Source organism: Atopomonas hussainii, from assembly GCF_900109735.1.
Lineage (GTDB): Bacteria > Pseudomonadota > Gammaproteobacteria > Pseudomonadales > Pseudomonadaceae > Atopomonas > Atopomonas hussainii.
In genome coordinates, this window is record NZ_FOAS01000016.1 from 1 (window position 1) to 55,167 (window position 55,167).

Here is a 55,167-nt window from a genome sequence, read left to right on the forward strand (position 1 = left end):
ATAGAACGCCTGAAAGCCAAAGTGCGCGCCAAAGTCGAGCATCCCTTTCACGTGGTTAAAAATCTGTTTCATTACCGCAAAACGCGCTATCGCGGTCTGACGAAAAACACGGCGCAGCTGTTCAGCCTGTTTGGCTTCGCGAATTTGCTGCTATCCAAGCGACATTTGATGCGTGCTCACGGGATAAATCCGTCTTGCTGACGGGAAATGGCCTCTACGGAGGCTGCGCTAACGCCAAAAGGCGCTAGTCATGCGGGGAATCGAGCTGGTTTTCTGATTTTGCGCTGCGAATCGGCACTGGTGCTGGTGTGAGGCTTAATAAATCAGCGTTTCCCTAGCTACTACGAAAGCTTGCAGAACTTAAACCAGCAGCTGCGCCAGCAAGGCCTTGCCGAGGTGCATGTGCACTTGGCGCCCGACGCGCTAGAAGACGAGGACTTGCTGCAGTTTGCCAACAGCGGGCTGATCGACAACTTAGTGGTCGATCAACATAAAGCGCGGCTGTGGGAAAAGATTTTGCCGAACATCCACGTACGCCATGCGGTGGCCGTGCGCGAAAACGGTCAGATTGCTTGGATGCTGCGCCAAAGCAACCCGCAACTGAAAGCCGAGATTGATGCGCACATTAGCCACGAGCTGGGGAAAAACCAAAAAGACCACAACTGGCGACTGATCAAATACTTAAAGCGCACGGCATACCTGAACAACACGCAGTCTGCACAAGCGCGAGCCCGTTTTAGCAAAACCGTCGAGCTGTTCAAACACTACAGTGCGCAGTACGACGCCGACTTTATTTTGATGATCGCCCAGGGTTATCAGGAGTCTCGCCTTAATCAAGCAGCGCGCAGCCCTGTGGGCGCCATCGGCATCATGCAGCTGATGCCGGCCACGGGCAAAGAAATGGGCGTTGGAGATATTCACGAGCTTTCGGCCAATATTCACGCCGGGGTGAAATACATCCAAAAGATCCGCAATAGTTATTTTGCCGACCCCGCCATCGATGACTTGAACCGACACTTACTGAGTTTCGCGGCCTATAACGCAGGGCCAAATCGCATCAACAAGCTACGCAAGGTCGCTGCCCAGCGCGGGCTCGACCCAAATATCTGGCATAACAATGTCGAGCGTGTCGTTGCGGAAAAAGTCGGCCGCGAGCCGGTTAATTATGTGGCGAATATTTATGCCTACTACGTGGCCTACACCTTAGCCATGCAGCAAGGTAACGACCGCGCCGAGGCCCGCGAGCACTTCACCCCCCAAGCGCAGTAAGCACCTTAACGCCCAGCGCGCGACTCGCGAATGTAGAAGCGCGCTTTTTGTGCCTTGCTGACACAGCCCCGATACGCTTCGAATTGCTGCTGGGTTTTCGCCCCGGTGAGTAACGCCAATGCCTTGGAATAACTCACCGTGCCGGCAAAGCCTTCGGCCTTGGCTAAGTCTAGCTCGCGCCATGCGCTATCCAGCTCCGCCGCACAACTGGCGCGACCACTGCTATTGGCGGCGCAGCCAGCCATCAGCAGCGCTAATACACTCACCATCATCACTCGCATGGGTTATTCCTCGGTTTGGGCTTTGAGGTAGTCGATCACCGCCGCTTGCTCGCCAGCAAACACCACGCGGGCGGCTTTGCTTTCGCGCTGAAAGGCGTACATAGGGTCGTAGTATTCATTCAGCAAGCCGGCGATCCAGCCTCGGTGGGTGTCCACCTTGCCGTCTGCCGCTTGTTCATCCAGCGCCTGCTGCATGATGGTGTTTAAGCGTGCAAAGCGCTCGCCGCCTAAGCGTTTCACAATGCGGCTAAGGCTTCCGCTTAGGTGTTCACGAAAAGCACTAAAGGCCTGCTCGCCTGCGCCGTGCAGGGCGACGAACTCGGCGGCCATATCGACCACATAGTCTTTAAGAATGCGCTCGATGCGGTTTTCTAGGCTGTCTTCCAGCCATACCAGCGGAAATTCCTTCATGCCGTTATGTAGCGACAGCGGCACGTGACAGCTGCCGACGATGCGCCCTTCATCCTCCAGCACAAAGTGCTGAATACCGGTGTGGCGTTTTTTTAAGATATCGATGGCCAAACGGTTTTCGAAGTCGATTTGCGAAGGCTGCGGCGTGGCATGTTTGCCGAAGCTGGAGCCACGGTGATGGGCATGGCCTTCCAAATCCAGACTATTGCGCAGCGCAGTGATCACCTCGGTTTTGCCCGTGCCGGTTAACCCGCCGACCACGGTAAAGCGGCACTCACGCACGGCGCTTTCGGTGGTTTCGAGTAAAAAGGTGCGCATGGCCTTGTAGCCACCGGTGATGCGCGGGTAATCGCAGCCGGCCTCTTTCAGCCAACGCTGCACGGTTTGCGAGCGCAAGCCGCCGCGAAAGCAGTACAGATAGCCTTCTGGGTTAGCCTTGGCAAACGCCAGCCACTGCGCCATGCGCGCGTCTTTAATCTTGCCGGAGACCAGCTGGTGGCCCAGTTCGATGGCCGCTTGCTGGCCCTGCTGTTTGTAGCAAGTGCCGACCTTTTGCCGCTCGGCATCGGTCATCAGCGGCAAACTTAGCGCGGTGGGAAACGCGCCCTTGCTGAACTCCACCGGCGCGCGGGTATCCATCATCGGCACATCATTAAGAAACAGCTGCGCGAAGTCGCGGGTATCAGCGCGCATCACAGCACCTCAACCCACGCTTCGCCGTCGCGTTTGGCGCGTAGCTGGCCAATTGGCGCCAGTTGCAGGCCCAGCTCGGCAGCGCTAGCGAGAAACTCGGCTTCGCCCTCGGGGCTTACCGCCACCAACAAACCACCACTGGTTTGCGGGTCGCACAGCACCTGTTGTTGCGCCTCGTTGATTGCACCGACCTTGTGGCCGTAACTGTCGTAGTTACGCAGCGTGCCGCCGGGCACACAACCTTGTTCGAGGTAATACGGCACGCTCGGCAGCAGCGGCACGGCAGCGTGATTCAGCTCGGCCGTTAAACCTGCGCCCTCAGCCATCTCGACCAAGTGGCCGAGCAAGCCAAAACCGGTGACATCGGTCATCGCCTTAACGCCGGCCAGTTTGGCAAACGCCGCGCCGGGCTTGTTCAGGGTGCACATCCAATCGCGCGCCAGCCCTACGTCTTCGGTGCGCAGCTTGCCCTTCTTCTCGGCGGTGGTGAGGATGCCGATGCCCAGCGGCTTGGTCAGGTAAAAACGGCAGCCGGCGCTGGCGGTGTCGTTACGCTTGAGCTGGGTTTTATCCACCACGCCAGTCACCGCAAGACCGAAGATCGGCTCGGGCGCGTCAATCGAGTGCCCGCCCGCCAACGGGATACCGGCGGCGTCGCAGGCCTTGCGGCCACCGGCGACCACCTCGCGGGCGACTTCCGGCGGCAGCACATTGACCGGCCAGCCGAGAATGGCAATCGCCATTAACGGCGTGCCGCCCATGGCGTAGATATCGCTGATCGCATTGGTGGCGGCGATGCGGCCAAAATCGAACGGGTCGTCGACAATTGGCATAAAGAAGTCGGTAGTCGACACCACGCCGCGCGCGTCATCCAGCGCATACACGGCGGCATCATCGCGCGAGGCATTGCCCACCCACAGGCGCGGGTCTAAATGCTGTGCGCCGCTGCCGGCGAGAATCACATCCAGTACCTTGGGCGAAATTTTGCAGCCGCAACCGGCACCGTGGCTGTATTGGGTCAGACGAATCGGCTCGCTCATGGCACTCTCAAGCTATCAATAAGGCCGCCGATTGTAGCAAAGCCAACCCGCCACAGGACGCACCCCGCGCATGACAGCGCGCCGCGCCTTGCCGTAGGCTGAGGGTATTGCAGGGGGAAACCACATGAGCAAAACAGTAGCGCTAGTGCTCGGCTCGGGCGGCGCGCGGGGCTATGCGCATATCGGCGTGATCGAAGAATTAGAAGCGCGCGGCTACGACATTCAATGCATTGCCGGCTGCTCGATGGGCGCTATCGTCGGCGGCATCTTTGCTGCCGGCAAACTGCAGGATTACAAAAAGTGGGTCATGGGGCTGGATACCTTCCAGGTGCTGCGCCTTTTGGACGTCAACTTCGGCCTAGGCGCCATGCGCGGCAGCAAAGTGTTCGGGCAGATCGAGAAAATGCTCGGCGATATCACCATTGAAGACTTGCCCATCCCCTTCACGGCCGTGGCCACCGACTTAGCCAATCAGCAAGAAATCTGGTTCCAAGAAGGCAGCCTACTGAAGGCCATGCGCGCCTCGGCAGCCATTCCCAGCCTGTTTACCCCGGTGCTGCATGGCAATCGCCTGCTGGTCGACGGCGGCCTGCTCAATCCCCTACCGATAGTGCCGGTGGTGTCTAGCCATTGTGATCTGATCATTGCCGTCAACCTTGCTGGCAATAACCACCAACGCTACCCGCTACCGCACATCGAACGTCCTGCACCGCTGAAGAATAAGGTCAATCAACTCATTGAGCGCTTGGGCGAATTTGGTCAGCGCTGGGCCTCGCGCAATGGCCACACCGATGTGGAAAGCCTGATCAGCGACCTGCGCGCCGAACTACCAGAACAGCAAGACACTGACAGCGCTGCCAGCCAGCCGCCCGACAACAGCAAGTTATTAACCGCCAATGCCAGCAGCGAAACCAAGCAAGTCACCCCCGACAACATGCTCGAGCTGGTCAACCACTGCTTTGAAACCATGCAGAGCGCGCTAACCCAATACAAAATTGCCGGTTATCCGCCGGATTTGTTGATCAACATCCCCAAACGCGTGTGTCGCTTCTATGATTTTGACAAAGGCCCTGAATTGATTGCGCTGGGCCGGCAGATTGCCCGCGACCGTCTGGATCAATTTGAGAACCTCAATGGCTGATACGCCCATCCCCACCGAACTGCTCGACACCTTGCTGGCCAACGCCCGCGCCAACGAGGCGATCATGCGCAAGCTGTTCCGCCTTGAGGTACAGCTGCTGTCGTGCCAAGCCAGCGAAGATATTTGCGAGCGCCTGCTGCAACTCATCGAGCAGCTGTTTAGCGTGCCGATGGTGTGGTTTGTGTTGGAGAAAAACACCGCGCTGGTGCCGCTGCTAAAAAGCTTTCAACGCTCCGAGTTACTGCGCCAGCGACTGACCTTGCAAACCCGCGAGCAAATCACCAGCTGGCTGCCGCGCAAAGAAGGCGCGCGACTGATTAACCAAGAGCTGGGCCTATATCACAAGCTATTGCCCAGTGCGTACAAACAACAAAAGCCCGGCTCGCTAGCGATTATTCCGCTGACTATTGAAGGCAATCGCTGCGGCGCGCTGCTACAAGCCAGCCCCGACGCGGCACGCTTTAGCCCTAACCAAGACACCTTCTTCTTGGACCAGCTGGGGGTAAAAAGCTCGCTGTATTTATCCAACGGCCTAGTGCGCCAGCAACTGGCCTTCTTCGCCACCCGCGACCCACTCACCGGCCTGCGTAACCGTCGCGAGCTGGATGAAACCCTGCCACGCCTACTCAGTCTGCAGCGCCGCCATGAGCAAAGCCTGGCCGTGCTGTTTATGGACTGCGACGGTTTTAAGCAAGTCAACGACCGCTACGGCCACGCCGCCGGCGACAAGCTGCTGGTGCACCTGGCTCGCCTGCTGGAACAAGCCCTGCGCAACAGCGACTTGCTGTTCCGTTTTGCCGGCGACGAGTTTGTGGTCATCCTGCCGCAAGAAACCCACGAAAGCGCCACGGCGCTGGCCAAGCGCCTGCAAAAGCAGCTCAGCGAACAGCCGCTGCAACTCGACGATGTGAGCCTGTCACTGGCGATCAGCATCGGCACCGCCGCCAGCGATCAACTGCCAGAGGCCAACGCACAAACCTTGCTGCATGCCGCTGACCATGCTCTTTACGAGAATAAACGCCAGCGGCAGCTGCACCCTTAAGCCTGCTGCCCACGCAATTCAGCGCGCGCCTGCACCACCACCTGCACACTGGCCGTTAGGGCTAGGCTCGCCATCACCGCTGCCACCGCCACATCGGGCCAATGGCTGCCCGTACCAAACACCCCTACCGCCGCTGCGACCACCGCCAGATTGCCCAACGCGTCATTACGCGAGCACAACCACACCGAACGCATGTTCGCGTTACCCTCACGAAAGGCATACAGCAACCAAGCCACCGCCACGTTAGCCAACAAGGCCAGCACACCGACCACACCCATAGTGATCGGCTCCGGCGCCGCCCCCTGCCACACACGCCACAACGCTGCACCCAGCACAAAGCAGCCAAACACCCCCATGCTCAGGCCTTTAAGCATGGCCGCACGGGCATGCCACACCGGCAGCATGCCGAGCACTAATAACGAGATCGCGTAGTTGGCGCTGTCGCCAAAAAAGTCCAGCGCATCGGCCAGCAAGGCCAACGAACCGGCAGACACACCGGCGACAATCTCCAACACAAACATGCTGGCGTTCACCGCCAAGGCAATCCACAACGCGCGGCGAAACGCTTGGGTTTTGGCCGCTGCTTGCGGCGCACAACAATGGGCAGACATAGCGCACTCCTTGATTGATTTCACTGAGCGCATTACAAAGTCTGGAGCAACTCCAGAGTCAAGCCCTGCTTGGCACACCAAAGGGCCCTACCATGAAGATAGGCGAACTGGCCGAACACACCGGCTGCAGCATCGACACCATTCGCTATTACGAGAAGGCCGGCCTGCTCAGCGCCGCCCCACGCAGCGCCAGCAACTACCGGCACTACAGCGCCATGCATGTGGATGAGCTGCGCTTTATCCGCAACTGCCGCGCACTGGACATGACCCACGAAGAAATCCGCACCCTACAAGCCAGCCGCGCCGCGCCGGAGCAAAGCTGCGCCAGCGTGAATGACTTAATCGACGAACACTTAGAGCACATCGCCCAGCGCATTGCGCTACTGCAGCACCTGCAAAGCGATCTCAGCACCTTACGCCAGCACTGCCAAAACGCCGGGCGCAGTGGTGATTGTGCGATTTTGCAGGAGCTTGCCGAAGAAGCCCTACCCTGCGGGGAAGAGCACCGCGCAGGACCAGGCAAGCATTAGACAAGCCCCAACCGAAGGCTAAACACCGCTGGTTAATTGCAGGTTACGCCCCCGCCAACATCATGTTGTCGATCAACAGCGAGCCGGTGCGTACGTTGCCGCGCAGATCAAGGTCGTTACCGATGGCGACGATGTTGTGGAACATGTCTTTGAGGTTGCCGGCGATGGTGACTTCTTGCACGGGGAACTGGATTTGCCCGTTCTCGACCCAGTAACCGCCGGCGCCGCGCGAGTAGTCGCCGGTGACCATGTTCACGCCCTGGCCCATCAGCTCGGTGACTAACAAGCCGCGGTCGAGCTTTTTCAGCATGGCGGCAAAGTCGTCATTGCCGTGGCTGACAAACAGGTTATGCACGCCGCCGGCGTTGGCGGTGCTGGGCATGCCGAGCTTGCGGCCTGAGTAGGTGCTGAGCAGGTACGAGCTAAGCACGCCGTCTTTGACGAAATGCTGCGCGCGGGTGGCGAGACCGTCGTTATCGAAACTGCTGCTACCCAGCAGACCCGGCAGGTGCGGGCGCTCGTCGAGGCTTAGCCAGCTGGGGAATACTGGCTGGCCCAGCGCGCCTTCTAAGAACGAGCTTTTGCGGTACAAGTTGCCGCCGGAGATAGCCGCAATAAAGTGGCCCAGCACGCCGCTGGCTATTTCTGGGGCAAACAGCACCGGCACTTGCGCAGTGGGCACCGAGCGCGCGCCCAAACGCGCCAAGGTGCGTTCGGCAGCCTTGCGACCAATGGCTTCGGCGGCTTGCAGGTTGCTGGCGTTGCGTTTGACGTCGTACCAGTAATCGCGCTGCATTTGTCGCTCGCCGGCTTCTTGCGCCTCAGCAATCATCACGCAGCTTAAGCTGTGTCGGGTGCCGGCATAGCCGCCGATAAAGCCGTGGCTGTTGCCGTACACGCGGCAGCCTTGATAGAGGTTTACGCTGGCACCGTCGGAGTTGCTTAGGCGCGTATCCACGGCAAAGGCGGCGGCTTCCATGTTCTGCGCCAGCTCGATAGCTTGGTCGGCGCCCAGAGCCCACGGGTGGTAAAGGTCTAGATTTGGCAGGTCTTTGGCCATCAGCGCGGCATCGGCCAGGCCCGCGCAGGGGTCTTCGGAGGCGTGCTTGGCAATCGTCAGCGCCGCTTCTACTGCTTGCTTGATGGCCGCAGGCGAAGTGTCTGAGGTACTCGCCGAGCCTTTGCGCTGGCCGCTGTAAAGGGTGATGGCAAAGCCTTGGTCGCGGTTGAACTCGAGGGTTTCTACCTCGCCACGGCGCACATTCACCGACAAACCTTGATTGAGCGACACGCCCACTTCGCAGGCACTGGCGCCCTGCTGCTTGGCTTCATCGACAATTTGCGCCACTAAGGCCTCTAGGCGGGGCAAATCTTCGGGGCCGACACCAGCAGAATTGGCCACGTTGGCTGTCATTGTGTTCTCTCCTTCGCGCGCTTGGCGGGTGCCTCGGCTATCATAGGCACCTCGCTTTTGGATAACCGCGCATGACTGACTATTACGACGATCAAGATTTCCAGGACAAGAGTAAGTCCCAGGTTAAGCGTGAGCTGCACGCGCTGCAGGATTTGGGCGCCCGCTTGGTAGAGCTGGGCCCCGATGTGTGGCAGCGCCTGCCGCTGTCGGACGCGCTGCAACGCGCGCTGAGCGAAGCGCCCAAGCACAAGCAGCACATCGCGAAAAAACGTCACACCCAGTTTATTGGCAAGCTGCTGCGTGAGCAGGACTTGGAGGAGGTGTACGCCATGCTGGAGCAGCTGGATAACGCCAGCCGCAGCTACAACGAGCGCTTTCATGCGCTGGAACGCTGGCGTGAACGCCTGCTGGACAACGAAGAGGCGCTCACCGAATTTCTCGCTCAGTACCCCGACGCCGACCGCCAGCAGTTGCGCCAGATGATTCGCAACGCGCAAAAAGAAGCGGCCGAGAACAAACCGCCGGCCACCAGCCGCAAGCTGTTCAAGTACCTGCGCGAGCTGGATGAACAGCAGCGCGGCTTGCTCTAAGAAGGTTATGCGCGGCGGCACACTCAAGCGGTGCCGCCCACGGTGATGGCGTCGATCTTTAAGGTCGGCTGTCCTACCCCCACCGGCACCGACTGACCGTCTTTGCCACAGGTGCCGACACCGCTGTCTAGCTCTAGGTCATTGCCGACCATGCTGATGCGGTTCATCACCTCCGGCCCGTTACCAATCAGCGTGGCACCTTTGACCGGCGCGGTGATTTTGCCGTTTTCGATCAAATAGGCTTCGCTGGTGGAGAACACGAACTTGCCGCTGGTGATATCCACCTGCCCGCCGCCGAGCGACTTGCAGTAAATACCGTTTTGCACCGAGGCGATGATTTCTTCCGGGTCGTGCTGACCGGCCAACATGTAAGTGTTGGTCATGCGCGGCATGGGCAGGCAAGCATACGACTCGCGACGGCCATTGCCGGTGGGCGCCATGCCCATCAAGCGGGCATTGAGCTTGTCCTGCATGTAGCCTTTTAAGATGCCATTTTCGATCAGCGGCGTGCAGGCGGTAGGCGTGCCTTCATCGTCGCGGGTTAGCGAGCCACGACGCTCGGCCAAGGTGCCGTCATCCACCACGCTAACCAGTGACGATGCGACCTTCTGGCCGATGCGCCCGCTAAACGCGGAACTGCCTTTGCGGTTGAAGTCGCCTTCCAGGCCGTGGCCGACCGCTTCGTGCAACAGAACGCCTGACCAGCCGGGGCCCATGACCACCGGCAAGCTGCCAGCCGGCGCAGGCTTAGCTTCTAGATTGACCAGCGCTTGACGCAGCGCCTCGCGGGCGTAGCTCATGGCGCGGTCTTCATTTAAGAAGTAGCGATAATCGACACGCCCGCCACCGCCATGACCGCCGCGCTCGCGCCGGCCGTTGTGCTCGACAATCACGCTGACGTTAAAACGCACCAACGGGCGCACGTCGGCGGCCAAGGTGCCGTCGCTAGCAGCAATCAGCACTTGCTCCCAAGTGCCCGCCAAACTCACGGTGACTTGCTGAATGCGGCTATCCAACGCACGGGTTTGCTCGTCGATGCGTTTGAGCAGCGCGACTTTCTCGGCTTGGCTGAGCACCTCCAGCGGATTGTCGGCGCTGTACAGGGCTGGCACGCTGGCCGCCTGAATCAACTGGCCACGCGGGTTATCTTGCCCCGCACGGCTGATTGAACGCGCGGCATCCACCGCTTGCTCCAACGCTGGCAAGGCAATCGCGTTGCTGTAGGCAAAGCCGGTTTTCTCGCCACTGATGGCGCGCACACCGACGCCCTGATCGACGTTGAAGCTGCCTTCTTTAACGATGCCATCTTCGAGCACCCAGCTTTCGCTGATTTGGTGCTGAAAGTACAAATCGGCGGCATCTACACCGGGCGCCTGCAAACGCGCCAGCAGCGGATTGAGCCGCTCGATATCGAGATCACCGGGCGTTAACAGGCGCTCGGCCACAGGCATTAATACATCAGCCATGAATCTTCCTCACTGCAAACGTCGATGCTGCTGCACCGGCATACGCTGGCGAATAGCCGCCAGCTCGGTTAAATCGACCGGCGCCAGCAAGCACCCCGGCCCTTGGGCTTGTTCGTTAAGCACTTGACCCCACGGATCGATAATCGCGGAGTGGCCAAAGGTGCGGCGCTTCTCGCCATGCTGGCCGCCTTGGTTGGCCGCGAGCAAATAACATTGGGTTTCAATCGCTCGCGCGCGCGTCAGCACTTGCCAATGCGCAGCGCCGGTAACCTGAGTAAACGCCGACGGCACGCTGATCAGCTCGGCGCCTGCCTCACGCAGCGCACGGTACAGCTCGGCAAAGCGTAAGTCGTAACACACGCTTAAGCCCAGCTTGCCGACCGGGGTATCGGCCACCACCACATCGCTGCCGTGCTGGTAGTCATCGGACTCACGGTAGCTGCCGTGGCTATCGGCGACATCCACATCGAACAGATGAATTTTTTGGTAGCGGGCAACGATTTCGCCGTCGCTATCGAGCAGCAAGCTGGTGGCAAAGGGTTTTCCACTAAGCTTGCCGACTGGCGGCAACGGCAAAGTGCCGGCCACCAGCCAAAGATCAAGTTCGCGGCAAATATGTTCGAGCCACGGCAGCACTAAGCCTTGGCCGCTGGCTTCCAGCTCGGCCAACGCGGTTAAGTCGCGCCGGCCCATGCAGGCAAAGTTTTCCGGCAGCACGGCCAACTTGGCGCCTTGCTCGGCAGCTTGGCGTAACAAGCCTTCGGCTTGCGCTAAGTTGGCGGCGACATCGGTGCCGCTGACCATTTGGATGACGGCGAGCTGGCTCATTGTTTGTCCTTATCGATAAAGGGTTTTACAAACTTTACCTCAGGCTCGGCCCAAGGCCCTTTGATCTGATAATCGACACTGGCGATACGCGAGATGCGATCACCTAAGATTTTGTCGGCCAGATACACCACAGCGCCAATTTGCGGGGCACCGACCATCAATGCAGCCAGCGCGGCATTGTTACCGACGGGTAAGGTGACTTTTAGCTGGCTATCGATTTGCTCGTTGGGCAAATCGACACTGCCGTACAACTCCAAGGCTGCCGAAGTACCGTCCACTTTCAGCGGCTTCTCACGCGCAATGCTTAACACGCCTTGATTGACCGCGATGTCGCCGCGCAGGCGGTCGTAGGCAAAGCCTTGGCCGAACAGGTCGCTGAAATCCAAGCGTAAGCGGCGCGTGATGGAGCTGAAATTCAGCAGACTAAATACCCGTAGCGCTTGTGTGCCGCCTTCGACATTTACAAAACTGCCGGTGCGGGCATCAATCTTCAGGTCGCCGCTGGCACGTTTCAGGGCCAAAAAGGCCGGCGAGCCGGACCAAGTAAGGTTACTGCTGAGGCGGAAAGTTTTGCTTTTGACACTCTCGGCATAGTCCCAATTCTTCAGTACTTGGCCTAAGTCGCCAGCGCTGAGTTTGCCGCGAAACTGCGACTGACTGCGCCCCGCTGCACCAAGCCAATCCAGCTCGCCTTCCACCAATAAACCACGTAAATCCAGTTTGACCTGCTGGGCTTTCACGCCGCTGGCAATCTTGCGTAATGCAAAGCTCACCTCACCAACCGGCTTACCGCCTAAGCTCAGCTGCTGTAGGGCAAAGTCTAATTCCGGCAGGTCGGCAGGGTTTAGGCTGGCCAGCGGGTCTACCGTCGTGGGCGGGGCATCCGGGTCGGAAGCTGGCAAATCCAAACGCGCCAAACGAATATCAATCGGCGCACCGTCGACAAGTTTCACCTCACCTTGGGTTTGCAGACTGTCGAAGTTAACCGCCCAACCACCGTTTTTTTGCGCCTTGGCGCCCAGCTGCACTTGATCAAACTGCAGACCGCCAGCTTTAAGCACGCCGAGTTTGAACTGCACGCGGCTGACCGGATTGGCACTGTCATTAGCGGAGCCAGCGCGCAGTTTCTCCACCACGGGTGACCATTGCGCCCAGTCCAAATAGGGCAGCTCACCCAATACGGCGATACCTTGTTGCGTGGGCAGGCGTGCATCTTGCCCGCCGAGGCTAATCTGCCCCCGCAAGTCAGTGCCATCGCGCTGCGCTATGCGAGCATCCAGCTGATTGGCATATTCCAGCCAGTACTGCTTTTCTTTGCCACCGAAATTCATCTTAAACAACAGCGGCACAGGCTCTTGCTCGGTTTTGCCAAAGGGCGCGGGCACATCGATGGCGATGCCACGCAGGTCGCTCTGCACGCTGATAAAGCTGTCCTGTTCGTTCAGCGCCAAGGTCAGGTGATACGGCAACGTGCCCGATAGCGGCAACGGCTGACTCACGCCTTGCCAATCGAGCAGTGTCTGGAGCGGCATGTTGCCCTTCACCTGCACGATGGAGCTGGCATCACCCTTCGCCCCCGTGGCTTTAATGCTGCCGGCCCAAGGCTGGTCAAATAGCCGCCCGTTAAGCGCTTGCGCGCTTAAGCCGGTTTGGCTGTCGAAAGTGAAATCGCCGTTTAAGTGAGTCAGCTTAATGGCGGGGTTCGGCATGCTCAACTCATTGCCCTCAAGCGCCAGCTGTGCCTTGATCTGTGGCGTTTGCCCAGCCACTAACGGCAGACGCAACGCAAAATCAGCCTGTAGCGGCCCGCCCATTTGCCAGCCCGCCAAGGCTTCTGCCGCCGGCGTTGGTGTGGTTTGTAGCAGGTGCAGCGCTTGCGCCAGTTGGCCGGTCACACGACTGGTCAAATCCAACCGCGCGCCTTGTTTGGTTAGCTTCACCGCAGCATGAGCAGGCGCAATGTTCATGCCTGCTAGCTGGCCTTGATCGAGGCCCACGCGGGTCACGCCGTGCTCCCAACGCAACCAGCCACGACCTTGCTCCAGCGCTGGCCAGTTAGGGTCGAATTGCAGCTGTACCTTATCCAGTTGCAGGGCCAGGCTCATCGCCCGCGCCGTTGGCAAACCGCCGGGGTTTAAGCGCCCTTGATAGGTGAACGCGACTTGTGGCGCCTGCCCCGCTTGCACCGCCTGACGCAACCACTTGGGCAATGCCGCGCCAACCACCGCCGCCTTGGGCACATATTTCAGCGCCTGCTGCGGATTACCGTCGCGCAAGCCTACGCGCAAGTCCATCCAGTCTTCCGCCTGTGGGTCCCAAGCCAAGTAAATGCGCAAATCACCGGCCAGCTGACCTTCTTCGCCGGTTAAGGCAATCCGCGGGCTGGATAGCTCTAAACGTTCGCTATCGAGCTGCCAATCCAGTCGCGCGCGGGCTTGTTGGTAGTGCCAAGGTTTGGCGAACACAGTGTCGAGAAACAGGGCGAAATTATCACTCTCTAGCCACAAGCTGCCGCCGCCAGCATTACCGGTGACTAGCCCGCTCACGCCATCTAAACCGGGCACGCCTTTGTAAGGCTTGAGCGCTACTTGGTCGAGATTGGCACTAAAGCGCGCCTTATCGACTAACGCTTGCGCACTGGGATTGATATCGACACTGACGTTGCGCAACTTGCCGCTGGGCGCGAGGTTTTTCACCCAGGCATCGGCTTTTTCCGGCAGCGGTGCCCAGCCACGCAGCAAGCTGGCTAGCAACTGCAAGTGCACGCGATTGGCCTGCACGTTAAACACCGCGCTGTTATCAAAGCGATCGCCGCTGACGGTCAGTGCGCCGCCCTGCCAGGTTTCGTCATCCAAGGTAAAGCTCAGCGGCGACACCTGTGCCTGCCAGCCTAAACCTTCGCGGGTGAAATCCAGCGCCAGCTGGATATCGTCAATGCGCCGTGCGGCTTTGCCCGGCGCGGCCAAGGTAAAGCTATCGCCCTGCACACGCAGCGCGATGCTCTGCGGCAAGCCGGCCTGCCAATCGAGCCAAATTTCGCTGCCCACACTGGCCTCGCGCACTTGCCAGTCGCCCAAATAGCGCTTGGGCAACCACTGCGCCCAGTCGGCTTTTGGCAGCTGCAGATAAGCCTTGGCTTTAAGGTTTTGCCAATTAAGGCCATCCAGCTCGGTGTTCAGGGAAAAGTTCAGCGGTTGACCATCGGGCAAACTCAAACGACCTTGCAACTGCTGACGGCGCAACGACAGCTTGAGCCCCAGCGAGACTTGCTCGAACTGTAAGGGCTTCTCACCGTGCATCTGCACGCGCAGGCGGCTATCGAAGATTTGCAGCGATTGCAGTTGCTGCAGGCGCGCGAGCTGCTGCTGCGGGTCTAGCGGTTCCTTGGCTTTGGGCAAGGTAATGCCGGTGAGCTGCCATTTGCCCTCGGCATCTTCGTGCAGGGCTAAATCCAGCGACGAGATGCCGATCTGCGCCAGCACTGGCTTGCGCGCCAACAGTGAATCCCACACCGCCGGCATAATACGCAGGCGTTTAAAGCTTAAGCGTTCGTCGCCTTCGCCAAAGCTCACGTCTTTAAGGCGCACCACGGGGGCAAAGCCTTCCCAATGGCCGCTGACCTCACCAATCGATACCGGGGTTTGCAGCTGCTCGCTGAGCAGGCGATCGAGATCGTCGCGGTATTCGGCCACTAGCGGAATAAACTGCCGGCCCAGATTGACGTACAGCGCCAACAGCACCACCAACACGGCAGCCACGGTGAGGCCGACACGCAAAGCGCGCAACAACCACTGCAAGAAGCGAGTCATGGGCAATGTCCTAGGCGGCGCGGCGGGTTACAGCAGAATCACATCGTACTGTTCTTGCGAGTACAGCGCATCGACCTGAAAGGTGATGGTGCCGCCGATAAACGCCTCAAGATCGGCCACATTGCCGGATTCTTCATCCAACAAACGATCGACCACGCGCTGACTGGCCAGCACGCGATAGGCACTGGCTTGATAAGCACGCGCTTCACGCATGATTTCGCGGAAGATCTCGTAGCACACGGTCTCCGGGGTTTTCAGCATGCCGCGCCCTTGGCAGCTCGGGCAGGCCTCGCAGAGCACTTGCTCCAAACTTTCGCGAGTGCGTTTGCGGGTCATCTGCACTAAACCAAGCTCGGTAATGCCGATGATGTTGGTCTTGGCGTGATCGCGTTCCAGCAGTTTTTCCAGCGTGCGCTGCACTTGGCGCTGGTGTTCTTCATCTTCCATGTCGATGAAGTCGATGATGATGATGCCGCCCAAATTGCGCAGGCGCAGCTGACGGGCAATCGCCGTGGCGGCCTCGAGATTGGTTTTGAAGATGGTCTCTTCCAGCGTGCGATGACCGACAAAACCACCGGTGTTCACGTCGATGGTGGTCATGGCTTCGGTCTGATCGATGATCAGATAACCGCCAGACTTGAGCATCACCTTGCGCTCCATCCCGCGCTGGATCTCGTCCTCGACGCCGTACAGATCAAAAATCGGTCGCTCGCCGGGGTAGTGCTCTAAGCGGTCGGCGACTTCCGGCATCAGTTCGGCAACAAACTGGGTGGCGCGCTGAAAGGTCTCGCGTGAGTCGATGCGGATCTTCTCGATCTGCGGTGTGACTAAGTCGCGCAGGGTACGCAGCGCGAGGGTTAAGTCTTCGTAGATCACCGCCGGCGCTTGCGCCATATGCATGCCCGAGGAGATTTGCTCCCACAGGCGACTTAGGTAACGGATATCCACCAGCAGCTCGTCTTCGCCGGCGCCTTCGGCGGCGGTGCGCAAAATAAAGCCGCTTTCTTCGCCGATGCCTTCTTGCTCCATGCAGCCGACGACGATGTTTTTCAGCCGCTCACGCTCGGCTTCGTCTTCAATTTTCAGCGAAATGCCCACATGGCTGGTCTGCGGCATATAGACCAAGTAACGCGACGGAATCGACAAATGCGTGGTCAGGCGCGCGCCTTTGCTACCGATGGGGTCTTTGGTGACTTGCACCACGAGGCTCTGCCCTTCGGCCACCAGCGCGCTGATGTTGTCGCTGGTTTGCCCCTCGCGCGGGGTGATTTCCGAGGCATGAATGAATGCGGCGCGGTCGAGACCAATATCGACAAACGCGGCCTGCATGCCGGGCAGCACGCGCACCACTTTGCCTTTGTAGATATTGCCGACAATGCCACGGCGCTGGGTGCGCTCGACCAGCACCTCCTGCAACACCCCGTTTTCAACCACGGCCACCCGCGACTCCATCGGGGTGATGTTGAGGAGGATTTCTTCACTCATGAATCGGTTTCCTTGTTCTGCCAACAGGCGATGGCGAACTCGCCTAAGAGGGCTGCGGTTTCCGCCAATGGCAAACCGACCACAGCGGAGTAACTGCCGTGAATCGCCTGCACAAACACCGCACCTAAACCTTGAATAGCATAACTACCGGCCTTATCGCGAGGCTCGCCGGTTAACCAATAGGCGTCTATCTCGGCGTCTGTGAGCGTGCGAAAGGTCACTTTACAGCTCACCACGTGGCTGTTTAGGCGGCTTTGATCGGCCACGGCAATGGCGCTTAACACCTGATGCTCGCGGCCCGACAGGCGCCGCAGCATGGCTTTGGCGTCAGCTGCATCGGTCGGCTTGCCTAAGATCAGCTCATCAACAATCACTGAGGTATCGGCGGCCAGCACGCACACATCGCCCGTTTGCTGCACTAATACCGCACGGGCTTTTTCTTCTGCCATGCGCTGCACGTAGGCTGGCGGGGCTTCGCCGGCTAGCGGTGTTTCATCGATCGCTGGCACCTGCACGCTGAACGGCACACCGATCTGCGTCAGTAATTCCTGCCGGCGCGGTGAGCTGGAGGCGAGAATTAAGCGGCGCATCAATTCACCGCAAAGCGGCGTTTAATGGCACTGAGCACGCCGTACACCCACGGCCAGATCAACACGCTGACTGCCGCCGGCAGTAAGAACAGCAAGGTCGGCGGGCGATTGCCCACCAAGGCGTTAAGCCACAATTGCAGCAACTGCATGATGCCCAGCAGCATCAGCAGCACCAACGCCTGCTGCCACACCGGGAACATGCGCAAGCGCTGATGCAGCAACAGCACCAAGAATGCCAGCACGGTTAAACACAAGGCGCTTTGCCCCAGCAGCTGGCCATACAGCACGTCTTCGGCAATACCCAGCAGCCATGCGGTGCTCATACCCACTTTATGCGGGGTTTGCAGGCACCAAAACACCAACACCAGCGCCGGCCACAGCGGCCGCACTAGCTCCAGACTTTTCGGCATGGGCGCCACGCTTAATAGCAGCGCCAGCAACAAGCTCAGCCAGACTACCCAGCCGTTATGGGCTTTTTCGCCAGCCATTAGTTGTCCTCCGGGGCGGCCGCCTGCTCAGCAGCGCTTGCCTGGTTAGACTCTACCGCCGCCTCTGGCGCCGGGGTTGCAGCGCTGGCGTCATCGGTGTCGGCCTTACGTTGTTCTTCGCCGGCTTTTTCGGCGCGTTGTTCGGGGCTTAAACCGTCGTTAAACACCAAGAGCAGGTAACGACTGCGATTGAGTTTGGCGGTGGGCTCGGCATTGATCACGGCAAATGCCTGACTGGGGTCGTTGCGTACTTCGGTCACCGTCGCCACCGGATAGCCGGCGGGAAAGCGCTGCCCCAGACCAGAGCTGACCAACAAATCGCCGACGCGCACATCGGCGGTATCGGCTACGTGGCGCAGCTCTAAACGCTCAGGGTTGCCGGTGCCCACGGCAATCGAGCGCAAGCTGTTACGGTTGATCTGTACAGGAATGCTGTGGCTGCTGTCGGTAATCAGCAGCACCCGTGCGGTATAGGGCATCACCTCAACCACTTGGCCCATCAAGCCGCTGGCATCCAGCACCGGCTGGCCCAAGAACACGCCATCTTGGCCGCCTTTGTTAATCAGCAGGCGATGAGTGAAAGGGTTAGGGTCGACGCCGATCAGCTCGGCAACCAGCACGCGCTCATCGACCAGCTCGGCGGAATTGAGTAGCTCGCGCAAGCGCACGTTTTGCTCCGTGAGGGTGGCGAGCTTTTGCAGGCGGCGCTGCATTAGCAAGGCCTCGGCCTTTAAACGTTCGTTCTCGGCGATCAGCTCGCTGCGGGCATTGAGCTGTTCGGTCGCCGACTGCCAAGCCTTCACCGGCAAATCGGCCAGCCAATAAAACGGCGTGAGCACTAAGGCCATCTGATTGCGCACCGGTTTTAAGGTGTCGAAGCGCGCATCCACCACCATCAGCACGACCGACAACAGGCCGAGCACCAACAGTCGGGTGGTCAGAGAAGGGCCTTTACTGAACAGAGGTTTAATGGCGGTGTCTCCGCTGGGCTAATAAAAAGCCACAAGGGGCGTGCTACAAAAAGCACGCGCCGCTTGTGGCTGGCAGGATACGGCGCGGCGCGCTTATTCGGTAGACAGCAAATCCATGGCGTGGCGATCCATCAGTTCCAGCGCCTTGCCGCCGCCACGGGCCACGCAGGTCAGCGGGTCTTCGGCCACAATCACTGGCAGGCCAGTTTCTTGCGCCAGCAGTTTGTCGAGATCACGCAGCAGCGCGCCACCACCGGTGAGCACCAAACCGCGCTCGGCGATGTCGGAGGCCAGCTCCGGCGGCGATTGTTCCAGCGCGCTCTTCACCGCCTGCACGATGGTCGCCAGCGACTCCTGCAGCGCTTCCAGCACTTCGTTGGAGTTCAAGGTAAAGCTGCGCGGTACGCCTTCAGCCAAGTTACGGCCACGCACGTCGATCTCGCGCACTTCCCCGCCCGGGAAGGCCGCGCCGATTTCTTGCTTGATGCGCTCAGCGGTGGATTCACCGATCAGCGAACCGTAGTTACGGCGCACGTAGGTCACGATGGCTTCGTCGAAACGGTCACCGCCCACACGCACGGATTCGGCATACACCACGCCGTTCAGCGAGATCAGGGCAATTTCTGTGGTGCCACCACCGATATCCACCACCATCGAACCGCGCGCTTCTTCCACCGGCAGGCCGGCACCAATGGCAGCCGCCATCGGCTCTTCAATCAGGTACACCTCACGCGCGCCAGCGCCCAAGGCGGACTCACGAATGGCACGGCGCTCAACCTGCGTGCTCTTGCACGGCACGCAAATCAATACGCGCGGTGAAGGCTGCAGGAAGCTGTTTTCGTGCACTTTGTTAATGAAGTACTGGAGCATCTTTTCACAGACGCTGAAGTCGGCGATCACGCCGTCTTTCATCGGGCGAATGGCGGAAATATTGCCCGGAGTACGGCCCAGCATGCGCTTGGCATCGGTACCTACAGCCACCACGCTCTTTTGCGTGCCGTGGTTGCGAATCGCGACCACAGAGGGCTCGTTCAGCACGATGCCGCGGTCACGAACATAAATAAGGGTGTTGGCGGTACCCAGGTCGATCGACAGATCGCTGGAGAACATGCCGCGAATTTTCTTGAAAATCATGCTGAAAGCTACCGTAGGCGGTGCGAAAAAAGTGCCGCAAACTCTAACAACGGCGGGGTTTTTGGGCAAGGCACCAATATGTTAAATTCCTTGGCTTTGCGGGCTTTGCCCACCTCTGCTTGGCCTTTTTTTGACGGCCTCCCCAAAGCCTGGCGCAACTTTACACGCTTGCGCCCAGTTCGCTGGAGTAACACACACAATGGCGCTTGAACGCACCGACGTGGAGAAAATCGCCCACTTAGCCCGTCTGGGCTTGGCTGAGGACGAACTCACCGCTACCACCGCTACGCTGAACAACATTCTTGGCCTGATCGACGCCATGCAAGCCGTCGACACCACTGGCATCGAGCCGCTCGCGCACCCGCTGGAAGCTACCCAGCGCCTGCGTGCCGACGTAGTCACCGAAACCAATCAGCGCGACGCCTACCAAACCATTGCCCCGGCGGTGGAGCAAGGCCTGTTCCTCGTACCTAAGGTGATCGAATAATGCCTGTGCATACCCTGACCCTTGGCCAGATCAGCACTGCGCTGGCCAATAAAGAGTTTTCTGCCGAAGAACTGACCCGCGACTTACTGGCGCGCATCGAGCAAGAAAACCCGCGCACCAACGCCTTTATCACCGTCACCGCCGAGCAAGCACTGGAACAAGCACGCGCCGCCGATGCGCGCCGCGCCGCTGGCGAAACGGGTGCTTTGCTGGGCGCACCGATTGCCCACAAAGATTTGTTCTGCACCCAAGGCGTACGCACCAGCTGCGGTTCGAAGATGCTCGACAACTTCATCGCCCCGTATAACGCCACTGTGGTGGAGAAGCTCGCCAACGCTGGCTGCGTGAGCCTCGGCAAGACCAACATGGACGAGTTCGCCATGGGCTCGTCCAACGCCTCCAGCTATTACGGCGCGGCGAAAAACCCGTGGAATTTAGACTGCATCCCCGGCGGCTCGTCGGGCGGCTCGGCGGCGGCGATTGCTGCACGCATGGTGCCAGCAGCCACCGGCACCGACACCGGCGGCTCGATTCGTCAGCCTGCCGCGCTGTGCGGCCTAACCGGCCTTAAGCCGACCTACGGTCGCGTGTCGCGCTGGGGCATGGTGGCGTACGCTTCTAGCCTCGACCAAGGCGGCCCGATGGCGCGTGATGCCTACGACTGCGCCCTGCTGTTAGGCGCCATGGCCGGCTTTGATAGCAAAGACTCCACCAGCGTTGATCAGCCGGTCGACGACTACCTCGCCGCCCTTGAGCAGCCGCTGAAAGGCCTGAAGATTGGCCTGCCAAAAGAATACTTCGGTGCCGGCCTAGACAGCCGCATCGGCGCAGCCACGCAAGCGACGGTAGCCGAGCTGGAAAAGCTCGGCGCCACGGTGAAAGAAATCAGCCTGCCGAACCTGCAGCACGCCATCGCCGCTTACTACGTGATCGCACCGGCTGAAGCCAGCTCCAACCTGTCGCGCTTTGACGGCGTGCGTTTTGGCCATCGCTGTGACGACCCCGCTGATCTGACTGATCTGTACAAGCGCTCACGCGCCGAAGGCTTTGGTGCCGAAGTGAAGCGCCGCATCATGGTCGGCACCTACGCGCTGTCGGCCGGTTACTACGACGCCTACTACATCAAGGCGCAGCAGATTCGCCGCCTGATCAAAAACGACTTCCTCGCCGCCTTCCAAGAAGTCGACGTGGTGATGGGCCCGACCACGCCGAACCCCGCTTGGGCGTTGTGCGCCAAGGGCAATGACCCGGTCGCCGAATACTTAGAAGACATCTACACCATCACCGCCAACCTCGCGGGCCTGCCGGGCCTGTCGATGCCGGCCGGTTTTGCCGACGGCCTGCCGGTCGGCGTGCAGCTGCTGGCGCCTTACTTCCAAGAAGGCCGCCTGCTCAACATTGCCCATCAGTATCAGCAAGTGACTGATTGGCACCGCCAAGCACCGACAGGTTTCTGAGGACTAGACACATGCAATGGGAAACCGTGATCGGGCTGGAAATTCACGCACAGCTCGCTACCGAATCGAAGATTTTCTCCGCCAGCGCCACCACCTTTGGCGCCGAACCGAACACCCAAGCCAGCTTGATTGACTTGGGCATGCCCGGTACCTTGCCGGTGCTGAACGCCGCCGCGGTCGAGATGGCGGTGAAGTTTGGCTTGGCCATCGACGCCGAGCTGGGCCGCACCAACATCTTCGCGCGCAAGAACTACTTCTACCCCGACCTGCCCAAGGGCTACCAGACCAGCCAGATGGACGACCCCATCGTCGGCAAGGGCCATCTGGACATCACCCTGGAAGACGGCAGCGTCAAGCGCATCGGCATCACCCGCGCACACTTGGAAGAAGACGCCGGCAAGAGCCTGCACGAAGACTTCCACGGCATGAGCGGCATCGACCTTAACCGCGCCGGCACGCCGCTGTTGGAGATCGTCTCCGAGCCGGATATCCGCAGCGCCAAAGAAGCCGTGGCCTACGTGAAGTCGATTCACGCGCTGGTGCGCTACTTGGGCATTTGCGACGGCAACATGGCCGAAGGTTCGCTGCGCTGCGACTGCAACGTCTCCGTGCGCCCCAAAGGCCAAGAAGCCTTCGGCACCCGCGCCGAGATCAAGAACGTCAACTCGTTCCGCTTTATCGAAAAGGCCATCAACCACGAGATTCAGCGCCAGATCGAACTGATCGAAGACGGCGGCAAAGTGGTGCAGGAAACCCGCCTGTACGACCCCAACAAAGACGAAACCCGCTCCATGCGCGGCAAGGAAGAAGCCAACGACTACCGTTACTTCCCCTGCCCCGACTTGCTGCCGGTGGTAATGGAAGACAGCTTTATCGAAGGCCTGCGCAGCCAACTGCCGGAGCTGCCGGTACAGAAATGCGAGCGCTTCCAGAGCCAATATGGCTTGTCGACCTACGACGCCAGCGTGCTCTCCGCCAGCCGCGAAATGGCCGACTACTACGAAGCGGTGGTCAACGTGTGTGACGACGCCAAGCTGGCCGCCAACTGGGTGATGGTCGAGCTGGGCAGCCTGCTGAACAAAGAAGACCTAGAGATCGACCAGTCGCCGGTATCCGCCGAGCAATTGGGCGGCATGATCGTGCGCATCAAAGACAACACCATCAGCGGCAAGATCGCCAAGATGGTCTTTGAAGCCATGGCCGCAGGCGAAGGCAATGCCGATCAGATCATCGAAGCCAAAGGCCTCAAGCAAGTCACCGACAGCGGCGCTATCGAAGCCATGCTCGACGAAGTACTGGCCGCCAACGCCGCACAGGTCGAGCAATACCGCGCCAGCGACGAAGCCAAGCGCGGCAAGATGTTCGGCTTCTTTGTCGGTCAGGCGATGAAAGCCTCTAAGGGCAAAGCCAACCCGCAGCAGGTCAATGAACTGCTGAAAAAGAAACTGGAAGGCTAAGCCTAGAGGGTTAGCGCGACCTGCATGACAGGTCGCGCTGAGGCGGTTGCCGCTGCGACATAAGCGCGCCGGCAACCAACCTCGTCACTCGGCCACTATGCTGTTGCTCACGGTGCCGAGCCGGTCCGCGCGCATCACCACCTGATCCCCTGCCTGCAAGTAGCGCCCCGAGCGGTATTCTTCGCGAATAAAGGGCTCAACCACCGCCTGTGGGCGCAGCCAGCTCAACGAAAAGGCCCACTCCGACACCCCCAGAAACAGCTGGCGTGGCGACGGCTTGCGGTAGATCACCCCTCCCGGCGTACCAGAAAGAATCACTGTGCGAGCGGGAATCTTGCCACCCTTAAAGGGCAAGCGCACCGTGTCGCCATGCCACGCCCAGCTGCGTTCTTGCCAGGCAAAGGTCTGCGCCATGATCCGCTGGATATCCCAAACCATCTCGCTGGGACGCGCCACCTGACGCTGCTCGCCGTTATGCCACAGCTCCAGCGCCAGGCTTGGATAGAACTGCTCATAATCCTTAGGAATGACCAACAGGTTGCCAACGGGCATGAAGCCCGGATGGCTTTTACCGCTGGTGAAGCCCGCGCCGGAATGCACACCCAGCAGATTAACGTGACGCATCAGCATGGCCCGGTCGGTGTAATCGCTGGCCAGCACCAGACCCAGGTAATCCGGCGGCGTGTCAGCTGGCAGGTCCTGCAAAAGCACGAAGCCCAGCTCGACCTCATAGTCCAGCAGGTGCTCGCGCGCCGCCACAGGGGCGTTGTGCACGGTCGCCGTGGTGCGCTTGGGAAACAGGAAAGAGTCGCTGACCGCAGTCTCTTCGGCATGCTCGCGGTAGTTAACCCCCACAGCCACCTGATTGTCGGTGCCGGTAAATGGCAGCAGCAAAGTGCCCGCCTCCACCTGCGTCGTCGGCCCATGCAACTGCTGCAAGGCCGCGTAGCCTAGGGCGTTGAACAGCGCGACCGGATCGGCGGGGGAACCCGGTAGCAAGGCGTGCAGATCAAGGCCGCTGACCTGGCCATCCTGAAAGGCATCGACCAAGAGCAGGTGCGGCTCATTGCCCCGCATAAAGCGGGCGAAAGTCAGTGCTTCAGAGCGTGGCGCAATCACCAAGGTATCCAGCGCCGGGCCTGACGAGCGGGCTGAAGGCGCGGTCTCAGGTGCGACCTCCCAGCGCGCGGCTACCTGCCAGCAGGCGAACCAGACACCAATAACGGCGAGTAGGGTGTACAACGTGCGTTTCATCGGGCTACTCCAGTAATAAGGCTCAGAAAAACCATCGACGCAGGGCACTCAGCAGGCTCTCGCCCAGCAAGATGCCGCCCAGACCAAACAAGGCCACCAACGGCGGCGCCGGTGAGCGCACGTTGAGGAGCCCGTAGATCAGGCCAACCAACAGGCCGACCGCCAGTGCCACTGCGTAACTCTGCATAAACACAAACTTAAGGGCTTAGCTGCTGCGCCTGCTGCTCGGGCAGCACGCCGGCCCAAGAGCGAAACAGGCCCTGCGGGTCGTACTTTTGGCGAATCTGCTGCAGGCGCACATAGTTACGATCCGTGGTGAACCTGGCAGGGCGTTTGCCCAAGTTTTCATCTGCCAGTTGAATGCCCCGACTGTGCGGTTCGAACAGGCGCATCATGTCGCCCGCCCAGGTTTGGTGGCTCTCGTCGCCGGCTGCCTCCTTCCACTCGCCATAGCAAGCGAAATAGGTGTTGCTTTCCAGGGCAAAGGCCATGTCTTGCCGCTCGGCCGGGGGATACCAGCTCAGCCACAGGGCATGCGCCGGCGCTGGCGGCAAGGTCTCGACCACTTTGTGGATGGCTGGCAGGACGTCATCTGCCGGCGCGGTAAGCCAGGCATTGTCGGCACACCAGCGGGATCCGGCAGGAAACAGGGAGAACCAGCCGAGCTTGGCCATCCAGGTGGTCGGCATCGGCAGCAGCGGCGCGGTGCGCGCGGCCAAGGGGCGCAACGGGCTATGGCGAATAAAGGCCGTGGCTTCACGCGCTTCGCGCCAACTGTCGGCCAGCACCGGACTGAGGATGCCAATGCCTGGGCGAAAGATGCCCATCAACGGCACCTGCCGCGTGATGATGAACTGAAACTCCACGGATCTATCGACCTCTGGCCCGACGCGATCAGCCCAGCGCACCACCTCGTCCAGATGCTGCATGTCGAAGATTTGCGATTGCATCGCCGTCACCTTGGGCCGCGCATGCAACTGCAGATGAAAACGCACCACCGCGCCAAAGAATCCCGGTCCGGCGCCACGAGCGGCCCAGTACAGATCGCTGTGCTGCTGGGCATTGGCGTGCACCAGACTGCCATCGGCTAGCACCACATCCACACCCTGCACATTTTCACAGGCTAGGCCGAACTTGCGACTGCCAAAGCCGAAGCCGCCCTGCAGCAAAAAACCACCTAGGCCAATGTCGGCGACATGCCCGACTGGAAAGAACAGGCCGTGGCGCCGTAACTGGGCATCTAAGTCGCCGCACCAGGCGCCGGGCTCGACGATGGCACGCCGCGCCGCGACGTCGACCTCAATGGCACTCATGAACCCCAGATGCAGCAGCATGCCGCGATCACGGAGGTGGTTCTGGTTCCAACTATGACCGCCCGAGCAGATGCTGATGTTCAAGTCGTGCGCTGCGGCGTGCTTAACCGCAGCAATCACCTCAAACACGTTATTGGCCTGAACCAAAATGTCGGGCCGCCGCCCCGGGTCCCGCCCATTAAAACTGCTGTCGAGCACTGCGGCATCGAAACCGGGCTGGCCACGACGCAAAGTCACCCCTTTACCGGTTCTGCGCTTGGGAAGACTCATACGCGCAGCCCTCCTTCTGCAGACGCCACGGCTCCTGGCCCAAACGCCGCGTAAAGGTCTGGCAAAAACCCGGCCAGGTGATTCATCTCCTGCGCATCATGGACCATCAACTCACGGACCTGCTCGGCCTTGATGGGCTGCAAGCGGTAGGCCGTGCGCCCAATAAAGCCCCCCAACACACCGGGCATGCCTACAGGGCGCACATTGTCCCCACCCAACCAAAAGCGCGAGCGCATTTCCGCGCCGCCGGGCACAGGGCGAATATGGTGCACCAACCAGCCGGTAAGAATGGGCACCTTGGCCAATCCAACGCGGGCACAGATAACCACCTCGCCATCAGCCGCAAGACGTTGCTCATCAAACCCAAGACTGGCGGGGGGCACGAAGCGGATCGCCACCTCGAACAGGCTAGAACCGACATACTCGGTCACCATTGAGGTGCGCCCCACATAAGCCAGATCGGCACGCCCGTCGGCCCAGCCCACCGCCACATGGGCACGCGGGTGCCACAGCTTGTAGCGTTCACTGGCGCACCCGTGCCAAGCGAACCACCAATCCCACATGGCCGGCGTCACCCGCGGCATCGGCGTTAGCACGCTGATACGCACAGCGCCATCAGGGGCCACCGTATAGCCCGTCTCCACTGGCCAGTAACCCGGCGTTTGCAAGCCGCCAACCTTATCGACTGGGGGAAACAGCTCACAGGCCTGACCGCCAATCTGCAGCGCTTCTTTGACATGCTCCGGCAGTGGCGCCAAGTCAGGATTATAAAAACGGGCGTAAGGGCTGCTCGCCAGTTCATTGGCGGTAAAACCCAAATGTAACGCTGGGTGTGCATGGGCACGTGACATGGAGATTCCTCTTGCGACGATTTAATGCTTGCCCCGCTCGATCAGGACATCGCTCGACCTGGGCCGGGCGAAAACGCCAGCGCAGCAATTCACCCAACTGCGCACTATCAACTCAGCCCCATCTGCGCCACAGCACCTGCGCTAAAAGGCCCAGAGCAATCTCTGCAGCCGTATTAAGCCTTAGCCGAGCAGCCGAGTTCAGCGCACAGTAATCCACTCATCGAGCCACCTGTACCGCAATGCAATACAACGCAATTACCGCATCGGCTCTGCTATACATTCTTCTTGTCCCCCCACGAGCACTGCCACCTGGTTGCGTCGATACCATGTCAAACCAACAAAGCCCCCCGCCGGCAGACGTTAGCCGCCCGAGCAAAGGCGGCATTCAGGTCATTGCCCGTGCGGCTGAAATCCTCCGCGTGCTGATGGAGCGCCCCAGAGGCCTTTCACTAGGGGAGATAGCCTTGGATGTTGGCCTGCCCCGCTCAACGGTACAGCGCATCGTGGATGCTCTGGCGAAAGAAAACTTGGTCTTGCCGGCCACTGCCAGCCACGGCGTTAAACTGGGGCCGGCATTGATCAGCCTTGGAGCCGCTACTCACTTTCCAATTGCCGAGTGGGCCGCCCCTTGCCTAGCGACACTCGCCAAGCACTGCGGCGAAACGGTCGATCTATCGATCGTCAGCCGTACCAACATGGTGTTTCTTGAGCAGATCCCCGGAACACATCGCCTAGCTGCACTCTCGGCGGTTGGCGTGACCTTCCCCTTCCATAGCACCGCCAATGGCAAGGCAGCCTTAGCGCTAATGGATGAAAACAGCCTAGGTAAAATGCGTCAGCGGCTCACCCTTGAGCGTTACACCGCGAACACCATCACGCACTGGGACGCCTTGCTGGACGAGTTGTCGCGTATTCGTGAGCGTGGTGTGGCCTTCGACCGCGAGGAAAATACCCTCGGCATTTGCGCAGTAGCCAAAGCACTGCGCAGTCCCAGTAATGAACTGGTGGCCATTTCCATCCCCGTACCGAGCGTGCGCTTTCGTGATAAAGAGGCCTATTTAAGCGATTTATTAGCGATGGAACTGGCAACCCTGCAGAGCAAATACCGCTAGGCGTTGTGTGCCCAGCCATACGGCAAGAGATTGCCCAGCAATTAGATAGAAATAAAATTACAAACCTCTCAAAAGCAATAGTTTTTATTAATCGAAACCATAAAAACCCTTACTTTGTTCAAGGCGTCAACGGCTTCTAAGGTGTATTCATCACCTGTTGGCACTCGCTAGCGCAGCAGGCGAAACTCTTATTCATCAGGAACAAGGAGCCTGAGATGTCTGAAGCCAAATGCCCTTTCGCCAGCGCCCACGGCGCCCGTACCACAGCACAAGCGCAGTCCAATGATCACTGGTGGCCAGAGCGGCTGAACCTGAAGATCCTTCATCAACAGTCGGCTAAGTCCAACCCCATGGACGCCTCCTTCAGCTATGCCGAAGCCTTCAAGAAGCTCGACTATCAGGCCCTCAAGCAAGACCTGCTCGCCCTGATGACCGACTCGCAAGACTGGTGGCCGGCCGACTGGGGCCACTACGGCGGCCTGTTTATTCGCATGGCGTGGCACAGCGCCGGCACCTACCGCAGCTTCGATGGCCGTGGCGGTGGCAACACCGGCAACCAGCGCTTTGCACCGATTAACAGCTGGCCGGATAACGGCAACCTCGACAAAGCGCGCCGCCTGTTGTGGCCGATCAAGCAAAAGTACGGCGACCAGATCAGCTGGGGCGACTTGATGATTCTTGCTGGCAACTGCGCGCTGGAGTCCATGGGCCTTAAGCCGTTTGGCTTTGGCGGTGGCCGCGCGGATATCTGGGAGCCCGAAGAAGACATCTACTGGGGCAAAGAAACCACGTGGCTCGGCGATAGCCGCTACCAAGGCGACCGCGAGCTGGAGTCGCCCTTGGCTGCCGTGCAGATGGGCTTGATCTACGTGAACCCGGAAGGCCCGAATGGCAACCCCGACCCCGTTGCCTCTGGCCACGATGTGCGCGACACCTTTGCCCGCATGGGCATGAACGATGAAGAAACCGTGGCCTTGGTGGCCGGCGGGCACACCTTCGGTAAAGCCCACGGCGCTGGCGACCCCGCGTTAGTGGGACGCGAACCCGAAGGCGCCGCGCTGGAAGAAATGGGCCTGGGCTGGAAAAACGCCCTCGGCAGCGGCAAAGGCGTGCATACCACCACCAGCGGCATTGAAGGCGCGTGGAAGCCCAACCCGACCCAGTGGGATAACGGCTATTTCGACATGCTGTTTGGCTACGAGTGGCAGCTGACCAAGAGCCCGGCCGGCGCGCATCAGTGGACGCCGAAAGACTGCAAGCCCGAGCACTTGATCCCCGATGCGCATGACGCGAGCAAAAAACACCCGCCGATGATGACCACCGCCGACTTGTCGCTGCGTTTTGATCCGGCCTTCGAGAAAGTCTCGCGGCGCTTCCACCAAGACCCACAGGCGTTTGCCGATGCCTTCGCCCGTGCTTGGTTCAAGCTCACCCACCGCGACATGGGCCCGCGTGCCCGTTATTTAGGCCCAGAAGTGCCCAGCGAAGAACTGCTCTGGCAAGACCCGCTGCCTGCCGTTAGCGGCAAAGTGATTGGCGACAGCGACATTGCGCAGTTAAAGCGCGATGTACTGGCCAGCGGCCTCAGCACCGCCGAGTTAGTGCGTACCGCCTGGGCCTCGGCTTCAACCTTCCGTGGCTCGGATATGCGTGGCGGCGCTAACGGCGCTCGCCTTCGTCTGGCGCCGCAAAAAGACTGGGCAGTGAACCGCCCTGCGGAGTTAGCCAAAGTGCTCAAGGCACTGGAGGTTATTCAGCACAACTTCAACCAAAGCGCCCAAGGTGGCGTGCAGGTATCGCTGGCCGACTTGATTGTGCTGGGCGGCTGCGCAGCCATCGAGCAGGCTGCGCAGCAGGCCGGGCACAGCATCGAGGTGCCGTTTACCCCCGGCCGCGTGGATGCCAGCCAAGCGCAAACCGATGTCGAATCCTTTGCCGTACTGGAGCCACACGCCGATGGTTTCCGTAACTACCAAAGCAGCCGCGCCCAAGGCCCGGCCGAGCATTGGCTGGTCGATCGGGCGCAGCTGTTGACCCTCACTGCGCCGGAAATGACCGTGCTGATCGGCGGCCTGCGCGCCTTAGGCGCCAATGCCGAAGACAACGCACACGGCGTGCTTACCCACACGCCGGGCGCGCTGAATAACGCCTTCTTCGTCAACCTGTTGGACATGCGCACCGATTGGCGCGCTAGCAGCACCGCAGGCCTGTACGAAGGCGTCGAGCGGCAGAGCGGCAAAGTGCAGTGGACGGCTACGCGTGCTGACTTGGTATTTGGCTCCAACTCCGAGCTGCGCGCCGTGGCCGAGGTGTATGCCAGCCAAGGCAACGAAGCCAAGTTTGTCCGCGACTTTGTGAAAGCCTGGGACAAAGTAATGAACCTCGACCGTTTCGACCTCAACTAAGCATTAGCGCCACACCAACCCACCCCGGCCACCTTAAGGTGCCGGGGTGTTTTTTTGCTGCGGAAATACTTGCTCACGAACTGCACCTTGAGAAAGCCCGCACGGCTTTCCACAATGAGCGAACCTCACCCCGAGATCACTGAACATGACGTTGTCCATTGCCTTACTGTTAATTGCCGGCTTAGTGCTATTGGTTGTTGGCGCAGAAGTCTTAGTGCGCGGCGCCTCCAAATTGGCCGCCACCTTTGGTATTCCACCACTGATTATCGGCTTAACCGTGGTGGCCTTCGGCACCAGCGCGCCGGAAACGGCCGTGAGCGTGCAAGCCGCTTGGGCCGGCAGTGGCGACATTGCTATCGGCAATGTGGTGGGCAGCAATATCGCTAACGTGCTGTTGATTTTAGGCGCCACCGCACTGGTCGCTCCGTTAGTGGTATCACGCCAGCTGATTCGCCTCGATGTGCCCATCATGATTGGCGTCAGCGTGCTGTTTTACCTGCTCGCCCTCGATGGCCAACTGAGCCGCTGGGAAGGCGCCTTGTTGTTTGCCGGCGTGGTCAGCTACACGCTGTTTCTGATCATCAGCGCGAAGAAAAGCCCGCAGCAAGACAACGACGAATTTGCCGAAGAATACGGCCAAGCAGAAACCGGCCGCTTTGCGGTACTGAAAGACATCGGCTTCATCGTGGCCGGTTTAGTCATGCTGGTCGGCGGTTCGCAGTTTCTGGTCGATGGCGCGGTACAAATGGCACGTATTTTCGGGCTCTCCGAGCTGGTGATTGGCCTCACTGTGGTCGCCATCGGCACCTCGCTGCCGGAGCTAGCGACCTCGATCATGGCGGCCCTTAAAGGCGAGCGCGACATTGCCGTAGGCAATATCGTCGGCAGCAATATCTTCAATATTCTCTGCGTGCTGGGCTTGGCATCTTTGGTGGCGCCGTCGGCCATTCCGGTCGCCAGCAACGCGATTCAGTTTGATATCCCGATCATGATTGCCATCGCCGTGGCCTGCTTGCCGGTGTTTTTCAACGGCTACAAGCTCAACCGCTGGGAAGGTGGCGTGTTCGTGGCGTATTACGTGGCCTACACCGCCTATTTGATTCTGCAGGCCAACCAAGCCAGCGAGCTGCAACTGTTCCAACAAGGTATGCTGTACTTCGCGCTGCCGCTAACCGCCCTCACCTTAATGGTGATTGGCGCACGCGCGTGGCAGACGCAGCGCTAAGCCCCGTAGACACACCTAACGGCGCCTCTGTGGCGCCGTTTTTATTGGAGAACTGCAAGATGTCTAACCGTGCCCAACAAGGTGAGCAAATCCGCCGCGAAGTGATGGGCGATGCCTTCGTCGATCGCGCCTTGGCCAACACCACCGAGTTCACCGCGCCGCTGCAACAGCTGGTGAATGAAAACGCCTGGGGCACGGTATGGGCCCGCGAGGGACTAGACCGCAAAACCCGCTCGCTGATTACCTTGGCCATGCTCGCCGCGCTGAAATGCCCGCAAGAACTCAAAGGCCATGTGCGTGGCGCGCTGAACAATGGCTGTACGCAGGAAGAAATCCGCGAAGTGCTGCTGCATGCTGCTATATATGCAGGGGTGCCGGCGTCCATCGATGCCTTCCGTGCTGCACAAGAAGTGATTGAGCAATACGCCGTTTAAGGATTCACCATGGCCGCCGTGCTGGTTATTGAAGACAGTCCCATCATTCTGAAAATTCTCGGCCACATGTTTCGCCGCACGCCGGAGTACGAAGCCGTGTTCTGTGCCTCGGCCGCCGAAGCCGAAATTCTGCTCGATAGCGCCGAGCACTTTGTCGCCGCGGTGGCCGACTTGCACCTGCCCGATGCCCCCAATGGCGAAGTGGTTGACCTGATCCTCAAGCACCGCGTGCCCTGCATTGTACTATCGGGCCTGCAGGACGAATCCCGCCGCGAAGAGCTGCTGCTTAAAGGCGTGGTGGACTACGTCTACAAAGAAAACCAGCAGTCTTACGACTATGTGTTCCACCTGCTGGGGCGACTCGAAAAAAACACCCATATCAAGATTCTGATCGCCGACGACTCAGCCCCAACCCGCAAGTTCATTGGCCAGTGTCTTAAAGCGCAGCGTTACCAACTGCTGGAGGCGGAAAACGGCAAGCAAGCGCTGCAGCTGCTCGAACAACACCCCGACACGCGCTTGCTGATTGCCGACTACAACATGCCGGAGATGGACGGCATCGCGCTGGTCAAACACCTGCGCCATGAGCAGAAACGCAAGAAGTTATCGATCATTGGTTTATCGGCCGAAAGCGAGGGTTTTCTCAGTGCGCGGTTTATCAAGCATGGCGCCGATGATTTTCTGCGCAAGCCCTTCTACCCCGAAGAACTTCATATCCGCGTAATGCACTGCCTAGAGCGCCAAGAGCTGATCGGCCAGCTGTATCAACTGGCGCATTGCGACAGCCTGACTGGGCTCTTCAATCGGCGGCACTTCTTTGCCAATGCGCCCGAGCTGCTGCTCAAAGCCCGCGAGCAAAACACACTGCCGTGTGTGGCCATGTTGGATATCGACCACTTTAAGCGCATCAATGATGACTTCGGCCACGATATCGGTGACGTAGCTTTGAAAGCCTTTGCTCGCTTACTGAAAGATAACTTCACCGGCTCACTGCTGGCCCGCTTGGGCGGCGAAGAGTTTGCCCTACTGGTCAGCGATCAAAACCCAGCCAGCCTCGCTGCCGAACTGGATGATCTGCGCGAACGCTGTGCCCAGTTGGTCTATGGCCCCACGGGCGTGCCAGAGCTGTCGTTTAGCGCGGGGCTTAGCGCGCAAGGTGAAGACATCGACGCCCTGTTAAAAGACGCCGATGAATGGCTATATCACGCCAAAGAAAGCGGCCGGGGGCGTTGCTGCTATTAAGCGTCAGCGCCGTGCAATACGGCGCTAAAACGCTATTCGCTTAGTGAGCGCTGACCTCGGCACGTGCAGCGCTCAACACCAACTGCACGCCTAAACCGACCAGCACCGCGCCCATCACCCGATCAAACCAATGCCCCATGCGGGCAAACCCGACGCGCACCCGCTGCTGGCTGAACAACAGCGCCACCATGGTGAACCACGCGCCGGTGGCTATCGCCAAATACAGGCCATAACCGCCCTGCACCCACAGCGGGGTTTCGTGACTAATCACTAAGGTGAACAACGAGAGGAAGAACAGCGTGGCCTTCGGGTTTAGGCCGTTGGTGATAAAGCCAATGCTGAAACTCTTCCACGCGCTGAGCTCGTGGGTGGCATGGGCCTTAATCTTCAGCCCTTCTGGGTCGGGCTTAGCGCGCAGCGCCTTGATGCCGATCCACACTAAATATGCAGCGGCTAAATACTTGAGCACGTTAAAGGCGACGATCGACTGCGAGACGATCAAACCGATACCCAGCAGCGAGTACGCCACATGCACCAGAATGCCAGCGCCCACACCCCACGCGGTGAACAACCCGGCGCGGCGACCTTGGCTGACGCTCTCACGCACCACCACGGCAAAGTCCGGGCCGGGGCTGGCCACTGCCAGCAGGTGTACGAGAGCTACGGTGAAAAATTCTGTCCAATACATGATTTGGCATCCCATGCGCTTGTGGTTACTGTGCCCAGTCTAAGGGATGCCCCTGCACCGCGTAAGCCCCGGAGTCACCATGCCCAACGCCGCCTTTCTTGATCTGGCCAGCCTCGATTTAGGCGATTTAGACCTCGCCCCCTTGCAGGCGCAATTCAACCTCACCTGCCACGCCAGCACCGCGCCCAATCAGGTTGTCGAACGCCTGCAAGGCATGCACACGGCGATCATTAATAAGGTTGTTCTCGACGCCGCCACACTGGCTCAGCTGCCAACCCTCGAGCAGATCCTGATCAGCGCCACCGGCAGCAACAATGTCGACCTGGACTATGCCCGCGCGCAGGGCATTTGCGTGCAGAACTGCCAAGGCTATGGCACCGGCTCGGTGGCCCAGCACACCCTGATGTTGCTGCTGAATCTGGCCACCCGTTTTAGCCAATATCAGCGCGACGTGCAGGCCGGGCGCTGGCAGCAAGCCAACAGCTTTTGCTTGCTCGACCACCCGATTGAAGAGCTGGCCGGTAAAACCCTCGGCATCTTGGGCTTCGGCGAACTCGGCCAAGCCGTGGGGCGTCTGGCCGAAGCCTTTGGCATGCGCGTACTGGTCGGCGCTTTGCCGGGCCGCGCACAAGCAGGCCGGCCAACGCTCAGCGAACTGCTGCCGCAGGTGGACTGCCTGACTCTGCACTGCCCGCTCACCGAGCAAACGCGCCACCTGATCGGCCCCAACGAACTGGCCTTGCTGCCGCGCGGCGCCTTGCTGGTCAACTGCGGGCGCGGTGGACTAGTCGACGAACAGGCGCTAGTCGCCGCGCTAGACAGCGGTCACTTGGGCGGCGCGGCCTGCGATGTGCTGAGCGTCGAGCCACCGCGTGACGGCAATCCGCTGTTGGCCTGCCAACACCCCAATCTGATCATCACCCCGCACAATGCCTGGGGCAGTCGTCAGGCGCGGCAGACTATCGTGCAACAGTTGGCTGAGAATGCCGCCGGGTTTGCCAGCGGCGCAGCACCGCGTCGCTTGGTGTAAGCTCGCGCTTTTTTCCGGAGGCCGTTATGGACCCGCGCAGTCAGGTATTGCTTCGTCAGCCGCACCTTTTTACCGAGCAACCCCTGCTGCTGGCTGGCCTTCCGGCCGACGATTTACTCGGCCAACTAGCACAGGCCTATGGCTGGAGCTGGCATGCCGGCGAAGCCCAGAGCCTTAGCAGCCGCTTTGCTGAGCGCCTGCATTACGGCGCCGACTGCCCTGCCGTACCATTCACCGGTGTCGTGCTGTTTTTACCCAAGGCGCGCGAGCAAGTGGACTACCTCGTCGCCCAGCTGGCCAGCCGCTTAAGCGCCGGTGCGCTGTTTTATCTGGTCGGTGAAAAACGCGCCGGCATTGAGCGCGCCGCCAAACAGCTCAACGTGCTGGGCAAACCTCTTAAGCTCGACAGCGCGCGGCACTGCCAGCTCTGGCAAGTCAGCCTTGAGCAAGTGCCGAAAGCCCCGCAACACGCGTGGCAAACTTGGCCGCTTAGCGCCCGTCAGCAACCGTTAACCATTCACAGCCTGCCCGGTGTGTTTAGCCATGGCCGTTTAGATGTGGGCTCGGCGCTGCTACTGGAACACTTAGACGCCCTACCCGGCCACGACTGGCTCGATTACGGCTGCGGCGCCGGCGTGATTGGTGCGCACTTGGCGCAATTACACCCCAGCGCACAGCTCACTCTGCTGGATGTGGATGCCTTTGCCGTGGCCAGCAGCCAGCAAACCCTCGCCGCTAACCAGCTAAACAACGCGCAGGTGACTGCCGCCGCCAGCTTGGCGGATGTCGCCAGCCACAGTTTAGATGCGGTGATCAGCAATCCACCGTTTCACCAAGGCGTCGACACCCACTACCAGATCGCTCACGCGCTGATTCGCGATGCGCGCCGCGTGCTGCGTAAAGGTGGCGAGCTGCGCATCGTTGCCAATGACTTTTTGCGCTATCCGGCGCTGATCGAAGAACATTTCGGCCACTGCGAAACCCTCGCCCACGCGCGCGGCTTTAAAATTTACCGCGCGGTGTGCGCCGGCTGACGGCCTGCGCTTGCCTCGTCGCTTGGCGCGCGGCACAATGCGCGCCGTCCTGGGGGAGTAGTCGCTCTTACGAGGCCCGCGTCAACACACTTGGCCACCTGCCATGGCGCCGGCAACCGCACACCGCTGCGGCCTGACAAGACCCATGACATGGCACCTTTCACCCGGGGCGGGCAAGGTTGCTGTGTCATGCCGTGTCTGCTCGCCCCGCTTAGGTTAATCAATGGACGCCTTCCTGATCTCCACCGGCTTGGTCGCACTGGCCGAAATCGGTGACAAAACCCAACTCTTAGCCTTGCTGCTCGCCGCGCGTTTTAAGCGCCCCTGGCCGATTGTCGGCGGCATTTTAGTCGCGACTGTGCTTAACCATGCGGCGGCGGGTTGGTTGGGTACTTGGCTCAGCAGCCAAGTCAGCGAGTTCTGGCTGAACCTAGCACTGGCACTGTGTTTTGCTGTGGTGGCCGGCTGGACGCTGATTCCTGACAAGCTCGACGACGAACCCGGCCTCATGGAGCGCTACGGGGCGTTCTTCGCCACGCTGGTGGCGTTCTTTATTGCCGAGATGGGCGACAAAACCCAAGTCGCCACGGTGATGCTCGCCGCGCAATACGACAGTCTGTTCTGGGTGATCGCCGGCACCACCGTGGGCATGTTGCTGGCCAATGTGCCGGTGATCTGGTTGGGCAATCGCGCCGCCAATACGCTGCCGCTGACGTGGATTCGCCGCGCTGCAGCGGCTTTCTTCGCGGTCATGGCCAGCTACGCCCTGTGGCGTGCATTTTTGCTGAGCTAACCGAGCACGCCGCTGTGCACTAGGCTTACCACTGGCTGTAAGCCTTTTGCCATGCACTGGGCAAGCTTTTGCGCAGCCAAACAAAAGCGTGAACTCTGTCACATTGCTCTTTTGGCCGCGTGATAGCCTTCACACTCTTGCACGCAGTCGGCAACGGAGTGTCCGTTTATGCAACTCGAAGAGCTCAAGCGCATCACGCGTCAGCACATCGACCTGTCATGGAACAAAGGCCATCTGGCCTTGGTTGAACAACGGCATGCGCTGAACTTCCAATATAAAAGTTCCTTTGTGGGTCACCCGCTCGATACCGCCGGCTATCAGGCCTTGGTCGTGGAGATTCGCGACGCCATGACCGATCTGCATGTCGAGATCGAAGACATCATTGCGGAAAACCGCACTGTGGTGACTTGGTCGACCTTCATGGGCACGATCGCCAAACCGGCCTTGGGCTACCCCGCCAGCGACAAGCTGCTGTCCATTTCTGCGATGGCCTTCTGGCGTTACAGCCCGGCCGGCAAGCTGGAAGAACTCTGCACCCTGTTTGATATGGAAAGCTTTCGCGCCCAGCTCGGCCTGCAAATGCGCCCCAGCGCAGAAATCGCCCTGCCTTAACGGCGCCGCGCGGTAAAAAAAACGCGCCTACGGCTTAACCGTGGCGCGTTTTTTTGCGGCAGCGTTTAGCCAGCGCAGGCGTTATTCCTGAGCAGCCTGATACAAAGGCAACACCTGCGGCAACGCTGCTTCGATCCCTTGCATACGGGTGAGGAAAGCCGGATGTGTGCTCATATACTCCGGCCGTTGTTGCGAGCCCATCTTCTGCCACAGCGTCAATGCCGCACGCGGGTCGTAACCGGCACGCGCGGCTAACTCCAAGCCAATCAAGTCGGCTTCTTTTTCGTTGGTGCGGATGTTAGAAATGGCCCTCGAGTGATGCGCCAGTGTCTTGGCCAATGCCATCGTGTCCTGCCCCAAGCCCAGCAAGGCAGCGACGGCACTTTCCCCCATCGACAAGCCATTAGCCTCAGGCATTGCTTCGCGACCATGCTCACGCAGCTCACGAGCGATCAGGTGACCAACCACCGCCGCTAACTCGTCATCGCTCAAACTAAGCTTATCGAACAACCCCGAATAGAGCAGAATCTTGCCGCCAGAGCCGTAGCTGGCATTCACCTCTGGCGCATCGACCAGATTAATCTCCCACGCCCAGCTCGGCGCGTCGTCACGGAAGTGCCCTACCTGCGCAATCAAACGCTTAGAGACCGCATTTAAGCGCTGCACCAGTTCGGGTCGAGAGTTCAGCACACGCTGCTGCTGGGCTTGTTGCAGGGTTTGCCGATACCACTGCGCGTACCTCTGATCAACCTCTTGCGCCGACAGCATGCTTTGTTGACGGTCTACCCCCACCGCACCGGCGCGCGTGGTTTGCACCGTTTGACACCCGGCCAGCACCAGAGCCAGCAAGGCCGGCAACGCCATCACAAAACGCATCTGCTGATTCCTCTGCGAAAAGCGCGCAGTGTAGTCAGCTGCCCTGCGGCCAGCAATGTACATAACTTGCACACTGCCGAGTTTGTGACTTTGCTTAAAACAGCGCGGCGGCAGAGCACCGCCCTTTAGTTTTTTGCCATGGCGGCCGATACGGATCTGGTCAGCCCCTGCCTGCTAACTGGAGCCCGTTGATGAAACTCAGTTCCGTGCAATACACCATTGCAGCCCTCGCTGGGCTTCTGGTGCTCGCTGTGACCGCCACGATGGTGGGGTTCTCGCTGTATACCAGCAAGCATGCTGAAGAATTCGTGCACAACAGTGCCGAACCTATGGTGCAGGCGCAGTTGCAACAGCGCCTAGCCGCCTTGGCAGACGCCCGCGCGCAGGAAATTCGCCGCGTGCTGGAAGAGCCACTGGCTGTCTCGCGCGGGCTAGCGCAAGTCAATGCGCTGATGGGCACGCAGGACGACGCTGGCAACACACTCGTGGCCATGAGCCGCGAAGAACTGAGCACCCTGATCAAACAAACCACCGCCAATAACCCCACCTTGCTGGGCACCTATATTGGCTGGGAGCCCAACGCCATCGACGGCTTGGATGAAACCTACGCCGGCATCAACGACAACGGCTACAACGGCACTGGCCGCTATCTGACGTGGTGGTACCGCAATGCCGATGGCAGCTTAGGCATAGACTCCATCGGCAGTACCGACAGTGAAAAACTGCTGCCTACCGGCGTGCGCGAAGGCGAATACTACCTGTGCCCGAAAGAGCGCAAAAAAGAATGCGTGATCGACCCCGCCCCCTACGAAGTAGGCGGCAAAATGACCATGCTTGCCTCGTTTACCGTGCCCATTTTAGTCGGTGGCAATTTTCAGGGCATTGCCGGGGTCGATCTAGCACTGAACTTCATTCAAGACATGCTGGTGAAGGCCAATGCCGAGCTGTACAACGGCAAAGGCAACATGATGCTGATCGCCACCAACGGCGGCCTAGTTGCGTACACCAAAGATGCCGCCAAGCTTGGCGCACAGGCATCGACTGTGATGGATGCCAACGAACTGGCCAATGTGCAACAACTGCAACCAGGGCAAAGCTTTATTGATGTCGACGAAGAGCACGACCATATCGAAGTGTTCCGCCCATTCCAGATTGGCCAAAGCGATGCGCGCTGGGTGCTGATGCTGCAAATCCCCCTCAGCGAAGTGAACGCGGAGCTGACTCAGTTCAGCGAAGCGCTGGCTAGCCAGAATGCCCAAGACAATACCTTTATGTTGTTGGTTGGCCTTGGCGTAGCGGCCATTGGCTTGGTTTTTGTGTGGATCACCGCCTTAGGCATCGCTCGCCCGCTGCGCAATATGGTTAACGTGCTGCACGTGATGAGCCGCGGCGAAGCCGACCTAACCCAGCGCTTAGATACCAGCCGTAAAGACGAACTGGGTGCCATTGGCCAGGGTTTCAATGCTTTCCTCGCCCGCCTGCAAAACATGGTCGGCGAGGTGGTCTCCGCCTCGCAAAAATTCAGCGATGCCTCGGAGCACACCGCCGACAACGCCATTCAAACCAACCAAGGCGTGCAGAAGCAACGTCACGGTATCGAGCAAGTGGCCGCCGCTGTGCACGAAATGGCCGCCACCGCGCAAGAAGTCGCGCGTAATGCCAGCAACGCCGCCAATGCCGCGGCGCGTGCCGACAGCGCCGCCAGCCAAGGGCATGGCGTGGTGCAAGGTAACGTGAATGCAATCCGCAACTTGGCCGATGAAATGACCAAAGCGGTCAGCGCCGTGCAAACCTTGGCCAAAGACAGCGAAAACATTAATGCCATTCTGGTCACCATTCGCTCCATTGCCGAACAGACCAACCTCTTGGCGCTCAACGCGGCTATCGAAGCGGCGCGCGCTGGCGAACAAGGCCGTGGCTTCGCCGTGGTTGCCGATGAAGTGCGTAACTTGGCGCAGAAAACCCAGCAGGCCACCGAAGAAATCCAGCAAATGATCGAGCAGCTGCAAACCGGCACGCGGCAAGTGGTGGCAGTGATGGAAAGCGGCCAGAGCCGCTCGTCGAGCAGTGTTGAGCAAGCGGCTAAAGCGGCTGATGCACTAAACCAAATCACTCAGGCAGTCGCCGAGATCAACGAGGTCAACACGCAGATCGCCGCTGCCGCCGAAGAGCAAAGCGCAGTCGCCGAAGAGATCAACCGCAACGTAATGCAAATTGGCCAAGTGGCCGAGGAAGTGGCGCGCGGCGCCGACGAAGCCACCGAAGCCAGCACCCAGCTAACCCGCCTCGCCGAACAACAGCGCCGCCTGATCAATCAGTTCAAGGTGTAAAGGTTTAGCTCACACGAAAAGGCCCAGCATCACGCTGGGCCTTTTTTTGGCTTGCAATGCGCTCGCCGCTCAAGCCCTCAAGCCATCCAGGGCCCTTCGACCGGCAGCAGGTTACTGGGCTCACAGGGCTCGGGGGTCGCGCTGAGGTACTCATCAATCAGCTGGCGCGCCAAGCGTGCGTCTTCATCGGGCACCATCAAACCCAGTAAGCCCATGGCGGGCAATTCACCCATCGCACCGAGTAAGTCTGCACCCAACAAGCGCACGGTAAAACCACGTTGTTGCAGCATACCCAATAGCAGCTGCGCCTCGAGTAAATCGGCCGGTTCGTAGATTCGCTGCATCAGTCATCCTCGCGCCGTAGCTCAACAGTCCATGCACTGCCGTCATCCGCCACCCACAGCGCCACCTGCATCGGCTGGCAACACACACTGCAGTCTTCAGTGTAGTCCTGCGCGCCGCCGCTGACGTCCAACACCAGTTCAATCGGTTCGCCGCAATACGAGCAATAAGCTGAAGATGTCTCAAGCATGCGCTTGCCTTGTGTGACTTTGGTTTAACATGGCCGGTCTATTGGAGCTCTACTTTTAACTTAGCAAACCCAGGGAGCAGTTGGCATGGCGGTCGATTTTGAGGCAATTCGCCCCTACCACGATCACGAAGTAGCCCCCGTGCTGCAACGCCTGCTGCGCGACGAAGCCTTTTTGCAAACCCTCGCGCGCTACCGTTTTCCGCGCTTAACCGATTACTGTGCGCCGCTCCTGCGTCGCCTGATTGCTTGGCGCTTAGGTCGCGAAGTGCGTGGTATTGACTCCGTCGCCGCGTTGCAAGAGCGCATCGAGCCGTACGTCGACCGCGTGGTTGAGCGCGCCACGGCGGGCATCAGCTACAGCGGGCTCGAGCAACTCGACGACCAGCAGGCCTACCTCTATTTAGCCAACCACCGCGACATCGTGATGGACCCGGCTTTCGTCAACTACGCCGTGTACCACGCCGGGCTACCCACGCCACGCATTGCGATTGGCGATAACCTGCTGCAAAAGCCGTTTGTCAGCGATCTGATGCGGCTGAACAAGAGCTTTATCGTGCACCGCTCAATCACCAACCGACGCGAAAAGCTCAGCGCCTTTCAAACCCTCTCGGCGTATATCAACCACTCGATTGCCGAAGGCCATTCGATTTGGATTGCCCAAGCCGAAGGCCGCGCCAAAGACGGCGACGACGCCACCGATGCGGCGATTCTGAAAATGTTCCACATGAGCCGCAAAGACCAACCCTTTGCCGAGGTGATTGGCAGCCTGAACCTAGTTCCGGTGTCGATCAGCTACGAATACGACCCCTGCGACGTGGCCAAAGCCCGCGAGCTAGAAACCCGCGCCCGCACCGGCAGCTACCACAAACAAGCCGGCGAAGACGATCACAGCATTGCCCTCGGTATTACCGGGCATAAAGGCCGCGTGCACTTGGCCTTCAACCGTTTAAACGGGGCCGACTACGCGGATGCCAAAGCACTGGCGCAAGCCTGCGACCAACTGATTCTCGGTCACTACAAACTATTTCCCGTGCATTACTTAGCGTGGGAGCGATGGGCCGAGCGCGACGCGGCATTGCCTGTCCCCAGCGCTGCCAGCCTGTTTAGCGCCAGCGAGTTGGCCGCCGCCGAGCAAGAATTAGGCAAACGCCTAGCCCAATGCAGCGCCGCGGAACAGCCGTTTTTACTGATGCAATACGCCACCCCGGTGCGCAATCAATACCGCCTTCAGCAAAACCGCTAGGCAACAAAAAAGGGCATCCTTCGATGCCCTTTTTTAATCGCCGCGCCGCGTTACAAATAAGTACTCAGCACGCTCAAGCCTAAGCCCAGCGCCAGCGACACTGCACCAAAGCCGTAGAAGAATCGGTTCAGGCGCTGCTTGTCGCCATCGGCCATGTACACCAAGCCGCGGCTTTCCACTAAAGCCTGCAGGCGGTCGGCCTGATATTCACGCCACTGGGTAGCCAGCCACAGCCAGCTGCCGGCCACGGCAAAAAACAATGCCAAGCCGTTAACCACTTGATTGGGATAGCTTTGCAGAAGACTCCAAAACACCTGCAACGACATGACTTGCCCCACTTGCCCCATGGCTTTCACAAAAGGCGCGCAGTCTAACGAGGGAAATTAGGCAACTCTACCTAGAACCATATAATTCCGACGAACGATGACCATAGAGTCAATCGATCTAAAAATGTCAGCAAATCGTCACCAAAAAGGACTACGTTTGTAAGTGGGAATTCTTCTCAACCTGCACGGAGCACCACCATGCTACTCACAGAAATGTTGGATCGTGACTACCTGATTGACCATCTGGAAGAAGTGGAAGCGGTTGTCGATGAGCTGTCGTTCAATGTTCAGGACGAACATTGGTTAGTTTATTGCGCCATGGGCGGACATGAACACTACGACCTTCCCGATATCGATGAACGTACGGGCCAAGCACCTGCACAGGTTTACTCACAGGCGGCCTAGGCGTTTTACAAGCAACAAAAAGCCCAGCATCTGCTGGGCTTTTTGTTGCTGCGAAAGCGCTTTACTGACTAAGGATCTGACCGATGGTCTGATCTTGGAACATGCGCTCCAGCGAAGCGTTCAGCACTTCGGTGACTAAACGGCTGTTGGCCGGCACATTTGGCGCCGAACCAAAGCGATGGCTGCTGGAAGCACTGTAGCGGCCGTTATAACGACGTGTGGCGTTTTGCACATCAGCGCGCAAGGTCGCCGTGATGTCAGCTTGGGTGACCATCAGGCTGCCGTCTTTAGGGCTGAGGTATTTGATGTCAGCAACCGTCACGGTCAGCTGCGGCGCGTTATAGGCGTTGGCCGAAGGGGTAAAGCCCAACAGACGTACCGCCACTTCAACCTGCTGTTGCAACTTGGGCAGCAAGTCGTTGCCGTTAACACTAATGGTGCTGCTATCGGGGTACACGCCGCCACGGGTGCCAATCACCGGCGAAGAGCGTCCATCAACCACGCGGACTACCACCGGTTGGCCTTGGCCCACTGGGGCAATACTGTTGCCGTTCAGTTCTGGTTGCAGCGTCAGCTGCTGCGGGCTGAGTGCGCAACCACCCAGCGCCAAACTGGCCATCAGCAAAAATGCGCTAACAATACGGTGCTTCATGCTTCCCCCTGTTCGTTTCATGGCTCGTTAAGCGCCTTGCGTAAGGTAAAGGCGCCACGGAGTTGGCCGGCAGTATACCCACGCGCTTTATCTTGCGGGTAGCGCGCATCCAGAATCTGGCTAATTTCCGCCGTTAACGACTCGCCATGACAGGCCAAGCACGGTTTACCCACCACAATGGCTTGCATGTAGCGAAACTCGCCGCCCTCTTGTTGGCTGGCAAATAGCGCGGCCGGTTTTTCTCCTTGCTCTAGGCGCTTGGCAAACGCTAACAACTGCGCCAGCTCCCACTCATCCGGGGCATTGTTGGGGTTACGCAGCTTTAGCGACGTGCGCCCCACCTGCCAACCTTTGCGGGCAAATTGCTCCGCCAGCGAGGGGGCCAAATGCTGACAATGCTGGATAGCCTCAACCGGCCCGCCTTCTTGCAAAGACGCCGTCAGACTGGACTTAAGCGACAACATAAAGGCCTCGGTGATGTCTTGCGCCTCTGCCTCTAGCGGCGTTTGTGCCGCAACAGCGTTTGCCGCCAAAGCCAAGGTTAAAACTGCCAGCGCTTTCATGCCTGTCTCCCTGCAGCCTCGGCTGCGTCTGCGGTTTATCCCAGCCAAGCATGCCAAGGCTAGCCAACCGAGGTGCTGACCCAGATCAAGCGTCATCACAGTGTCATCGCCGCGGCATTAAATGGCCTGGCTGCCCCCTTGGAGAAAGCTGTCATGTTGTCGTTCTTTCTGCAGGCTCTACTGCCACCACGTAAACGCTTTGCCCAGCTGGATGAACAGGGCCTGTGCGTGGCCATCGTGACCGTTCATCGCGCCCCACAACAGGGCCGTTTCATCGCCCTCAAAGCTGACCAGTCAGTCACCCTCGGACAACGCCTAACGCAGCATTCATGCGCCTTGCAGCCGCATGGCAAAAATACCGCTTGGCGCCTGCGCTTCTCGTGAAAAAGTCGTAGAGGCTAGTTAAATTCCGCTGATGTACCGGTATAATCGCGCCCCGGCTAACGACGAGGACATCTCCTGCCATGCTTAGCCGCACGGGTAAGCCCCGGCTGCCCCGCTAGCTGCAGAGAGCTGCTTCCTTGCGCCCCAGGCAATGCGCCAAGCAATACACTTGGCCCCTGAGGGACTGCCCAGATTTCGCCCCATAATAAGTGCTCACGCAAAACGGACGCGTCACCCACGCCCCGTTGGCCTGCGCACACTACAACCCCAAGGGCGGTCGTTTCTGACCCGGAAACGACATAACGGTTTTTTCACCTTCACGAGAGAGTGGCAAGCGATGGCGCATAACGAGAATCAAACGGTGGATGTGATGCTGGTCGGCGCCGGCATTATGAGCACCACCTTGGCGGTTCTGCTCAAAGAGCTCGACCCCAAGCTGACCCTAGAAATTGCCGAGCTGCGCTCTACCGGCGCGGTAGAAAGCTCTAACCCTTGGAACAACGCGGGCACTGGCCACGCTGGCTTGTGCGAGCTGAACTACACACCCGACAACGGCGGCAAAATCGACATCGCCAAAGCCCTGCACATCAATACGCAATTCGAAGTTTCTAAGCAGTTCTGGGCCTACCTGACTGACAAAGAAGGCTTCGGCGAGCCACGCAACTTTATCAACCCCGTACCGCACATGAGCTTTGTGCGCGGCGAGAGCGATATCGACTTCTTAAAGCGCCGCCACAGCGCGCTGATCGAAAGCCATGCCTTTGCAGACATGGTGATCAGCGAAGACCGCGAACAACTCGCTAAGTGGATGCCGCTGACTATGCCCGGCCGCGCCGCCGAGGAAAAAGTCGCTGCCACTTATTACGAGAAAGGCACCGACGTAAACTTCGGCGCTGTCACCCAGCAGATGCTTGCCTACCTCTCCAAGCAAGACGGCTCGCTGGTGACCTACAACCAAAAAGTCACCGACCTGCAGCGCGAAGGCGACCTGTGGCGTGTGTCGATCAAGTGCACCAGCACCGGCGAGAAGCGCACCGTGAAAGCCCGCTTCGTGTTCCTCGGTGCCGGTGGCGGCGCGCTGCCGCTGCTGCAGATGTCGGGCATCCCCGAGAGCAAAGGCTTCGGCGGCTTCCCAGTGAGCGGCATGTGGCTGCGCTGCGACAAGCCCGAGGTGGTCAACCAGCATCAAGCCAAGGTGTATAGCCAAGCCGAAGTGGGCGCACCGCCGATGTCGGTACCGCACTTGGATACCCGCGTGGTGGATGGCCAAACCTCGCTGCTGTTCGGCCCGTTTGCCGGCTTCTCGACCAAGTTCCTGCGTCACGGCTCGTTTATGGACCTGCCCCTGTCGGTGCGTGCCAATAACTTGAAGCCGATGCTGTCGGTGGCCCGCGACAACATGGACCTGACTCGCTACCTGATCAAAGAAGTGATGCAGTCCACCGAAGAGCGCGTACAAGCGCTGCGCAAGTTCTACCCCGAAGCACGCAACGAAGACTGGCGCCTAGAGCTGGCCGGCCAGCGCGTACAAATCATCAAGAAAGACCCGAAAAAAGGCGGCATTCTGCAGTTCGGCACTGAACTGGTGTCATCGCAAGACGGCAGCATCGCCGCCCTGCTGGGCGCCTCGCCGGGCGCCTCGGTGACCGTGTCGGTGATGTTGGAGCTGCTGGAGCGCTGCTTCGGCGAGCAGTTCAAGTCAGCCGCTTGGCAAGCCAAGCTGGCCGAAATCGTGCCTGCCCGCGAAGAGGCCCTGAAAGCCGACGGTGACTTGTATCGCAAGATCACCGCACAGACTTGGAGCACCCTCAAGCTCGACGCCTAAACGCCGATAGCTTAAGCACTGGCAGTCTCCCCCCGACTTCAGTGCCAACAAAAAGCCCGCACATCACAGTGCGGGCTTTTTGTTAGTAGCGAGCGCTAAGGGGTTAATTCACCCCAATCACCCGGCTCACGCCATTTACGCTGTTAATCCGTACGCGCTGACCAACGCGGAATACTTCGCCCTCATTAACTTGCTGCACGTAGGCGCGGGTTTGCCCTTCGTCTTCGCGCACGGTGATTTCCACACCTTGAGTGCGGGTCAAGCCTTCTTCAGCCGCTGCGCCCAACAAACCACCCGCTACAGCACCAATCACGGCAGCCACATAGCTGCCCTTACCGCCACCGACCGTGCTGCCGGCAATCCCGCCGACCGCGCCACCGGCGATGGTGCCGACCGGGCTCTTCGTGCCTTCAATCTGTACCGGACGCAGCGCTTCGATGGTGCCCATGCGTACCACTTGCGGTACACGCGCTTCATCACGGCTGTAGGTGTCGCCGGTCAAGTTGGAAGCACAGCCACCGAGTAACAGGCTGACGCCCAAAATCACTGCGCCAAGAAACTTTGCCGGTACCATCGTTGTCTCCTTATCAGACTTCTGCAATCGTGTATTGGACAGCCTTAGCGCCCAAGCGTTCGAACCTATGTATCTAGAGTACTTCATCATTATCGTTACCACAGCCGCAGGGCTGTATTTCCACTGGTGGCTGTATGTGCGCATCCAGCGCTGGATCACCCGCGACACCGTGCGCGCCTTAGCCGCTGGCGACGCCGCAAAACTGGCTTTTCTAGAACAGCAATTGAGCGCCGCCCAACAGCAGGGCCTGCGCGGTAAGCGGCTGCACAGCCACTTACAAGACATCGCCACCCACTACCGTGCGGACACCCTGTAATGCGTTATCTCTTCCCTGTGCTTAGTTTAGTCGTTAGCACCAGCGTGCATGCCGGCGCGCTCAACGATTGCTACGACCGCGTCGATACCCGCCCTGCGGTCAGCCAGTGCTTAAGCCAACGCTTAGACACGGCTCAGCAAGAACACACCGCACTGGCCAGCGCCGCACTGAATGAGGCGCGCTCGCTGGATGGCGTTACCGATGGCCGGCACCGCGCGGTGCAGCGTTTTCAGCAAGCGGAAAGCGCCTTCAACCAATACCGCCAAGACTTTTGCAGCTACACCCAAGCCTTACTGGCCTCGGGCAATGGCGCCGAACAAGCGGCCTTGGCCTGCTTGATTGACCTCACCGAAGCGCACACCCAGCGCCTGCGTAATCGTTAAACCACGCCAGCGCTGCGCTGACAGCAAACTACGGCGCTAACCGCTCACGCAGCCATACGCCGGCCTCTTGCCGATAGCGCAGACGATCATGCAGACGACTGGCACGCCCCTGCCAAAATTCCACCGCCTGCGGCACTAAACGGTAGCCGCCCCAGAACGGCGGGCGCGTTGGTTCGCTATCCTGCCAGCGCGCTTGCGCCTCAGCCACGCGCTGCTCAAGCTCATCGCGCGAGGTAATCACTTGGCTTTGCGGCGACGCCCAAGCGCCGATGCGGCTACCTAACGGACGCACGGCATAGTAGGCATCCGACTCGGCAGCAGTGACGCGCTCCACTACGCCGGTAATGCGCACTTGTCGCTCCATCGCCGGCCAAAAGAAGGTCATCGCCGCCTTAGGGTTGTGCGCCAGTTGCTGACCTTTGGCGCTGTCGTAATTGCCAAAGAACACAAAGCCTTGCTCATCCAAGCCTTTGAGCAGCAACACGCGACTGTGCGGCTGCCCTTCGGCATCGCAGGTAGACAGCTGCATGGCATTGGCCTCGACCGGCGCCTGCTCGATCTCTACCGCTTCAGCCAACCAGCGACGGAATAACGCCAAGGGCTCATCCGGCACCTGATGCTCGCTTAAGCCATCGCGGGTGTAGTCTCGGCGCATATCGGCGAGTTTGTCAGACATTACTCGTTCTCCTAGCTCGTTAGACGCAGCCTAGCGCAAGCCAGCTGAACCTAAGCTGACCCACAGCAACACTATTGCTGAACCAATAACGTGGGGCTACGGCGGGTTAGCCACAACTCAACTCGGCGATTCGCCGAGCGGCCTTCGGCGCTGTCGTTGCTGTGCCGTGGCTGCGCTTCACCAAAGGCCTGCAGACCGACTTTGCTGCGCGCGCCAGCCAGATAGAACAGCGCAGCAATCGCCTTGGCACGCTCTTCACTCAACTGGCGATTCAGCGCTACCGAGCCGCTGGAGTCGGTATGGCTATGGATTTGCAACGTGCTATCCGGGTCGTCTTGAACCAGCTTCGCCACACGGCCCAACGGGCCCAAAGTGACCGGCAACAGCATGACGCGCTCACGCTTGAACGACTCATCCACCGGGGCGGTGACCACTAAGTGCTCGCCACGCCGCTCTAAGGTCATACGGCTGCCGGCTAACGCCTCGCGCAGCTGTGCTTCGCGGCTGTCTAACCAGGCATTGAGCTGCGCTTGCTGCTGCGCGGCCAACGCTTCTGCCGTGGGCTGTTGCGGCTTTTCTGCCGGCACCCAAGCGCAGCCTGCCGAGGTTAATAACGCCACGCCAATCAGCCAATTTTTCATCGCAAAACCTAAACGAATCAGTCAGTTAAAACGCCGCGCAGTGTACGCAAGCGGCGCCTTGAGCACCACTTACAAACAGCCCGCCACAGCCTTAGCCAAGCGCTGCGCACGCGGGTCCATCAACACATAAGGGCCCATCAAGTTGGTCACAAAACCAAACGCCACTTGCCGCTCTGGATCAGCAAAGCCCAGCGAGCCACCAGCCCCCGGATGCCCAAACGCCTGCGGCCCCATGCCGAAGGTGGCGTTGGCAATCGGCTGGTCCAACATAAAACCCAAGCCGAAGCGGGTGTCCGTCAGCAGGGTGTGGTCTTCGCCTTGGCTGTGCTCGCGGGTGGCCTCAGTCAGCAGTTCTGCCGGCAGCAACTGCCCAGCCAACAAGCCCTGATAAAACCCGGCCAAGCTACGCGCATGCCCTTGACCATTGGCGGCGGGCTGCTGCATGCGCCGCCACTGCGGCTTGTTGGTGCTGGTCATCAGCGACGGCGGGTTAGTGAAGGCCAAGGTCGACAGATGCTTGGGCTGGGTAAAGGTCACACTTAAAAGACGCCGCGCCGCCTCATCGCCCATATCGCCTTTGCCACGACTCAGGTGTGCCACGCGGGCATCCTCCTGCTCAGGCAAACCTAAAAAGAAGTCCAGCCCCAAGGGCGCTGCACTGCGCGCCACCACGCTGTCGCCCACGCTACGGCCATCCACCCGGCGCAGTAATTCACCGGTCAGCCAGCCATAGGTAATCGGCGCATAGCCATGCGTTTGTCCAGCCGGCCAGGCGGGAGCTTGCGCGGCGATGGCGGCGGTCATGGTTGGCCAGTCGAATAAATCATCCGCCTGCAGTGCAGTCGTTAAGGCGGTAACGCCGGCTTGATGGCTCAGCACATGGCGCAAGGTAATCGCCTGCTTGCCGGCTTGGGCAAACTCCGGCCAATACTCGGCAATCGGCGTGTCGAGTTGCAGCTTGCCTTCGGCCACCAATTGCAGCAGCGCCACGGCGGCAAACGGCTTAGTGCAGGAGAACAAGTTGACCAGCGTGTCGCGCTGCCACGGCTGACGATTGTCTTTGTCGCGCACGCCGCCCCACAGGTCGAGCACGGTCGTCCCGCCCACCTGCACACACAGCGCTAAACCGCGCGCCTGCGGTGCATCCAGCAGCGCGGCAAACTCATCAGCCACCGCTTGAAACTGCGGATCGCAATAGCCCTGCACACTCATCAAAAGCCCCCTGTAATTTTTTCTGCAGTTTGCCACGTTTGCGCGGCCAAGCCGCAAAACGCCAACTATGCTCAAAGAAAACAACAACACCACTGACCTTGGAGTTGCACCATGACCCTGGATGAGCTGTTTAACAAGATTCACGACCTGCCAACCATTCCAAAGGTGGTGCAGGAGCTCATACAAATGTTTGATGACCCCAACACTGATCTCGACAAAATCGGCGCCAAAATCAGCCTTGAGCAAGTCATCAGTGCGAAGGTATTGCGCTTAGCCAATTCACCGCGTTTTCGTGGCTCACAAGAAATCACTTCGGTGAGCGATGCCTGCAGCCGCTTGGGCATGGGCACCATTCGCACTTTGGTGATGGCCTCTGCCGTGACCGGCGCGTTTAAAACCGGCCCCAGCTTCGACATCAAAGCCTTCTGGCTGCAGAGCTTTCAGGTCGGCACCGTGGCGCGTTTAGTCGCCAAACAGATGAAGCAAAACAGCGAAACGGCGTTCACCTGCGGCATGCTGCACGACATTGGCGAATTGCTCATTCAAGTTGCGCTGCCGGATGTTGCCGAGTCGATCAATAAAGCCGCCGGCGGCACCGAGGAAGGCCGTCGCGAGCAAGAAAACCTGCAACTGGGCTTTAGCTTTACCCATGTAGGCGCCGAGCTGGCCAAACGCTGGAAGTTCCCCAAAGCCATGCAAGAGGCCATTGAGTTCCAGTTCCGCCACCGTGAAGCCCCCGAAGGCAATGCCATGCCGAAGGTCTTAGCCATTGCCAACCAAGTGCAGCGCACGGTCGTGGCCAATGGTGTGACCCCGCAGGCACAGGCCATGCTGAAAGACTTGCCGGTAATGCAAGAGCTGGACTTGGACAAGCTGTTTGCCGACTTGCCCGCAGCCCTAGAGGCCGACAAAGCGTTTGCCGAAATGCTCGCCTAACCAAGGCCCGCCGCAGCGCACTGCCGACTCAGTGTCGGCAGCGTTGTTGCTGGCTTAGCTAATCTGCCGTCGAAAAGGCGGCAAGCTATTCAGAATCGCCTTACCGTAACGCTTGCTGACAATCCGCCGGTCGAGCAAGGTGATGGTGCCTTGGTCTTGCTCGCTACGCAGTAAGCGGCCACAGGCCTGCACCAACTTTAGCGAGGCATCCGGCACGGCGATTTCCATAAATGGATTGCCACCGCGCGCTTCAATCCACTCGGCCAACGCGGCCTCCACCGGGTCGTCGGGCACCGAGAACGGCAATTTAGCGATCACCACGTGCTCGCAATACGCACCGGGCAAATCCACTCCTTCGGCAAAGCTGGCCAAGCCAAACAGCACACTGGGCTCGCCGTCATCGACTCGCGCCTTGTGCCGATTTAGGGTTTCTTGCTTGGACAAATTGCCCTGAATCAGCACCCGCTTGCGCCAGTCACGCTCAAGCCCATCGAACACTTCCTGCATCTGCCGGCGCGAGGCAAACAGCACTAAGCTGCCGCGCGCATCGGCCAGTAAGTCAGGTAAGAGTTTGATGATTTCCCGGCTATGCGCCTGTGCATCGGTCGGTTCACAGCTCATCGCCGGCACGCTGAGCACACCGGCTTCGGCGTGATTAAACGGGCTGGGCACCACACAAGTGCTGCTACTGCGCGGCAAACCGGCGCGCTGATTAAAGCGGTCGAAACGCCCCAGCGCAGTGAGGGTGGCCGAGGTGACCACCGCCCCGTAGGCACGCAACCATAAGTGTTGGCGCAAGGTTTCAGCGGCCAGAATCGGGCTGGCATGCACTTCGATATCAAACAGCGCGCCGCTTTCCGCTAGGCTCAGCCAGCGCGCCGTGGGCGGCGCTTCGGCGGCGTCTTCACTGGTAAAGCTGGTCCACAGCGACCAGTTCGCCTCGGCGCGGCCCTGCAAGCTGCCAAACAGCGGATACCACTGTTCCGCTTGCTGGGCGCTGATGCCGATCGGCTCGCCTTCCATGCCATCTTTGAGCAGGTCGTTGATGCGCGTGAGCTGGTCGTTCAGGCGTGAGAAGCCTTTCTTCAGCTCAACGCCCATCTCGCGCAAATCTTCAGGAATCACCCCGCCCGCAAAGCGGTGCCTTGGTCGCTCTCGGCCTTGTTCGTCTTCACCTAAGTGAAACTCGGCCAGCGCCTCGCAAGCGGTGAACATAAATTGCTGCTGGCTTTTGATCTCGCGCGCCAGCTCCGGCAGCGGCTCGATCAAGCGGCCCAAATCGCCGGGCAACGGGTTCTGCCCCAGCAACTTGGTTAAGTTACGCGCCAGCTGCTCCAGCCAGTCGGCGGTGCTGCGCAGGCGCGTGCTGTAGGCGAAGTGGTTGATCGCCTTGTCCGGCAGGTGATGGCCTTCGTCGAAGATATACAGGGTTTGCGCCGGGTCCGGCAGTATGGCGCCGCCGCCTAAGGCTAAGTCAGCCAGCACTAAGTCGTGGTTGGTGACAATCACGTCGCTCTGGCTCATGCCTTCGCGCGCCTTGTAGAAGGCGCACTGCTGGAAGTTTGGGCAATAACGGGTGGTGCATTGAGTGTGGTCGGTGGTCAGCTGGCTCCACTGCTCGTCTTCGATCACCTCGGGCCAACTGTCGCGGTCGCCATTCCAGCGGTTGCCAGCCAGCTTGTCGATCATCTGCTGATACAGCGCCAGCGAGCCTTCGTCGACTTCAATGCGAAAGCCTTCGTCGGCAAATAATTGCGCCGTCGAGGCATTGGCTTGACCCTCTTGCAGCAAGGCATCGAGCTTGGACAAACACAAATAGCGACCACGCCCTTTGGCCAAGGCGAAGGAGAACTTCAGTTGCGCGTGACGGGCGATATCCGGCAGGTCTTTGTTAACGATTTGCTCTTGCAGAGCCACGGTGGCGGTGGCGATCACCAGTTTCTTGCCGGTGGCTTTGGCAATCGGTAGTGCGGCCAAACAGTAGGCCACGGTTTTGCCGGTGCCGGTGCCTGCCTCTACGGCGCATACGGCCGGCTCGCCAACACGTTTATCTTCATCATCGACGCGGATATTGCCCAAGGTGCGCGCCACCTCGGCAATCATCAAACGCTGGCCGTAACGCGGCTTGAGTTCGCGATTATCGAGAAAGGTGCGGTAGGCGTCTTGAATCTGCGCTTTGAGCTGGTCGGTGAGCATGGCTGTCCTCGGCAAGCAAGCATAATACCCCAGCACGCGCCGTAAGCCTTGCGGCTAACTAATCAACGGCCTGCGCGGCGCTGGCTTGACGAATGATTTGTACCCGCCCGGCGCTGCCATCCACGCCCGGCTGCCCAGCGCTGCCGGCGCGCCCTGCGCGCCCGGCCGGCTTGCCGTACACACCGCAAAATTTCACTTTGCCACCGCGCCCACCAGCGCCGGGCAAGCCGCCTTCTCCACCGGCGCCGCCTTGCAGCTGCACTTGCAGCGCGCTTTCTGCCACGTTCTCTGGCAGATAAACAATCACCTCGCCGCCATTACCGCCGTTGCCGCCGTTGCCGCCATTACCACCGTTTTGCCCGTGAGTAGCCGAACGAAACCAGCAATTGCCGCGATAACCATTGGCACCCTGCTCGCCGGCGACACCTTGGCCGCCTTCGCCGCCGCGCGCGTCGATGATCAAGCCTTGGCCTTCGAGCTTATCCAGATAAATCACCAAGGGCCGCGCCGTTTGGCCGGGCTCGCCGTTTTCCCCAGCGCGGCCACTGCCATCAATCACGCTACCGGCGGCGACAAAGGCTTCTTTGACGTGCAGCTCAAAGCGCTCATTACCCGGCGGCAGTTTTAAGCGCGCTTGCTCGGCCAGCAGCAGGCGGCCTACTTCTAACGCCTGCATGCCGCGCGGCACCACTAAGCGCTCGCCAGCATCCACTTCGAGGTAATCCAGCTGTAAACGCCCTTCGCTCTGCCCCAAACGGTAGACCGGGAAGTCCGCCAGCACGCTAGTCGCCACGGCCCATTGAGCCACTATCGCAACGACCATTACCCCCCAACGCATAACGCATCCCCTAAAAAATAAATGGCGGCCAAGCTGCTTAGCCGGCCGCCAAGTTTACCGCAAAGGCTTTACTGGCAGCGTGCCAGCGCCCGATCAATTATCCACAAACAGCTCAACGCGGCGGTTCAATGCCCGACCTTCGCGCGTGGCGTTGTCGGCAATCGGCCGGGTTTCACCATAGCCCACAGGGCTGATCTGCTCATCGTTGACGCCTTGGCTGACCAGATAATCATGCGCAGCTTGCGCACGACGCTCCGACAGGCCTTGGTTGTAGCTGTCAGCACCCACGCTATCGGTGTGGCCACCGACGGTGATCACCGCATTGGGGAACTGCTTCAGGCGCAGTGCCACTTCATTGAGGCGCATTTTCGCGCCCTCGGTGAGCACGGCGGAGTCAAAGGCGAACAGCAGTTCATCGACATCACTGAGCACGATGGTTTCATCTGCGACCACCATCTCAACCACTTCTTCAACCACCACCGGGCAGCCGACTTCATCGACCTGCGTGCCCATCGGGGTATCCGGGCACTGGTCGCGGCTATCCAGCACGCCATCGCCGTCACTGTCTTTATCGCCATGCACCCAGCAATACGCCGCAGCCGTAACACCCACAGCGGCACCGACGGCGCCGGCCATGGTGCTACTTTCAATCGCACCTAATCCGGCGCCCGTGGCACCGCCAATCAGGCCGCAGATCGGCCAATCGGTACGCATCAAACCCTGACTGGAGCACCCTGCGAGCGTTACGCTCAGCGCCAGCACTCCGGCAATTTTCATCGTTGACATAATGTCGCCTCCTTCA

General features: G+C 59.7%; 57 protein-coding genes. 26 read left to right on the top strand and 31 right to left on the bottom strand.

The window, feature by feature from the left end; genetic code table 11:
* Together BMX80_RS14935 and BMX80_RS14940 are read left to right on the top strand one after the other, a co-directional pair.
* On the top strand, nt 1-201 hold a 201-nt coding region (locus BMX80_RS14935; RefSeq protein ID WP_139214031.1), incomplete at its 5' end, for a transposase.
* A gap of 150 nt (nt 202-351) precedes the next feature.
* Nucleotides 352-1,269, top strand: coding sequence for an MltF family protein (locus tag BMX80_RS14940; protein WP_074870021.1), 918 nt, complete (start codon nt 352-354; stop codon nt 1,267-1,269).
* A gap of 5 nt (nt 1,270-1,274) precedes the next feature.
* On the opposite strand, the gene BMX80_RS14945 is transcribed toward BMX80_RS14940, so the two are convergent.
* The 3 genes from BMX80_RS14945 to selD are packed head-to-tail and all read right to left on the bottom strand — an operon-like array spanning nt 1,275 to nt 3,694.
* Nucleotides 1,275-1,550: a hypothetical protein gene (locus BMX80_RS14945; RefSeq protein WP_071872053.1), complete on the bottom strand. Its 276-nt coding sequence runs from the start codon at nt 1,548-1,550 to the stop codon at nt 1,275-1,277.
* Nucleotides 1,551-1,553: 3 nt separating this feature from the next.
* Nucleotides 1,554-2,654 (bottom strand): tRNA 2-selenouridine(34) synthase MnmH, encoded by a 1,101-nt coding sequence (gene mnmH / locus BMX80_RS14950; RefSeq protein ID WP_074870025.1) that lies wholly within the window; start codon nt 2,652-2,654, stop codon nt 1,554-1,556.
* On the bottom strand, nt 2,654-3,694 hold the full coding sequence (gene selD, locus BMX80_RS14955) for a selenide, water dikinase SelD (RefSeq protein ID WP_074870028.1): 1,041 nt from the start codon (nt 3,692-3,694) through the stop codon (nt 2,654-2,656). Before selD ends, mnmH begins: the two co-directional genes overlap by 1 nt.
* Before the next feature lie 124 nt (nt 3,695-3,818).
* On the opposite strand from selD, the gene BMX80_RS14960 reads away from it, so the two are divergent.
* Nucleotides 3,819-4,835, top strand: coding sequence for a patatin-like phospholipase family protein (locus tag BMX80_RS14960; protein ID WP_071872050.1), 1,017 nt, complete (start codon nt 3,819-3,821; stop codon nt 4,833-4,835).
* Nucleotides 4,828-5,877: a sensor domain-containing diguanylate cyclase gene (locus BMX80_RS14965; protein WP_074870031.1), complete on the top strand. Its 1,050-nt coding sequence runs from the start codon at nt 4,828-4,830 to the stop codon at nt 5,875-5,877. The genes BMX80_RS14960 and BMX80_RS14965 overlap by 8 nt, the downstream gene beginning before the upstream one ends.
* On the opposite strand, the gene BMX80_RS14970 is transcribed toward BMX80_RS14965, so the two are convergent.
* Nucleotides 5,874-6,488: a cation efflux transmembrane domain-containing protein gene (locus BMX80_RS14970; protein WP_074870034.1), complete on the bottom strand. Its 615-nt coding sequence runs from the start codon at nt 6,486-6,488 to the stop codon at nt 5,874-5,876. The genes BMX80_RS14965 and BMX80_RS14970 overlap by 4 nt on opposite strands.
* Before the next feature lie 92 nt (nt 6,489-6,580).
* Here BMX80_RS14970 and cadR point away from each other — a divergent pair, with 92 nt between their 5' ends.
* Nucleotides 6,581-7,018, top strand: coding sequence for a Cd(II)/Pb(II)-responsive transcriptional regulator (gene cadR / locus BMX80_RS14975; RefSeq protein WP_074870037.1), 438 nt, complete (start codon nt 6,581-6,583; stop codon nt 7,016-7,018).
* Between the two features lie 43 nt (nt 7,019-7,061).
* On the opposite strand, the gene pmbA is transcribed toward cadR, so the two are convergent.
* Entirely contained in the window at nt 7,062-8,432 is a 1,371-nt protein-coding gene (gene pmbA, locus BMX80_RS14980; RefSeq protein ID WP_074870040.1) for a metalloprotease PmbA, read from the bottom strand.
* 71 nt (nt 8,433-8,503) lie between these two features.
* Between pmbA and yjgA the strand changes: the two genes are divergently transcribed.
* Nucleotides 8,504-9,022 carry a ribosome biogenesis factor YjgA gene (yjgA, locus tag BMX80_RS14985; RefSeq protein ID WP_074870043.1) on the top strand — a complete coding sequence of 173 codons (519 nt, stop codon included), beginning with the start codon at nt 8,504-8,506 and terminating at the stop codon, nt 9,020-9,022.
* A gap of 23 nt (nt 9,023-9,045) precedes the next feature.
* Here the strand turns inward: yjgA and tldD are convergent, their stop codons facing one another.
* The 8 genes from tldD to mreB form a co-directional block, all read right to left on the bottom strand.
* Entirely contained in the window at nt 9,046-10,488 is a 1,443-nt protein-coding gene (tldD, locus tag BMX80_RS14990; RefSeq protein ID WP_074870047.1) for a metalloprotease TldD, read from the bottom strand.
* A 9-nt stretch (nt 10,489-10,497) separates the two neighbouring features.
* Nucleotides 10,498-11,316 (bottom strand): carbon-nitrogen hydrolase family protein, encoded by an 819-nt coding sequence (locus tag BMX80_RS14995; RefSeq protein ID WP_074870050.1) that lies wholly within the window; start codon nt 11,314-11,316, stop codon nt 10,498-10,500.
* On the bottom strand, nt 11,313-15,125 hold the full coding sequence (locus tag BMX80_RS15000; RefSeq protein WP_074870052.1) for a YhdP family protein: 3,813 nt from the start codon (nt 15,123-15,125) through the stop codon (nt 11,313-11,315). Before BMX80_RS15000 ends, BMX80_RS14995 begins: the two co-directional genes overlap by 4 nt.
* A gap of 27 nt (nt 15,126-15,152) precedes the next feature.
* Nucleotides 15,153-16,610 (bottom strand): ribonuclease G, encoded by a 1,458-nt coding sequence (gene rng, locus BMX80_RS15005; RefSeq protein ID WP_071872807.1) that lies wholly within the window; start codon nt 16,608-16,610, stop codon nt 15,153-15,155.
* Nucleotides 16,607-17,200 (bottom strand): Maf family protein, encoded by a 594-nt coding sequence (locus BMX80_RS15010; RefSeq protein WP_074870054.1) that lies wholly within the window; start codon nt 17,198-17,200, stop codon nt 16,607-16,609. Before BMX80_RS15010 ends, rng begins: the two co-directional genes overlap by 4 nt.
* Nucleotides 17,200-17,688, bottom strand: coding sequence for a rod shape-determining protein MreD (gene mreD / locus BMX80_RS15015; protein ID WP_071872809.1), 489 nt, complete (start codon nt 17,686-17,688; stop codon nt 17,200-17,202). The genes BMX80_RS15010 and mreD overlap by 1 nt, the downstream gene beginning before the upstream one ends.
* Nucleotides 17,688-18,629 (bottom strand): rod shape-determining protein MreC, encoded by a 942-nt coding sequence (gene mreC, locus BMX80_RS15020; protein WP_407922797.1) that lies wholly within the window; start codon nt 18,627-18,629, stop codon nt 17,688-17,690. The genes mreD and mreC overlap by 1 nt, the downstream gene beginning before the upstream one ends.
* Nucleotides 18,630-18,752: 123 nt before the next feature.
* Nucleotides 18,753-19,790, bottom strand: a complete 1,038-nt coding sequence (mreB, locus tag BMX80_RS15025; protein ID WP_071872866.1) for a rod shape-determining protein MreB — start codon at nt 19,788-19,790, stop codon at nt 18,753-18,755.
* A gap of 202 nt (nt 19,791-19,992) precedes the next feature.
* Between mreB and gatC the strand changes: the two genes are divergently transcribed.
* Genes gatC through gatB form a run of 3 tightly spaced genes read left to right on the top strand, consistent with a single transcriptional unit; the run spans nt 19,993 to nt 23,194 of the window.
* A complete protein-coding gene (gatC, locus tag BMX80_RS15030; RefSeq protein ID WP_074870060.1) occupies nt 19,993-20,280 on the top strand; it encodes an Asp-tRNA(Asn)/Glu-tRNA(Gln) amidotransferase subunit GatC in 288 nt (95 codons plus the stop codon).
* Nucleotides 20,280-21,737, top strand: a complete 1,458-nt coding sequence (gatA, locus tag BMX80_RS15035) for an Asp-tRNA(Asn)/Glu-tRNA(Gln) amidotransferase subunit GatA (RefSeq protein ID WP_175474916.1) — start codon at nt 20,280-20,282, stop codon at nt 21,735-21,737. Before gatC ends, gatA begins: the two co-directional genes overlap by 1 nt.
* Before the next feature lie 11 nt (nt 21,738-21,748).
* Nucleotides 21,749-23,194, top strand: coding sequence for an Asp-tRNA(Asn)/Glu-tRNA(Gln) amidotransferase subunit GatB (gene gatB, locus BMX80_RS15040; protein ID WP_074870063.1), 1,446 nt, complete (start codon nt 21,749-21,751; stop codon nt 23,192-23,194).
* 84 nt (nt 23,195-23,278) lie between these two features.
* Here the strand turns inward: gatB and BMX80_RS15045 are convergent, their stop codons facing one another.
* Genes BMX80_RS15045 through BMX80_RS15060 form a run of 4 tightly spaced genes read right to left on the bottom strand, consistent with a single transcriptional unit; the run spans nt 23,279 to nt 26,882 of the window.
* Entirely contained in the window at nt 23,279-24,448 is a 1,170-nt protein-coding gene (locus tag BMX80_RS15045; protein WP_074870066.1) for a fumarylacetoacetate hydrolase family protein, read from the bottom strand.
* A gap of 22 nt (nt 24,449-24,470) precedes the next feature.
* Entirely contained in the window at nt 24,471-24,635 is a 165-nt protein-coding gene (locus BMX80_RS15050) for a DUF1427 family protein (protein ID WP_074870069.1), read from the bottom strand.
* A 10-nt stretch (nt 24,636-24,645) separates the two neighbouring features.
* A complete protein-coding gene (locus BMX80_RS15055; RefSeq protein ID WP_074870072.1) occupies nt 24,646-26,031 on the bottom strand; it encodes an FAD-binding oxidoreductase in 1,386 nt (461 codons plus the stop codon).
* Nucleotides 26,028-26,882 carry a DAPG hydrolase family protein gene (locus BMX80_RS15060; RefSeq protein WP_074870075.1) on the bottom strand — a complete coding sequence of 285 codons (855 nt, stop codon included), beginning with the start codon at nt 26,880-26,882 and terminating at the stop codon, nt 26,028-26,030. Before BMX80_RS15060 ends, BMX80_RS15055 begins: the two co-directional genes overlap by 4 nt.
* Before the next feature lie 326 nt (nt 26,883-27,208).
* On the opposite strand from BMX80_RS15060, the gene BMX80_RS15065 reads away from it, so the two are divergent.
* The 5 genes from BMX80_RS15065 (at nt 27,209) to BMX80_RS15085 (ending at nt 33,300) form a co-directional block, all read left to right on the top strand.
* Complete coding sequence (locus tag BMX80_RS15065; protein ID WP_074870078.1) at nt 27,209-27,994, top strand: IclR family transcriptional regulator; 786 nt, start codon at nt 27,209-27,211, stop codon at nt 27,992-27,994.
* A 215-nt stretch (nt 27,995-28,209) separates the two neighbouring features.
* Nucleotides 28,210-30,399 carry a catalase/peroxidase HPI gene (gene katG, locus BMX80_RS15070; protein WP_074870080.1) on the top strand — a complete coding sequence of 730 codons (2,190 nt, stop codon included), beginning with the start codon at nt 28,210-28,212 and terminating at the stop codon, nt 30,397-30,399.
* Nucleotides 30,400-30,544: 145 nt separating this feature from the next.
* Nucleotides 30,545-31,624 (top strand): calcium/sodium antiporter, encoded by a 1,080-nt coding sequence (locus tag BMX80_RS15075; RefSeq protein ID WP_074870083.1) that lies wholly within the window; start codon nt 30,545-30,547, stop codon nt 31,622-31,624.
* 59 nt (nt 31,625-31,683) lie between these two features.
* Nucleotides 31,684-32,058, top strand: a complete 375-nt coding sequence (pcaC, locus tag BMX80_RS15080) for a 4-carboxymuconolactone decarboxylase (RefSeq protein ID WP_071872815.1) — start codon at nt 31,684-31,686, stop codon at nt 32,056-32,058.
* 9 nt (nt 32,059-32,067) lie between these two features.
* On the top strand, nt 32,068-33,300 hold the full coding sequence (locus BMX80_RS15085; RefSeq protein WP_074870086.1) for a diguanylate cyclase: 1,233 nt from the start codon (nt 32,068-32,070) through the stop codon (nt 33,298-33,300).
* A gap of 40 nt (nt 33,301-33,340) precedes the next feature.
* Here the strand turns inward: BMX80_RS15085 and BMX80_RS15090 are convergent, their stop codons facing one another.
* Nucleotides 33,341-33,988 carry a LysE family translocator gene (locus tag BMX80_RS15090; protein ID WP_074870088.1) on the bottom strand — a complete coding sequence of 216 codons (648 nt, stop codon included), beginning with the start codon at nt 33,986-33,988 and terminating at the stop codon, nt 33,341-33,343.
* Between the two features lie 79 nt (nt 33,989-34,067).
* Between BMX80_RS15090 and BMX80_RS15095 the strand changes: the two genes are divergently transcribed.
* The 4 genes from BMX80_RS15095 to BMX80_RS15110 all read left to right on the top strand — a co-directional run bounded on the left by BMX80_RS15095 (nt 34,068) and on the right by BMX80_RS15110 (nt 37,457).
* The gene (locus BMX80_RS15095) at nt 34,068-35,018 is read left to right on the top strand and encodes a 2-hydroxyacid dehydrogenase (RefSeq protein ID WP_074870093.1); all 951 of its coding nucleotides are present in this window, start codon (nt 34,068-34,070) and stop codon (nt 35,016-35,018) included.
* Between the two features lie 26 nt (nt 35,019-35,044).
* A complete protein-coding gene (locus BMX80_RS15100) occupies nt 35,045-36,052 on the top strand; it encodes a class I SAM-dependent methyltransferase (protein WP_074870096.1) in 1,008 nt (335 codons plus the stop codon).
* Between the two features lie 223 nt (nt 36,053-36,275).
* Entirely contained in the window at nt 36,276-36,845 is a 570-nt protein-coding gene (locus BMX80_RS15105) for a TMEM165/GDT1 family protein (protein WP_074870098.1), read from the top strand.
* Between the two features lie 168 nt (nt 36,846-37,013).
* Nucleotides 37,014-37,457: an ester cyclase gene (locus tag BMX80_RS15110; protein WP_071872821.1), complete on the top strand. Its 444-nt coding sequence runs from the start codon at nt 37,014-37,016 to the stop codon at nt 37,455-37,457.
* 81 nt (nt 37,458-37,538) lie between these two features.
* On the opposite strand, the gene BMX80_RS15115 is transcribed toward BMX80_RS15110, so the two are convergent.
* Nucleotides 37,539-38,333 (bottom strand): M48 family metallopeptidase, encoded by a 795-nt coding sequence (locus BMX80_RS15115; RefSeq protein ID WP_074870101.1) that lies wholly within the window; start codon nt 38,331-38,333, stop codon nt 37,539-37,541.
* A gap of 191 nt (nt 38,334-38,524) precedes the next feature.
* Between BMX80_RS15115 and BMX80_RS15120 the strand changes: the two genes are divergently transcribed.
* Nucleotides 38,525-40,663, top strand: a complete 2,139-nt coding sequence (locus tag BMX80_RS15120) for a methyl-accepting chemotaxis protein (protein ID WP_074870104.1) — start codon at nt 38,525-38,527, stop codon at nt 40,661-40,663.
* Nucleotides 40,664-40,740: 77 nt separating this feature from the next.
* Here BMX80_RS15120 and BMX80_RS15125 read toward each other — a convergent pair whose 3' ends face one another.
* The gene (locus BMX80_RS15125) at nt 40,741-41,007 is read right to left on the bottom strand and encodes a putative signal transducing protein (protein WP_074870106.1); all 267 of its coding nucleotides are present in this window, start codon (nt 41,005-41,007) and stop codon (nt 40,741-40,743) included.
* Nucleotides 41,007-41,195, bottom strand: coding sequence for a CPXCG motif-containing cysteine-rich protein (locus BMX80_RS15130; protein ID WP_074870109.1), 189 nt, complete (start codon nt 41,193-41,195; stop codon nt 41,007-41,009). Before BMX80_RS15130 ends, BMX80_RS15125 begins: the two co-directional genes overlap by 1 nt.
* Nucleotides 41,196-41,280: 85 nt before the next feature.
* On the opposite strand from BMX80_RS15130, the gene BMX80_RS15135 reads away from it, so the two are divergent.
* Entirely contained in the window at nt 41,281-42,438 is a 1,158-nt protein-coding gene (locus BMX80_RS15135; protein WP_074870112.1) for a 1-acyl-sn-glycerol-3-phosphate acyltransferase, read from the top strand.
* A gap of 50 nt (nt 42,439-42,488) precedes the next feature.
* Here BMX80_RS15135 and BMX80_RS15140 read toward each other — a convergent pair whose 3' ends face one another.
* Nucleotides 42,489-42,764, bottom strand: coding sequence for a hypothetical protein (locus tag BMX80_RS15140; protein ID WP_071872869.1), 276 nt, complete (start codon nt 42,762-42,764; stop codon nt 42,489-42,491).
* Nucleotides 42,765-42,962: 198 nt separating this feature from the next.
* Between BMX80_RS15140 and BMX80_RS15145 the strand changes: the two genes are divergently transcribed.
* Nucleotides 42,963-43,169, top strand: a complete 207-nt coding sequence (locus BMX80_RS15145; RefSeq protein WP_071872826.1) for a hypothetical protein — start codon at nt 42,963-42,965, stop codon at nt 43,167-43,169.
* A 61-nt stretch (nt 43,170-43,230) separates the two neighbouring features.
* Here the strand turns inward: BMX80_RS15145 and BMX80_RS15150 are convergent, their stop codons facing one another.
* A complete protein-coding gene (locus tag BMX80_RS15150) occupies nt 43,231-43,821 on the bottom strand; it encodes a YajG family lipoprotein (protein ID WP_074870114.1) in 591 nt (196 codons plus the stop codon).
* A gap of 17 nt (nt 43,822-43,838) precedes the next feature.
* Nucleotides 43,839-44,384: a Tll0287-like domain-containing protein gene (locus BMX80_RS15155; protein WP_074870117.1), complete on the bottom strand. Its 546-nt coding sequence runs from the start codon at nt 44,382-44,384 to the stop codon at nt 43,839-43,841.
* 72 nt (nt 44,385-44,456) lie between these two features.
* Between BMX80_RS15155 and BMX80_RS15160 the strand changes: the two genes are divergently transcribed.
* Together BMX80_RS15160 and mqo are read left to right on the top strand one after the other, a co-directional pair.
* On the top strand, nt 44,457-44,768 hold the full coding sequence (locus BMX80_RS15160) for a hypothetical protein (RefSeq protein WP_074870120.1): 312 nt from the start codon (nt 44,457-44,459) through the stop codon (nt 44,766-44,768).
* Between the two features lie 337 nt (nt 44,769-45,105).
* Nucleotides 45,106-46,593 carry a malate dehydrogenase (quinone) gene (gene mqo, locus BMX80_RS15165; protein ID WP_071872830.1) on the top strand — a complete coding sequence of 496 codons (1,488 nt, stop codon included), beginning with the start codon at nt 45,106-45,108 and terminating at the stop codon, nt 46,591-46,593.
* A gap of 103 nt (nt 46,594-46,696) precedes the next feature.
* Here mqo and BMX80_RS15170 read toward each other — a convergent pair whose 3' ends face one another.
* Nucleotides 46,697-47,167 carry an outer membrane lipoprotein gene (locus BMX80_RS15170; protein WP_071872831.1) on the bottom strand — a complete coding sequence of 157 codons (471 nt, stop codon included), beginning with the start codon at nt 47,165-47,167 and terminating at the stop codon, nt 46,697-46,699.
* Between the two features lie 67 nt (nt 47,168-47,234).
* Between BMX80_RS15170 and BMX80_RS15175 the strand changes: the two genes are divergently transcribed.
* The gene (locus tag BMX80_RS15175) at nt 47,235-47,483 is read left to right on the top strand and encodes a hypothetical protein (protein WP_071872832.1); all 249 of its coding nucleotides are present in this window, start codon (nt 47,235-47,237) and stop codon (nt 47,481-47,483) included.
* Nucleotides 47,483-47,866: a lysozyme inhibitor LprI family protein gene (locus BMX80_RS15180; RefSeq protein WP_074870122.1), complete on the top strand. Its 384-nt coding sequence runs from the start codon at nt 47,483-47,485 to the stop codon at nt 47,864-47,866. The genes BMX80_RS15175 and BMX80_RS15180 overlap by 1 nt, the downstream gene beginning before the upstream one ends.
* Nucleotides 47,867-47,894: 28 nt before the next feature.
* Here the strand turns inward: BMX80_RS15180 and pdxH are convergent, their stop codons facing one another.
* The 3 genes from pdxH to BMX80_RS15195 all read right to left on the bottom strand — a co-directional run bounded on the left by pdxH (nt 47,895) and on the right by BMX80_RS15195 (nt 50,395).
* Nucleotides 47,895-48,542 (bottom strand): pyridoxamine 5'-phosphate oxidase, encoded by a 648-nt coding sequence (gene pdxH / locus BMX80_RS15185; protein ID WP_074870124.1) that lies wholly within the window; start codon nt 48,540-48,542, stop codon nt 47,895-47,897.
* 71 nt (nt 48,543-48,613) lie between these two features.
* On the bottom strand, nt 48,614-49,183 hold the full coding sequence (locus BMX80_RS15190) for an OmpA family protein (RefSeq protein WP_074870125.1): 570 nt from the start codon (nt 49,181-49,183) through the stop codon (nt 48,614-48,616).
* Between the two features lie 69 nt (nt 49,184-49,252).
* On the bottom strand, nt 49,253-50,395 hold the full coding sequence (locus BMX80_RS15195) for a serine hydrolase domain-containing protein (RefSeq protein WP_074870128.1): 1,143 nt from the start codon (nt 50,393-50,395) through the stop codon (nt 49,253-49,255).
* Nucleotides 50,396-50,506: 111 nt separating this feature from the next.
* Here BMX80_RS15195 and BMX80_RS15200 point away from each other — a divergent pair, with 111 nt between their 5' ends.
* On the top strand, nt 50,507-51,331 hold the full coding sequence (locus BMX80_RS15200; protein WP_074870131.1) for an HDOD domain-containing protein: 825 nt from the start codon (nt 50,507-50,509) through the stop codon (nt 51,329-51,331).
* 54 nt (nt 51,332-51,385) lie between these two features.
* Here the strand turns inward: BMX80_RS15200 and dinG are convergent, their stop codons facing one another.
* The 3 genes from dinG to BMX80_RS15215 all read right to left on the bottom strand — a co-directional run bounded on the left by dinG (nt 51,386) and on the right by BMX80_RS15215 (nt 55,151).
* Nucleotides 51,386-53,527: an ATP-dependent DNA helicase DinG gene (gene dinG, locus BMX80_RS15205; protein WP_074870133.1), complete on the bottom strand. Its 2,142-nt coding sequence runs from the start codon at nt 53,525-53,527 to the stop codon at nt 51,386-51,388.
* Between the two features lie 58 nt (nt 53,528-53,585).
* A complete protein-coding gene (locus tag BMX80_RS15210) occupies nt 53,586-54,365 on the bottom strand; it encodes a hypothetical protein (protein ID WP_139214167.1) in 780 nt (259 codons plus the stop codon).
* 93 nt (nt 54,366-54,458) lie between these two features.
* Nucleotides 54,459-55,151, bottom strand: a complete 693-nt coding sequence (locus BMX80_RS15215; RefSeq protein ID WP_074870138.1) for a PA1041 family peptidoglycan-binding anchor lipoprotein — start codon at nt 55,149-55,151, stop codon at nt 54,459-54,461.
* Nucleotides 55,152-55,167 lie beyond the last annotated feature (16 nt).

Coding starts and splice junctions, on each gene's coding strand:
- BMX80_RS14945 (WP_071872053.1), bottom strand. CDS start 1,550: ATGCGAGTGATGATGGTGAGTGTATTAGCGCTGCTGATGGCTGGCTGC.
- mnmH (WP_074870025.1), bottom strand. CDS start 2,654: ATGCGCGCTGATACCCGCGACTTCGCGCAGCTGTTTCTTAATGATGTG.
- selD (WP_074870028.1), bottom strand. CDS start 3,694: ATGAGCGAGCCGATTCGTCTGACCCAATACAGCCACGGTGCCGGTTGC.
- BMX80_RS14960 (WP_071872050.1), top strand. CDS start 3,819: ATGAGCAAAACAGTAGCGCTAGTGCTCGGCTCGGGCGGCGCGCGGGGC.
- BMX80_RS14965 (WP_074870031.1), top strand. CDS start 4,828: ATGGCTGATACGCCCATCCCCACCGAACTGCTCGACACCTTGCTGGCC.
- BMX80_RS14970 (WP_074870034.1), bottom strand. CDS start 6,488: ATGTCTGCCCATTGTTGTGCGCCGCAAGCAGCGGCCAAAACCCAAGCG.
- cadR (WP_074870037.1), top strand. CDS start 6,581: ATGAAGATAGGCGAACTGGCCGAACACACCGGCTGCAGCATCGACACC.
- pmbA (WP_074870040.1), bottom strand. CDS start 8,432: ATGACAGCCAACGTGGCCAATTCTGCTGGTGTCGGCCCCGAAGATTTG.
- yjgA (WP_074870043.1), top strand. CDS start 8,504: ATGACTGACTATTACGACGATCAAGATTTCCAGGACAAGAGTAAGTCC.
- tldD (WP_074870047.1), bottom strand. CDS start 10,488: ATGGCTGATGTATTAATGCCTGTGGCCGAGCGCCTGTTAACGCCCGGT.
- BMX80_RS14995 (WP_074870050.1), bottom strand. CDS start 11,316: ATGAGCCAGCTCGCCGTCATCCAAATGGTCAGCGGCACCGATGTCGCC.
- BMX80_RS15000 (WP_074870052.1), bottom strand. CDS start 15,125: ATGACTCGCTTCTTGCAGTGGTTGTTGCGCGCTTTGCGTGTCGGCCTC.
- rng (WP_071872807.1), bottom strand. CDS start 16,610: ATGAGTGAAGAAATCCTCCTCAACATCACCCCGATGGAGTCGCGGGTG.
- BMX80_RS15010 (WP_074870054.1), bottom strand. CDS start 17,200: ATGCGCCGCTTAATTCTCGCCTCCAGCTCACCGCGCCGGCAGGAATTA.
- mreD (WP_071872809.1), bottom strand. CDS start 17,688: ATGGCTGGCGAAAAAGCCCATAACGGCTGGGTAGTCTGGCTGAGCTTG.
- gatC (WP_074870060.1), top strand. CDS start 19,993: ATGGCGCTTGAACGCACCGACGTGGAGAAAATCGCCCACTTAGCCCGT.
- gatA (WP_175474916.1), top strand. CDS start 20,280: ATGCCTGTGCATACCCTGACCCTTGGCCAGATCAGCACTGCGCTGGCC.
- gatB (WP_074870063.1), top strand. CDS start 21,749: ATGCAATGGGAAACCGTGATCGGGCTGGAAATTCACGCACAGCTCGCT.
- BMX80_RS15045 (WP_074870066.1), bottom strand. CDS start 24,448: ATGAAACGCACGTTGTACACCCTACTCGCCGTTATTGGTGTCTGGTTC.
- BMX80_RS15050 (WP_074870069.1), bottom strand. CDS start 24,635: ATGCAGAGTTACGCAGTGGCACTGGCGGTCGGCCTGTTGGTTGGCCTG.
- BMX80_RS15055 (WP_074870072.1), bottom strand. CDS start 26,031: ATGAGTCTTCCCAAGCGCAGAACCGGTAAAGGGGTGACTTTGCGTCGT.
- BMX80_RS15060 (WP_074870075.1), bottom strand. CDS start 26,882: ATGTCACGTGCCCATGCACACCCAGCGTTACATTTGGGTTTTACCGCC.
- BMX80_RS15065 (WP_074870078.1), top strand. CDS start 27,209: ATGTCAAACCAACAAAGCCCCCCGCCGGCAGACGTTAGCCGCCCGAGC.
- katG (WP_074870080.1), top strand. CDS start 28,210: ATGTCTGAAGCCAAATGCCCTTTCGCCAGCGCCCACGGCGCCCGTACC.
- BMX80_RS15075 (WP_074870083.1), top strand. CDS start 30,545: ATGACGTTGTCCATTGCCTTACTGTTAATTGCCGGCTTAGTGCTATTG.
- pcaC (WP_071872815.1), top strand. CDS start 31,684: ATGTCTAACCGTGCCCAACAAGGTGAGCAAATCCGCCGCGAAGTGATG.
- BMX80_RS15085 (WP_074870086.1), top strand. CDS start 32,068: ATGGCCGCCGTGCTGGTTATTGAAGACAGTCCCATCATTCTGAAAATT.
- BMX80_RS15090 (WP_074870088.1), bottom strand. CDS start 33,988: ATGTATTGGACAGAATTTTTCACCGTAGCTCTCGTACACCTGCTGGCA.
- BMX80_RS15095 (WP_074870093.1), top strand. CDS start 34,068: ATGCCCAACGCCGCCTTTCTTGATCTGGCCAGCCTCGATTTAGGCGAT.
- BMX80_RS15100 (WP_074870096.1), top strand. CDS start 35,045: ATGGACCCGCGCAGTCAGGTATTGCTTCGTCAGCCGCACCTTTTTACC.
- BMX80_RS15105 (WP_074870098.1), top strand. CDS start 36,276: ATGGACGCCTTCCTGATCTCCACCGGCTTGGTCGCACTGGCCGAAATC.
- BMX80_RS15110 (WP_071872821.1), top strand. CDS start 37,014: ATGCAACTCGAAGAGCTCAAGCGCATCACGCGTCAGCACATCGACCTG.
- BMX80_RS15115 (WP_074870101.1), bottom strand. CDS start 38,333: ATGCGTTTTGTGATGGCGTTGCCGGCCTTGCTGGCTCTGGTGCTGGCC.
- BMX80_RS15120 (WP_074870104.1), top strand. CDS start 38,525: ATGAAACTCAGTTCCGTGCAATACACCATTGCAGCCCTCGCTGGGCTT.
- BMX80_RS15125 (WP_074870106.1), bottom strand. CDS start 41,007: ATGCAGCGAATCTACGAACCGGCCGATTTACTCGAGGCGCAGCTGCTA.
- BMX80_RS15130 (WP_074870109.1), bottom strand. CDS start 41,195: ATGCTTGAGACATCTTCAGCTTATTGCTCGTATTGCGGCGAACCGATT.
- BMX80_RS15135 (WP_074870112.1), top strand. CDS start 41,281: ATGGCGGTCGATTTTGAGGCAATTCGCCCCTACCACGATCACGAAGTA.
- BMX80_RS15140 (WP_071872869.1), bottom strand. CDS start 42,764: ATGTCGTTGCAGGTGTTTTGGAGTCTTCTGCAAAGCTATCCCAATCAA.
- BMX80_RS15145 (WP_071872826.1), top strand. CDS start 42,963: ATGCTACTCACAGAAATGTTGGATCGTGACTACCTGATTGACCATCTG.
- BMX80_RS15150 (WP_074870114.1), bottom strand. CDS start 43,821: ATGAAGCACCGTATTGTTAGCGCATTTTTGCTGATGGCCAGTTTGGCG.
- BMX80_RS15155 (WP_074870117.1), bottom strand. CDS start 44,384: ATGAAAGCGCTGGCAGTTTTAACCTTGGCTTTGGCGGCAAACGCTGTT.
- mqo (WP_071872830.1), top strand. CDS start 45,106: ATGGCGCATAACGAGAATCAAACGGTGGATGTGATGCTGGTCGGCGCC.
- BMX80_RS15170 (WP_071872831.1), bottom strand. CDS start 47,167: ATGGTACCGGCAAAGTTTCTTGGCGCAGTGATTTTGGGCGTCAGCCTG.
- BMX80_RS15175 (WP_071872832.1), top strand. CDS start 47,235: ATGTATCTAGAGTACTTCATCATTATCGTTACCACAGCCGCAGGGCTG.
- BMX80_RS15180 (WP_074870122.1), top strand. CDS start 47,483: ATGCGTTATCTCTTCCCTGTGCTTAGTTTAGTCGTTAGCACCAGCGTG.
- pdxH (WP_074870124.1), bottom strand. CDS start 48,542: ATGTCTGACAAACTCGCCGATATGCGCCGAGACTACACCCGCGATGGC.
- BMX80_RS15190 (WP_074870125.1), bottom strand. CDS start 49,183: ATGAAAAATTGGCTGATTGGCGTGGCGTTATTAACCTCGGCAGGCTGC.
- BMX80_RS15195 (WP_074870128.1), bottom strand. CDS start 50,395: ATGAGTGTGCAGGGCTATTGCGATCCGCAGTTTCAAGCGGTGGCTGAT.
- BMX80_RS15200 (WP_074870131.1), top strand. CDS start 50,507: ATGACCCTGGATGAGCTGTTTAACAAGATTCACGACCTGCCAACCATT.
- dinG (WP_074870133.1), bottom strand. CDS start 53,527: ATGCTCACCGACCAGCTCAAAGCGCAGATTCAAGACGCCTACCGCACC.
- BMX80_RS15210 (WP_139214167.1), bottom strand. CDS start 54,365: ATGCGTTGGGGGGTAATGGTCGTTGCGATAGTGGCTCAATGGGCCGTG.
- BMX80_RS15215 (WP_074870138.1), bottom strand. CDS start 55,151: ATGTCAACGATGAAAATTGCCGGAGTGCTGGCGCTGAGCGTAACGCTC.